Consider the following 41318-nt stretch of genomic DNA (forward strand, 5'->3'; position numbering starts at 1 on the left):
AGGACCCGCCTGGCCGGGGCCGCCGACGGATGCGCCTCGTCATGCCGCAGGGCCCAAGAGGGACCGCACCATGAAACTCCTCGCATGGCCGATCGTGTTCGCCTGCATCGCCGTTGCCCCCCCCCCGCGATGGCGATTCAACTTCACTGGAGTAATGGCGCGACGGACCTGAGTTTCGCCGGCGCGGTCCGATGCACCGCGCTGGTTGAGGCCGACGTGGCGGCTCCGTCGCTGCCGTCGGGCTGGCGGTTGTTGTGGGCCGCGGAGGATTGCTCGCTCCACTTCGTCGCCACACTTCCCGCGGGTGCTCCGTGCGATTCGCTGGTCGCCGAGGTCGCGGAACTCACACCGCCGGCCGACGTGGCCGAAAATCTCCTGACGGCGCACTTTTGTGCAGGAGCATCATCGCCCCGGTCCGCGAGGCTGGTGCTCGATCTGGTCGGTGCTGGGAGCGGCAGACTGAAGGTGGTGGCGCTCGATCCCGCCGACTCGGATTCCCAAGCCGTGCTGCAGTCGGCCGAGATTCGGTTCAACGGAGGGACGAGCCTCCCGCTCCCTGCTGTCGTGCTGCACGTGACTCATTCGCACGGCTCGCCGCAGCTTCGCGTGCGAGCGTCGGGCTACGGGCTCGACGCCACGTCGCAAGTGGTGGCCTATCCGACCGACGGCTCGCCACCGATCTTTCTGGCGATCACGAGCCAGAGCGAGACGAACCTGGAAGCGGAAGCCACGCTGCCAAGCGCGCTGCCGCCATCGTCGCTCCAAATCGCGAGCTCGTCGGGGACGTTTTCGTCGTCGCCGCTGGCGGGCGATGTGGTGCTGAACTCGGCTCCGCTCGGCGCCGAGTGGGCCTACTACGTCGACCCGGACCCGAGCGTTTACCCGAAGGACTTCGCATTCATCTACAACACGGTGCCGACGGCGCAGCCGAACGTGTGGCGAAGTCTCTACCACCTGATCTACATCCGACACTTTCACACCAATCCGCCGCCCGTGAACGACGCGGACCTGAGCCATGCGTGGTCGCCGGACCTGAGCCCCGGCTCGTGGAAGACCCAGTCGATCGCGTTCTCGCCCAGCGGCGGCACGGGCTGGGATTCGCGTCGGGTGTGGGCCCCGAGCATCGTCGAATTGAACGGAACGATCTACATGTACTACACCGGTCTCGATGGAGTCGACAACCAGTCGATCGGGTACGTGACGACTTCGATCATCGACACGACGAACACGGTCTGGTCGCCGCAACGAACCCAGGTGTTCACCGCTGGCAACACAGGTTGGGCCGCTACCGGTGCGCCGCAGCAGTTCCGCGATCCGTTCGTAATGCAAGACCCGGCCGGGAGCGGTCGGCTGTTCATGTGGATGGTGGGGAACAATAGCCATGATCCGTCGAGGCGCTCGGTGGTCGGCGTGGCGAGGACCAATCCTGGCTCGCCGGGACCGTTCTTTGACCGCGGCTACTACCGCGCCACCGACCACCTTCATAGCGGTGGCGTCCAGATCGCCGAATCGCCGCACATCTTCCCGGATGCCGATCACGCCACACCGAGTCAGTGGGCCCAGGCCCGGTGGCGTCTCACGTACACCGATGGGCCGGCCGCTCCCGATCGGTCGATCATCTTCTCGACCCGGCTGTTGAATACGGTGGCGCTCGACGACACGACGCTCGGTGAAGGAACAGCGCAGAGCCCCTATCGATGGTCGTTCCCCCCGACTCGGCTCTACCCCTACCTTCACCCGGACCTGCAGCCCGATCAGACGATGTGGGGCTGGGTAGCCACCGAGTACCTGCGCGCCGGCAAGGTGGACTTCATGGCCGCATACGACGGGGTTGGGATTCCGATCACGCGGATGTTCTGGAGCGGACCGGAGTTCCTGCTCGGGTATCCGAGCGTTGCCGGCATTGACGACTCACACCGCGCGACTCACGAGCGGACGCGGCTCACGGTCGCGAGCATGATTCCGACGCGGCAGCGGGTGAGTCTCCGCGTCGAGCTGCCTGCCTCGATGCCGGCAACCCTGAGCGTGTTCGACGCGCTTGGTCGAAGGGTCGCGGATCTCGCGAGCGGAACGATGCAGGCCGGGATGAGGCTCCACCCCTGGGATGGCAGCGACGCGAATCGTAACGCGGTGCGCAGCGGTGTCTACTTCGCTCGACTCTCGACACCGTTCGGCGCCCGCGTCGTACGCATTCCATTGCTCCGATGATCACCAGCGCTCGCAGAAGTCGACAGCACCGCGACGCGGCACGCCATGTGGCGGCGGCGCTGCTGGCGGCACTTCTGATGTGCAGCACGCCTTCGGCGCGCGCGCAGGTCGCAGATGGGAACCTGTGGACCTGTGACTGGGCAGGTCTGATCGAGTCGATCGCCCGCTACGGCGACACGCTGGTGGTGGGGGGCTTTCCGTGGAACCTGGGCCCCGCGAGCGGTGCCGGGGTGCCGGTGGACCCGATCGACGGCAGGCCGCACGAGCGATACGCGAAGGTTGCCGGCGTCGTACACGTGGCCATCTCCGACGGCTGCGGCGGATGGTACGTAGGTGGGGAGTTCACGGGAGTCGGTGGGCTGCCGCGCCGCAACCTCGCGCACGTTCGTGCCGACGGGTCGGTGGATGACTGGAGTCCAGGCCCCGATGGGGAGGTGCGGGCCCTGCTCATGGCCCATGGTCGGCTCTACGTCGGCGGCCGGTTCGGAGTGATCGCGGGGGCCAGCCGTAGCCGGGTGGCGGCCTTCGACCTCGCGTCGGGCGAGGTCATGGAGTGGGCTCCGCAGGCCCTCGGATGGGCGGTGCGCGCGCTCGCGTTCCGCGACAGCAGTGTGTACGTGGGGGGAGATTTCGAGCAGATCGGCGGAGCGGACCGCTACTACCTCGCTGAGATCAGTGCGACAACGGGCCAGGCAACGGAATGGAATCCGGTGGTTTGGGGAATCGTCGAGGCCCTCGCAATTCACGATCGCGCGCTCTATGCGGGGGGCCGATTCTCGAGGGTCGGACCCGACGCGCGCAAGTACCTCGCGGCGATCGATCTCGATACGGGTCGCGCCACCGCATTCGACGCCCAGATCGACCGGCAGCCCGAGTACATCTACGACACGGGCCCGCGGGTGCGCGCGCTGGCGGTGGCGTGCGGAAGGTTGTACGTCGCCGGCGCGTTCGATCGGATCGGCGGACAGGCACGCGAGAGCCTCGCGGCGGTCGACCTCGAGACCGGCGAGGCGCTCCCATGGAACCCGCGCCTCGATAGCTACAACGGCACTCATCCCTGGATGCCCTATGTCCACGCCATGGTCGTGCAGGGCAACGCCGTCTACTTTGGAGGTCAATTCCAAACGATCGGCGACGACACCAGCCCGGACTTCGAGGGGCACTACGCCGCAGCGGTGAGCGCCCTGACGGCGGAGCGAATCGCGACCTGGCAGCCGCGAACCAATGGCCGGGTGCAGGCGATCGCAGCGGACGGGAGCTCGGTGTTTCTGGGTGGTGACTTCACGAGCGTGCGGGATTGGGTCAAGCACCTGGGGCTCGCGGCAATCGATCTTCGCAGCGGCCGCGCGCTCGATTGGTCGCTGAACACCGACGGCAGCGTGAAAGCCGTGGAGCGGATCGGAGATCGGATCTTCGTCGCCGGTGGATTCGGTGTGGTAGGAGGAAAGCCACGCGCGAACCTGGCGGCGATCGACGCGCGCACCGGAGAACTGCTCGACTGGGCGCCCAATCCCAATGGTGGGATCTGGTCGATGGCGCGGCACGGCGACAAGTTGCTCGTGAGCGGTACCTTTCGACGGATCAGCGGCCAGCCGCGCAACTGCTTCGCGGAGCTCGACCCTTTGACCGGTGCGGTGACCGCCTGGGACCCCAACGGCGACTACACCGCTGATGCCATGGTCGTGGATGGGGACCGCGTCTATCTCGGCGGTGGATTCGATCACATCGGTGGAGTGTCCCGGGTAGGGCTCGCGGCGGTCGACGCCACGACCGGGGCGCTGCTCGATTGGTATCCGGGGCCCGGCCAAGTGTTCGAGATGGTGTTGGACGGGGATCTGCTGTTGCTTGGCGGGTACCTTCAACTGGGGGGTGGTGAGCGCGGATTCGCCACCGTGAACAAGTTCACCGGTGCCCTGGTCGACTCGGGCCTGGGAGCGGTCGTTCTGGATCGCGACAATTTCACGAGCGTCATCGTGCGCGCGATGAGCGCGAGCAACGGCGTGCTGTACCTGGGCGGCGACTTCGACGTCGTCAACGGCGAGCGACGGTTCGATCTCGCGGCGATCGACATGGCGACCGGGACCTTGCTGTCCTGGGATCCGGGGGTGAGCGAAAACGTCTGGTCGCTGTTGGCGAACGACGTGGACGTGTTCGCCGGGGGACACTTCTGGAACGTGGGCGTGGCTCCTCAATCCGGGCTCGTCCGGCTCAGTGCGGCGCAACCGCTGACTCGAAAACCCGAACCAGACCCCGAACCCATCGGGCCGCGAGCGGCGGTCGAGCTCGCGATGAACAACCCTGCCGACGCCATGGGGATCGTGCGGCTCGTGCTGGCGGCGCCGAGTGTCGTGGATCTCGACATGTTCGACTCGCAGGGGCGTCGCGTCGCCACAGTAATGCGAGGGGAGACTGTCGGGGCCGGCACTCACGAGGTGCGTTTCGCGACCGCCGGGATGAGAAATGGTTGCTACTTCTTGAAGCTCACGACCGGCGGATTGACGATTGTGCGGCGAGTCGTGGTCCTTCACTGAAGTTGACCCGATCGCCGCGTGTCCCCGGCGATCTCACGTTCCCCCTTCCGCGGTACTACTCGATCACCTTCCGGAAGCTCAGCGGTCGCTGCAGCCGCTCGAAGCCGGACCGGGACGGCTGATCCATCTCGCAGATCACGCGCTCGAGCGCACGCATCTGATTCAGATCCTCGAGCGTCACCGACGAGGCCGGTGGCGCTTTAACGAGTACCACGATGCGCAGCTGCACGTTGCGCGCGAAGTTCCACTGCTCGGCCTGCGCGCGCGAAGCCGGGTAACCCGGCAGCACCACGATCAGGTCGGACTCCGGCGGCAACCCCTCGATGCTCGCGACGTTCGCGTAGTCGTCCGGCCACTCGGGCAGCGTCACCACCACGTGTGCGAGTCCCATGACCTGATGCAGTTCGTAGAGTTCGGTGCGGCTCGGGATGCGGTCGAAGTGGACGGTGGTCCCGATGCGCAAATCGGTTCGATCGATCAGCAACGGCGCGCAGCGGCCGCCCGCGGTCCCGGCAGCCTGAGCGAACGGGCTGCCGAGTGGTGACTCGGGTGGGAGGGCGGCGGAACCCGACGGAGCGGGTGGTGACGGCGGAGAAGACGCCATGCAGCCGGCGAGCAGGCCGAGCGTGAAGAGGGCGGCGGCGTGAAGGCGCTTCATGTCGGCTCCTCGAGTGAGGGATCGAATCGCGATGCGACCGGGTCGCCGCTAGAATAGCGCGCATGGAGTCGGCCGACATCGTGATCGTAGGCGGTGGTGTGATGGGCTCGTCGATCGCCTGGCATCTGTGCGAGGACGGCGTGCGCGGACGCGTCGTGGTGATCGAACGCGATCCGAGCTACGCGCGTGCCTCGTCGCGGCTCGCGCTCGGAGGCGTCCGCCAGCAGTTCGGTTCCGATGTGAACATCCGCCTCGTTCAATGGAGCGTGCGTTTCTGGCGCCAGTTCGACGACTTGATGAGCGTCAACGGGCACGAGGCGCACGCGAACTTCCGGTCGCGCGGCTATCTGTTCCTCGCGGACGACGCGCATGCGCGGCACTTCGAGGAGCGGCTCGCGATGATGCGGCTGTTCGGCGCTCAGGTCGAGCGACTCGAACTCGATGAGATCGCCAAGCGGGTGCCCGGCGTCGCGCTCGACGACATCCGCTTCGGCGTGTTCGGTGCCGACGACGGCTACGCGAACCCACACGAAGTGCTGCACGGCTTTCGCGCCGGCGCGCAGGCGGCGGGGGCCGAGTTCCGGACGGGCGAGGTCGTCGCGATCGAGAGTCAGCATGCGCGAGTGCGCGAAGTGCAGCTCGCCGATGGCACGCGCATCGCGACGCGCAACGTGGTGATCGCGGCCGGCGCGTGGTCGCGGCCGCTCGGCGCGATGCTCGGGGTCGAGTTCCCGATCGAGCCGCAGCGCCAGTCGCTGTTTCGCTGCGCGCTGCCCGAGAGGGCGTCGCGGCGCTTCCCGATGGTGATCGATCCGAGCGGGGTGCACTGGCGACACGAAGACGACGACCGTGGCGCCGCGCACGACGCCATCGTGGTCGCGTGCACGCGCGCGGAGGAGCCGATGGGGGAGAACTTCGAGCCCGATCCGACCCGGTGGAGCCGCGACTTCCTGCCGGCACTCGCGCGCCGGCTTCCGGGTCTTCGCGGCCTCGAGCCGCTCGAGACCTGGGCGGGGCTCTACGAGATGACGCCCGATCACAATCCGCTGATCGGCGCGTGCGACACGGTGGGAGGGCTGTACGTCGCCGCGGGTTTCAGCGGCCACGGTCTCATGATGTCGCCGGCGGTCGGCAAGGCGATGTCCGAGATCGTTCGGCTGGGTCGCGCCGAAACCGTCGACGTCTCGCCGCTTTCACCCGACCGCTTCGAGCGCGGCGCGCTGTTTCGGGACGGGGCGATGATCTGAGGCTCGGCCGCCCGCCTTGACCCACCCTGAAAGCGCGTGGTACAAACCTGCGTTCCCCACCCGCTCGACGGGTCCACCGCGAGCGATGGGCAGCTCTCGAACTGGGTTGCCAGGCAGGTCGAAGTGATCGCCGGAACCTCAAGCGTTTCAAGGAGAAGCGATGTACGCCATCGTCAACATCAACGGCAATCAGACCCGGGTCGAGCCGAACGCGATCGTGACCGTTCCGCGCGTCAAGGGCGAGCCGGGTGCCAGGCTCACCTTTGATCAGGTGATGCTGGTCTCCAACGGCGACTCGATCACGGTCGGCAAGCCGTACCTCAAAGGTGCCAGCGTTGCGTTCGAAGTCGTGGACCATCCGCGCGGCGAGAAGATCTACGTGATGAAGTTCAAGCGTCGTCGCGACTTCAGCCGTCGCACCGGACATCGCAGCGAGCTGACCCGACTCAAGGTGTCGGCCATTCAGGCGTAGGAGAACGACATGGCACATAAAAAGGGTCAATCCTCGACCCGGAACGGCCGCGAGTCGAACGCGCAGCGCCTCGGCGTCAAACGGTTCGGCGGCGAGGTCGTGGAGTGCGGCAGCATCATCGTGCGGCAGCGTGGCTTCAAGTTTCATCCGGGCGAGAACGTCGGCGTCGGCAGCGACGACACGCTGTTCGCCATGGTGCACGGCACCGTGAAGTTCACGCGCTACGGTCGCGATCGCAAGCGTGTGCACGTGGTGCCGGGCTCGCCTTCCTCGAACTGACCGCTCGCAACATCCGCGCGCCACGCCGTCCTCGGGCTCTCGTCCCGGACCGCGTGGCGTTTCGGTTTAGGAGCGGAGTCCACGCCCGCTCGCAATCATCCGGGACCCGGCGTCCCGCCCATTCAAGGAGGAACACGTGAAGAACAAGGTCGCCGTGATCGGAGCGGGCAACGTGGGCGCGAGTGCGGCTCTGTTCATCGCGGAACGCGCGCTCGCCGACGTGGTGCTGATCGATCGCCCCGAGATGGACGGCATGCCGCAGGGCAAGGCGCTCGACATGCAGCAGGCCGCCCCGCTGTGGCACAAGGGCGGACGCATCGACGGCGCAACCGACCTTGCCGCGGTCAAGGGTTGCGACGTGGTGGTGATGACGGCCGGCTTTCCGCGCAAGCCCGGCATGTCGCGCAGTGATCTGCTTAAAGCCAACGCCGACATCATCCGGCCCGCCGCCGAGGCGGTGAAGCAACACGCACCGAATGCGATCGTGGTGGTGGTCACCAATCCGCTCGACGTCATGACCTGGCTGTTCTGGAAGACCACCGGATTCCCGAAGCACCGCGTGATCGGCATGGCCGGCATTCTCGACTCCGCGCGCTTCCGCGCCTTCCTCGCCATGGAGCTGGGTGTCTCGGGCGCCGACGTGCAGGCGATGGTGCTCGGCGGTCACGGCGACTCCATGGTGCCGGTGACGCAATACACCACGGTCTCGGGGATTCCGGTGTCGGAACTGATCGCGCCGGATCGTCTCGCCCAGATCGTTCAGCGCACCCGAGACGGCGGTGCCGAGATCGTGAAGCTCCTGAAGACCGGCTCGGCCTACTACGCGCCGGCGATGTCGGCGGTCGAGATGGTCGAGGCGATTCTCACCGACCAGAAGCGGCTGTTGCCGTGCTCGGTGCTGCTCGACGGCGAATACGACCAGAAGGGCATGTTCTGCGGCGTGCCGGTGGTGCTGGGTGCGAAGGGGGTCGAGAAGATCGTGACCCTCAAGCTGTCGGCGACCGATCAGGCGGCGCTCGCCAAGTCGGCCAAAGACGTCGCCGACATGATCGCGGAGCTGGGCGCTTAAGACCGTGCTCGTTCGCACGCTCGGCGTGATCCCTGCGCGCTTCGCCGCGCAGCGCTTTCCCGGCAAGCCGCTCGCGATGCTGTGGGGCAAGCCGATGCTGCGCCACGTCTGGGAGCGGGCGAGTCGCGTTGCGGGCCTCGACGAACTGGTGATCGCGACCGACGACGATCGGATCGCGACTGCGGCGCGCACGTGGGGCGCCACAGTCGAGCTGACTTCGCCCGACTGCACGAGCGGAACCGATCGCGTTGCAGAGGTCGCGCGACGGCGCGAGTCGGTCGAGCTGGCGCTCAACCTGCAAGGCGACGAGCCGGAGCTCGACGCCGACGCCGTCTCGCGACTCGTCGCCGGCATGCACGCCGACGTCTCGATCCAGATGGCGACACTCGCGCACGTCGAGGAGCATCCCGAAGTGTTCGGCTCGGCGGACGTGGTCAAGGTGGTGCTCGACGATGTCTCCGATGCGGTGTACTTCAGCCGCGCCGACATCGCATCCGGATCGCGCGGCGGCCCCGCCCTGCGGCACGTCGGTGTGTACGGATTCCGCCGCGCGCTGCTGCTCGCCTTCGCGGGCTGGTCGCCGGGATCACTCGAGCTGGCCGAACGGCTCGAGCAGCTTCGCGCGCTGCAGCGCGGCGTCAAGATCCGCGTCTTCACCGGCACGCGACCGTTTTCCGGTATCGACACACCTGAGCAGATGGCGGCACTCGAGCGGCGCGGACCACGTCCCGACGCGCAGTGACAACCGGCGGGCGCGAAAGTGTCAACCGCTGGTTGACACTCGGCACGATCGACGCCTGGCAAGCCATCGACTTTTGAGGGCCTTCGCCTCGAACCAACCGTGGCATCGTGACTGCTTGATCCAATTCCCCCACGGAGCCTGCTCGCGACCGTCGCGCCGCCTCAACCCGGGAGGATCGCCATGAATCGACTCGGCTTCACGTGCGGTGACGCAGGCGCATCGGCGACATCGCCCCGAGATCGGTCCGAGGGCTCCGTCCGGTGCGCGCGTTTCGAGCGACGACGATGGCGATGGATGAGTGAGCGCGCGCGTGCTCGCGTGTTCGAGGCGGGCGGCATCCAGCCGGCCGCCTCTCTCAATTCCACACGGCGCGCGGAGGTCGATCGAGGCCCAACGAGCTGACGTCGCTTTTGCCGACTTCCTGGCCGGTGATAGTCTGCCGCCGCTTCAGATCGGATGCAGACGATTCGTCGGCACTTGTGGGGAGGCATGTCGATGTCCCTCGGACGCGATCGCAAGTGGAGCAGCGCCGCGGGCAGCGTGGGTACTCCCAGCGCCGAAGCGGAGGCCCGGCGAAATCGGGGCCGCGCCTACGGTGAGCCTCTCGGCGCGACCGAACGCCGCGATCTGTGGTGGCTGCAACCGGTTTCGCAGGCGCTCGGCCTCATGCTGCTCGGCGCGTACGCGACGTGGGCCGCCCTTCAGGGCGAGCACTACCTTTTGACCGTCGGCGGCCGCGACTACCTGTCGCCGTTCTACTCGCCGCTCCTCAAGCCCTCGTGGTGGCCGTTTTCGCCTGCCATCCTGGTGCTCGGCGCGCCGATGGGATTTCGCACCACCTGCTACTACTACCGCAAGGCCTACTATCGGGCCTTCTTCGCGGATCCTCCGGCGTGCGCGGTCGGCGAGCCGAGAGGCGCCGGCTACACGGGTGAGTCCAAGTTTCCGTTCATCCTCCAGAACCTGCATCGATACTTTCTGTATCTGGCGATGCCGATCCTGGTGTTCCTGTGGTGGGACGTGGTGCGCGCGTTCACCATCGACGGAGCGTTCGGCATCGGCGGCGGCTCGCTGGTGATTCTGGCCAGCACGACGTTTCTCACGCTCTACACGTTTTCCTGCCACTCGTTGCGGCATCTGATCGGCGGCCGCCTCGACTGCTTCTCGTGCGTGGTCGCCGGCGAGTCGCAGCGCAAGCTGTGGTCGGGCGCGAGCTGGCTCAACGGGCATCACATGGCATGGGCCTGGTGGAGCCTGTTCGCGGTGTGCTTCGCCGACTTCTACGTGCGCATGTGCTCGATGGGTCTCTTCAACGACCCGATCCTCATGACGTTCAAGCAACTGTTCTCGACGGCCGGCGGCGTCGGGCTCTAGGCAACCTGCGAGAGGGCTCATGGAGAAGTACGAGACTCGAGAACACGACGTGCTGGTGGTGGGTGCGGGCGGTGCAGGATTGCGCGCTGCGATCGAGGCCTCGGCGCAGGGCGCTTCGGTCGGCCTCGTGACCAAGTCGCTGCTCGGCAAGGCCCACACCGTGATGGCGGAGGGCGGCATCGCGGCGGCCCTCGGACACGTCGACACCCAGGACGGGTGGGAGACTCACTTCCAGGACACCATGAAGGGCGGCTCGTTCCTCAATCACTGGCGCATGGCGCAGATCCATGCGCAGGAGGCCCCCGATCGCGTTCGGGAGCTCGAGCAGTGGGGTGCTCTGTTCGACCGCACTCCCGACGGGCGCATCCTTCAGCGCGCGTTCGGCGGGCACAAGTGGAAGCGCCTCGCGCACGTCGGCGACCGCACCGGACTCGAGATGATCCGCACGCTACAGGACCGCGGCGTGCATCAGGGACTCGAGGTCTACATGGAGTGCACGCTCACGAAGCTGTTCGTCGTCGGTGGTCGCATCGCCGGGGCACTCGGCTACTGGCGCGAGAGCGGACGCTTCGTGGTGTTCCGGGCCAAGTCGATCGTGCTGGCGACCGGTGGGATCGGGAAGTCGTACTCGATCACTTCGAATTCGTGGGAGTACACCGGCGACGGTCAGGCGCTCGCTTACGAAGCCGGTGCCGAACTCATCGACATGGAGTTCGTGCAGTTCCATCCGACCGGCATGGTGTGGCCGCCCGGCGTGCAGGGCATCCTGGTGACCGAGGGTGTGCGTGGCGAGGGCGGCATTCTTCGCAACAGCGCGGGCGAGCGCTTCATGTGGAAGTACCTGCCCGAGAACCGCCGTCACGAGTACGCCGAATCCGAGGACGAAGCGCGGCGCTGGCTCGAGGCTTCGGTGGCCGGCAAGCAGACCGATGCGCGCCGACCGCCCGAGCTGTCGACGCGCGATAATGTGGCGCGCGCGATCTACACCGAGAACAGAGAGGGCCGCGGCACGCCGCACGGCGGCGCGTTCCTCGACATCAGCTACCTGCCGGCGGAGCGCGTGAAGCGCAAGCTTCCTTCGATGTACCACCAGTTCCTCGAGCTCGCAGACGTCGACATCACGAAGCAGGCGATGGAGGTCGGCCCGACCACGCACTACATGATGGGAGGGATCCGTGTGGATCCCGATACCGCGGCGTCGAACGTACCGGGTCTCTACGCGGCCGGAGAGGCGGCAGCAGGCCTGCACGGCGCGAACCGGCTGGGCGGCAACTCGCTCTCGGACCTGCTGGTGTTCGGCAGGCGGGCGGGAGCCGCGGCGGCGGCCTACGCGACATCGATCACCGCCACGCTGCACATCGCCGACGACGAGATCGAGGCGGAGACGCGCGATCTGCTCGCCCCGTTCGGCCGCAGCGGCGGCGAGAGTCCCTTCGAAGTCCATCGAGCGCTGCAGGTCCTGATGCAGGCGCAGGTCGGTATCTTCCGTACCGCCTCGGATCTCGAGGCCGCGGTCGAGGCGCTCGCCGGGCTGAACGCGCGCGCCGCGCGCGTGGCCGTCGAGGGTTCGCGCCTGTTCAATCCGGGCTGGCACCTGGTACGCGACCTTCGCAATATGCTGATGGTCTCGGAGGCGATCGCGCGTTCCGCGGCGCTGCGGCGCGAGAGTCGTGGCGCCCACTCGCGCCTCGACTATCCGAATCTCGATCCGGCGTCGAGCGAGTTCAATACCTGCATCGTGCGCGAGCATGGCGCGATGAAGCTGACCACGCTTCCGCTGGCTCCGATGCCTGCGGATCTCAAGGCGCTGTTCGAAGCCAAGTCGCCGGTCGCCCAGTCGTGATCGCGGGCGGTGGCGGAGTGCACGACCGGATCGGAGTGACGCAATGAGCGGTGAGCATCCGACGCCCTCCGAAGCAGTCCTGAGAGTCCAGCGTGGCGACGCGACCGAATCGAAGCTGGTCGAGTATCGCGTTCCGGTCGAGCCCGGCATGGTCGTGCTCGACGCGATTCACTGGATTCAGGCGCACCGCGCTCCCGATCTGGCGGTGCGATGGAACTGCAAGGCTGCGAAGTGTGGCTCCTGCAGCGCCGAGGTGAACGGCAGGCCGGCGCTGATGTGCAAGAGCCGCATGGACCACTTCAAGCCGGATGCGCCGATCGAAGTGCGACCCATGAAGACGTTTCCGATCATCAAGGATCTGGTCACGGACGTGTCGTGGAACTACGAGGTCAACAAGCGCATTGCGCCGTTTCAGCCGCGCGCCGGCGCCGAGTGGCGCTGGAAGCAGTCGGACGTCGACCGGGCGCAGGAGTTCCGCAAGTGCATCGAGTGCTTCCTGTGCCAGGACGTGTGTCACGTCCTGCGGCAGCACGAGATGAAGCACCAGTTCGCGGGTCCGCGCTTCTTCGTCCGCATCGCGGGACTCGAGATGCATCCGATCGACGCGGGCGACCGCATCGGCCATCTGCGCGACCACGCCGGGCTGGGACTGTGCAACATCACCAAGTGCTGTTCGGACGTGTGTCCCGAGGGGATCCACATCACCGACAATGCGATCATTCCGCTCAAGGAGCGTGTGGTGGATCGCCACTATGATCCGCTTCGCTGGGTGTGGGATCGCATCCGCGGCGTTCCGGCCGCAGGAGCCTGAACATGGCGACGCCCGCGCAGTGCGTCCGCTGCCACGGTCACGAGATCGCCGCGGCGACTCTCGAGGGTGCCGCGCTCGGGATCGTGACCGAAGCGGGGGCACGCAGTGCGGTCGACGCACGGGTGTGCCTCGCGTGCGGCGCGGTCATGCTCACCGCGCGCGAACCTGGAAAGCTGCGTTCGGCCAAGAGCGCGGGCGAACCGATTCAGGAGTACGACTTCTAGTCGCGGTTCGCGAGCGCCGGGACTCCGGCCTGCGCCCACTTGCGGGCATCGCCGAATCGGAAGTCGAAGTGCCACACGTCCAGCTCCAGGGTGTCGCCGATCGCTTCGAACGCGCGTCGGGCGTCCTCACGGTGTCCCGTCTGCCACGCGAACAGCGCGAGCGCGCTCATCGGCTGGGTGGAGCCCGGGCAGCGACGGTGCCACGCATCCGCTCCGCGTCGCGTGCGTTCCCACGACAGCTGCGGATGCTCGCGGAACAGGTTCAAGGCGAATCGATCCTGGTCGACCAACATGCGCACGTACATTTCGTCGCCGATCGAATCCGGGAGTTGCGACGCGCAGCTCTCGGCGAACCGTTCCCACTCCCCGGGTTGGCCGAACCAGCGCGGCATGAGGTGCCCGGCCATGCCGATGTGAAACCGCTCGTCTTCGGGAAAGCGATCGAACGCGATCCGATAGGTCTCGCGATACGCCGGGTCATCGCCGAGGCCGTGCTGGGTCTTCATCAGCGCGCGGTACCACTCGGCCTCGTCACGCGCCGCGGGAGCGCAGCTCAGGAGCAGCTGACGTGCTTCGTCGAGATCGTGCTCGAAGCTCTGCGCGCGTGCCTCGGAGACCGAGGATGCCCATCCGCCACCGCGCGCCGCCCAGGCGCGGCCGATGAGCGCGTGGGCGAGGGCGACGCGCGCCGTGATCGAGCCCGGTCGCGTGTCCACCCACTCGCGCAGGCGCTCCAGGTGCAGCAGCCACGCATCCGGATCCCTCATTCGCTCCTGCGGCAGTCGGCCGAACGTCTCCTCGTAGAATGCGCCGAGTTTCGCGACCCCGCTCGGAAAGCACTCGCGGCTCGAGCGCAGCTCGGCGGCCTTCGCTTCGAGCGCGTCGAATGCTCGCAACTCGAGACGCGCTCGAAACGGCGCGACGTACTTCGTGCGCCACACGGACTCGGCGCGCCGGAATTCGCCGGTGGCGAGCGAGCGCACCGCCCATTGCGACAGGTAGGGAAGCCCGACGATCGCGATCAACGCCAGCAGCAATACGGCGAGCAGGAACTTTTGCAGGGTGCGACCCATGCCTACTCCTTTCGGGACGGGGGCAAGTCCCGTGGGTTTTCGGCGAGAAGCGGCGCGGGCTGAACTCCGCTCGCTCGCCCCGCCGCCCTGTGCTAGCGTGCGCTTCCGTGCCTCGCGTGCATGGATCGAACCTCGTCGCCGTTCTGGGCGCTGACCCGCCCGGGGCGGCGCGTCGCTTTGCGGGGTTGAGCCACACGGTTCGCGGCATGGCACACCCGATGGGCGGGTGACGCCGGACCAGGAGCGGGTCGGGGCCAGGATGCGCCGCTGACCGGATCGCGGACCCTCCGCGAGAGGGATGGGAGACGAGAGCCATGGCCAAGATGGTGGTGGTGACCGGTGGCGTCGTGTCGTCGCTCGGCAAGGGGATTGCCGCGGCTTCGCTCGGGCTGTTGCTGAAGAGTCGGGGACTACGCGTGACGCTTCAGAAGCTCGATCCCTACCTGAACATCGATCCGGGCACCATGAGCCCGTTCCAGCACGGCGAGGTCTACGTCACCGACGACGGAGCGGAAACCGATCTCGACCTCGGGCACTACGAACGCTTCACCGGAGTCTCGGTCACGCGCAGCCACAACGTCACCGCCGGACAGGTCTACGACTCGATTCTTTCCAAGGAGCGGCGCGGCGACTACCTGGGACGCACCGTGCAGGTGATTCCGCACGTGACCGACGAGATCAAGCGCCGCATTCACTCGCTGAGCCTTGCCTCCGAGGCCGACGTCCACATCGTCGAGATCGGCGGCACGGTCGGCGACATCGAATCGCTGCCGTTTCTGGAGGCGGTTCGCCAGCTCAAGCTCGAGCATCGGCGCGACGTGCTGTTCGTGCACGTGACGTTGGTGCCGTTCATCAAGGCGGCGGGCGAGGTCAAGACCAAGCCGACTCAGCACAGCGTGAAGGAGCTGCGCGAGATCGGCATCCAGCCCGACATCCTGCTGTGCCGCAGCGAAGCACCGCTGCCGACCGAGGTGCGCAACAAGATCGCGCTGTTCTGCAATGTGCCCGAGGAAGCCGTGATTGCGGCGACCGACGTGAGCTCGATCTACGAGGTGCCCGGCGTCTTCCACGAAGGCGGACTCGACGATCTGGTGGTGCGCGAGCTCGGCATCGAGGCGGGGGACACCGAACTCAAGGCGTGGAACGCGTTCGTGACCCGCGTCACGCAGCCGACGCGCCAGTGCACGATCGGCATCGTCGGCAAGTACACGCACGTGCGCGACGCCTACAAGAGCATCATGGAGTCGTTCATCCATGCAGGCGCGGCGCATCAGGCGCGCGTCGAACTGCGCTGGATCGAAGGTGAGGACCTGGAGCGCGAGGGGGCGGCCGCACAGCTCGCGGAGCTCGACGGGGTGCTGGTCCCCGGAGGCTTCGGTGAGCGCGGGATCGAGGGCAAAGTGCTGGCGGCGCGATTCGCCCGCGAGCGCGGCATTCCGTACTTCGGACTGTGTCTGGGCATGCAGGTCGCGACGATCGAATTTGCGCGCTCGGTGGCCGGATGGCCGGAAGCGAACTCCAGCGAGTTCGATCACGGTGCGTCGCACAAGGTGATCGATCTGTTGAGCGAGCAGACCGGCGTGACCGAGAAGGGTGGCACCATGCGGCTCGGCTCGTATCGTTGCGCGCTCAAGCCCGGCAGCCTCGCGGCGCGCGCTTACGGTAAGACCGAAGTCGAGGAGCGTCACCGTCACCGCTACGAGTTCAACAACAAGTACGCGACCCAGCTGCAGTCGCGCGGGCTGGTGCTGTCGGGCAAGTGCGTGGGTCGCGAACTGGTCGAGATCGTCGAGCTGCCGGACCACCCGTGGTTCCTGGCCGTTCAGTTCCACCCCGAACTCAAGTCGCGCCCGCACGATCCGCACCCGCTGTTCGTCGACTTCGTGCGCGCGGCGCTGGAACGCCGCCTGGCGCGACTCGGCCACAACGATTTCCAGCCTCACCATGATCCGCGCGTGTCCGATGAGGAACACGACGAGCTGCCGAGCCGTGCGACGCGTCGGGGCGCGGGGTCGGAAGCATGAAGCGTTTCTCGATCGGCGCTGCCGAGGCGGGTTCCGAGCGGCTGCTGATCGTCGCCGGCCCGTGCGTGATCGAGAATGCCGAAATGTGCTTCGAAGTCGCCTCGCACCTGCGGCGAGCATGCGAGGCGCGCGGGCTGCCGTTCGTCTTCAAGGCGTCGTATCGCAAGGCGAACCGCTCGAGCGTCCGATCGTTCGAGGGTCCGCCTCCGGCCGAGGCGCTCGCGATCCTCGCTCGGGTCAAGCGCGAAGTCGGTGTTCCGATCCTCACCGACGTCCATGACGAATCCGAGATCGCCGCCGCCGCCGAGGTCGCCGACGTGCTGCAGATTCCGGCGTTCCTGTCGCGTCAAACTTCGCTGTTGCAGGCGGCGGCGCGCAGCGGTCGCGCGGTCAACGTGAAGAAGGGTCAGTTCCTCGCGCCGTCCGACATGCAGCAGGTGATCGAAAAGCTGACCGCAGGCGGCTGCGAGCGCATCCTGCTGACCGAACGCGGTACGACGTTCGGATACGGTGACCTGGTCGTGGACATGCGCGGCCTGGTGGTGATGCGCGGCTTCGGCTGGCCGGTGCTCTACGACGCGACGCACAGCCTTCAGCGACCGGGCGGCGAAACCAGCGGGGGTCGGCGCGAGTTCGCATTCCCATTGATGCGTGCCGCGGTCGGATGCGGCGTCGAGGGGGTGTTCTTCGAAGCGCATCCCGAGCCGGCACGCGCGCTCTCCGATTCCGCGACCCAGCTGCCGCTCGCGGAGACCGAGCGCTTCCTCGACGAAGCATGCCGCATGCACGAAGCGGCGCGCGAGCGCGCCCATGCCTGAGCGTCGCGCTCCGAGCGGCCGTGCAGGCGACCTGCGCTATGCGGCGCCGGTGGACGGACCGGTGCGCGTGCTGTTCCTGGACGTCGACGGAACGATGACCGACGGGTTGATCACCATGCGCGCCGACGGGGATGCCCGGAACTTCTGGGTGCGCGACGGACTGGCGCTCGAGTGGGCGCGCGACTCGGGATTGCTCCCGATCGTGATCTCGGGCCGCGCGTCGCTGGCGGTCGAGGCGCGGATGCGTGATCTCAAACTCGAGTGCTACCTCGGGATAAAGGACAAGGTCGCGGTGGCCGAGAAGGTGCTCGCCCGGGAGAAGGCGCGCTGGATCGAGTGTGCGATGGTCGGCGACGACCTGCCGGACGTCCCGATGCTGAAGCGTGTCGGCTGGCCGATCGCGGTCGCGGACGCCGCACCGCAGGTGATCGAGTTCGCGCGCGACGTCACGCTGGCCCGCGCCGGATTCGGCGCCGTTCGCGAGGCGGTCGAGATGCTGCTTCAGCACAACGGGCGCTGGGACGACGTGCTCAGGCGCTACGAGGTCATCGAGTGAGCGAGCGCCTGCTCGAGCTGGCGCGCGAAGTGGTGCGGATCGAGTCCGCCGCGGTCGCGGGGCTCGAGGCGCGGCTCGGCGACGAGTTCCTGGCCGCCGTCGAGCTGCTCGCGAGTTGTCAGGGCAAGGTGATCGTCTCGGGAGTCGGCAAGTCGGGGCTGATGTCGCACAAGCTCGCGGCAACCTTGACCAGCACCGGCACACCCGCCGTTTTCCTGCATCCCACCGACGCGTTGCACGGCGACGCCGGACTCTTCATGCGCGGCGATGCGGCATTGTTCCTCTCGAAGAGCGGGGCGAGCGAGGAGTTGTTGGCGCTGTTGCCCTATCTCGAGCGTCACGACATTCCGCTCGTCAGCATCGTGACGGAGCCGCGCTCGGCGCTCGCGAAACGCAGCCGCGTGGCGCTCGTGACCGGGCCGGTGCGCGAGGCGTGTCCGATGGACCTGACGCCCACCACCAGCATCACGCTCGCTCAGGTGATGGGCGACTGCCTCGCGGTCGCGCTGCTCGAGCGCCGGGGCTTCAAGCCCGAGGACTTCCGCTTCCTGCATCCGGGCGGCGTGATCGGTCGCGCGGCCGCACGTCGAGTGAGCGAGCTGATGCACGGGGGCGACGAGCTGCCGAAGGTCGCCGAGTCGGCGGGCCTTCGAGACGTGATGCTCGAGATCATGGACAAGCGTCTCGGCGTCTCGACGGTGCTCGACTCCTCCGGCCGGCTGGCGGGGCTCGTGAGCGACGGCGACTTCAAGCGCATCCTGGTGCAGCACCGCGATCCGTGGGGGCTGCGTGCGATCGACGTCATGACGCGCACCCCGAGCACCATCGCGCCGGAGGCCCTGGTGGCCGCCGCGGTCCGCGCCATGGAGGAACGTCCGCAGGGCCCGATCACCGCGCTGGTGGTCGTCGACGAGGAGCGTCGTCCGGTCGGCGTGCTGCACCTGCACGACTGCCTGCGAGCCGGCGCCTAGTTTCGCGCGTACGTGCCGGCCCCTGCTCCGAGCCTCGACACGTCGTCCAACCATCGACAGGCGTGATTCGCGAGCGTCAAGTCCGCGTGGCTCAGGCCGATAACCATGGAACGAATTGATGGCACACCGTGTGCTTGCCGGTGCCTGAGTCGTCTGTTAGCGTGCGATCGTCGCGCAAGAAGAGGATCTCGATGCCTCGTCAGGACCGGCCCTTCCAAGCTCGTGCACCGCGTTTCCCGTGGTTTGGGATCGCGTGTCTGGCCGTGCTCGGGCTGACGCTGCTGGCGGGCTGCGGGCACGAACGCACGGCCCGAACCGGCGCCGCCTCGGCCGAGCTTCCCGACCAGGAAGTGAGCGACTTCTCGGTCGACGAGACCGACGCCGGCGCGATCCAGTGGAAGCTCTACGCCCAGAGCGCTGCAATCTACAACGCACGTGCGCTGATCGCGGGACGCGTGGTGCGTGTCGACTTCTTCGGCCGCGACGGCAAGCGCACCTCGACGCTGACCGCCGACGAAGGCGAACTGCATCAGGTCGCTCACGACATGATCGCCCGCGGTCACGTGGTCATGCAGACCACCGAGGGCACGCGCATGACGACCGAGGAGCTGCGATTCGACAACGACTCGCAGAAGATCTTCTCGGACCGTTTCGTGCGGATCGAACGGCGCGGCAACGTGCTCACCGGCTACGGATTCGAGAGCGATCCGAACCTCGAGCACTACGAGTTCAAGCGCGAGGTCAAGGCGGTGGTCCGGACTCAGTCGGGCGGCGGCATCAGTGAGGGGCCGCGATGAGCGCGGGACCCGCGATCGCGCCGTCGTCAGCCGACGCACCCGTCCGCGCGCCGCTCGGCAGCGGTCTGGTGGCCGAGAATCTCGAGCGCTACTACGGCAAGTGGCGGGTGGTGGACGACGTGTCGATCCACGTGCGACCCGGTGAGGTGGTCGGGCTGCTGGGGCCGAACGGCGCCGGCAAGACGACCTCGTTCTACATGATCGTCGGATTGTTGCGACCGACGCGCGGTCGCATCCTGCTCGACGATCGCGACATCACCGACGCACCGGTCTACCAGCGCGCCCGCATGGGGCTCGGCTACCTGGCGCAGGAGCCCAGCATCTTTCGGCGGCTGAGCGTGCGCGACAACGTGCTCGCGGTGCTCGAGACCATGAAGATGAGCCGCGCGGACCGCGAGGCGCGCCTCGCGACGCTCCTCGACGACCTCAATCTGACGCACCTGTCCGACCGGCATGCTCACAAGTTGTCGGGAGGCGAGCGGCGCCGCGTCGAGATCACACGCGCGCTGGCCCGCCAGCCGCAGTTCATGCTGCTCGACGAACCATTCGTCGGCATCGATCCGATCGCGGTGGCCGAGATCCAGGACGTCGTCAAGCGGTTACGCGAGCGCGGACTCGGGGTACTGATCACCGATCACAACGTGCGCGAGACGCTGCGCATCACCGATCGCGCCTACATCATGTACGAGGGTCGCATCCTGCTGCAGGGATCGGCCGAAGAGCTTGCGAACGATCCACGGGCTCGTCAGATCTACCTCGGCGAGCGGTTCTCGCTGTGAATCGGAGTACGTCATCATGGAAATGAAGCACTCCCTCCAGTTGTCGCAACGGCCGGCGCTGATCATGACCCAGCGCCTGCAGCAGGCGCTCAAGCTCCTGCAGGTGCCGACTCTGGAGCTCCAGCAGATCCTCAAGCAGGAAATCATGCAGAACCCCATGCTCGAAGAGGTCGACGAAGTGACCGAGAGCGAGGACAACGCAGCCGAAGATTCGAACGACGAGAAGGACAACGAGGAAGCCGGCGATCCGAACGAGGAAGACCAGGTCGACTGGACGGAATACATGCAGGACGGCTCGTTCGACCGCACCTACGTGCCGCCGTCCGAGTCGAATCCGGAGTTTCTCGAGAAGGTTCAGGTCACCCGGACCTCGCTGGCCGAGAGCCTGCTCGAGCAGTTGAGCTTCCTGAGCCTCAAGCCCGAACAGATCCTGATCGCCGAATTCATCGTCGGCTCGCTCGACGACCGTGGCTATCTCATGGCGATCCCCGAAGACATTGCGACCGCGACCGGCCGCACCGTCGTCGAAGTCGAATCGGTCCTCCAGGTGATCCAGGCGCTGGAGCCCGCCGGGGTGGGGGCGCGCGACCTGCGCGAGTGCCTGCTGATCCAGCTCGAGACGCGCAGCGACAAGGGCACGCTGACCTGGCAGCTCATCCACGACCAGTTCGACAACCTCGTGAACCGCCGGTTTCCCGAGATCTCACGCCAGCTCAAGGTGTCGGTCGAGGAGGTGCAGACGGCGGCCGACGCGGTGGCGACCCTCAATCCGCGTCCGGGCCTCCAGGTTTCGGATGACGATCCGCGCTACGTGGTGCCGGACCTGCTGGTCGAGCGTGTCGACGAGGAATACGTGGTGCTGCTCAACGACCGCAACGTCCCGCGCCTTCGGATCTCCTCCGCCTACGAGAGTGTGCTGCGCGACAAGAAGTCCGCGCCGCGTGATTCGGAGGGCGCCAAGACCCGCGAGTACATTCAGACCAAGCTCAATTCCGCGCGGTGGCTGATCCAGACCATCGAACAGCGCCGTCGCACCATGATCAAAGTGATGAACTGCATCATCCGCGAGCAGCGCGAGTTCTTCGACAAGGGCATCGCGTTCCTGCGTCCGCTCACGCTGCAGCAGGTGGCGCGCCAGATCGACATGCACGAGTCCACCGTGAGCCGGGTGTGCAGCGGCAAGTACGTGCAGACGCCCCGCGGCGTCTTCGAGTTGAAGTTCTTCTTCTCGAGTGGCCTCGAAACCGAGGACGGAGAAGATGTCTCGGCGCGAACCGCCAAGGACATCATCAAGACGCTCATCGACGAGGAGGACAAGAAGGACCCGCTTTCCGATCAGCGCATCGCCGAGCTGCTGCACGAGAAAGGGCTCAAGATCGCGCGTCGGACCGTGGCCAAGTACCGTGAGCAGCTGAGCATCCTGCCGGCGCGTTTTCGGCGCCGCGTGGCCTGAGCCCGATGCCGACCCGGCCGCAGCTTTCGGAGGTTCCGCCATGCATGTCACGACCACCGCACGCCACTTCACACTCGAATCGCCCGAGCGCTCCCACGCACAGGAGCGCCTCGACCGCCTCACGAAGTTTCTGGTGTGGGGCCGCAACCGGGTTCAGAGCGACGAATTGCACCTGATTGTCACGGCCGAAAAGCACGGCTACACCGCCGAGGTGACGTTGAGGGTCGGGCGTCGCGAACTGGTGAGCCGCGAGCAGGCCGACGAAGCACGGGTCGCGATCGATCTGGCGGCATCCAAGCTCGAGGAACGGCTGCGACGCTTGAAGGACCGCGCCGTGGACCATCGGCGTACCGAGCACGTGCGCATCGCCGACGAACCGAGCGACGGTGCACGCCCGGATGCCGAGGAGCCGTTCGACTGGCTCGACGGCCAACCGGCGGAGGATTGAGGTCTCGTGGATAGCGTCAGCGCGGCACGACTGTTCGAGGATCAGCGTCAGGAACTGCAGCTCGAGGTGCTCACCGAGTCGCTCGCCTCGAACGCCGAGATCACCGTCAGCGACATCCATCGCCCCGGCATGGCGCTCATGGGCTTCGTCGAGAACTTCCTGCCCGAGCGCATCCAGATCCTCGCGCAGACCGAGATGACGTATCTCGCGACACTCGATCCCGCCGGCGTCCGTGCCGCGATCGATCGCCTGTTCCACTTCGACATGCCGCTGATCGTGGTGTGCAAGGGCCTCGAGGTGCCGCCGTACCTGCTTCAACGCGCGAATGCGCGCCAGGTGCCGGTGTACCGGACGCCGCAGAGCACCACGCCGTTCATCCACTCGCTGACCGGCTACCTCGATCACATGTTCGCGGTCTCGATGACCGTGCACGGATCCCTGGTCGACGTATACGGCTGTGGACTGATGTTCACCGGCCGCAGCTCGATCGGAAAGTCCGAGACCGCGCTCGACCTGGTGGAGCGCGGGCATCGACTGGTGGCGGACGACGTGGTGACGATCACCAAGCGGCACGGCGACGTTCTGATCGGTACCGGCAATCAGCTGCTTCGCCATCACATGGAGATTCGAGGGCTCGGCATCATCGACGTGCAGGCGATCTTCGGGATCCGATCGATCCGCCTGCAGAAGCGCGTCGAGGTCGAGGTCAACCTGCGCGAATGGTCCGCCGAGGAGGAGTACGATCGCCTGGGGCTCGACGAGCGCAAGACCCGATACCTGGGCGTGGACATTCCGCTGGTGCAGATCCCGATCACGCCCGGCAAGAACATCACGGTCATCGCCGAAGTGATCGCGCTCAACTATCTCGTGAAGGTCACCGGCGGCTACTCGCCGGCGGAGCGACTCAATCAGCACCTGATCGAGCTGATGAAGCGCAAGAGCGCCGCCAAGGCGCTGGTGCGGGAGGACACGGAATGAGCCGCGTTCCCGCAATTCTGGTCATGCACGAAGGGCTCGCCGCGGCGCTGCTGGCGGCGGCCTCGCGACTCTATGGTCCGGTCGATGACATCGAGGCGCTCTCGAACGGCGGTCTGTCGCGCGATGGCCTCGAGTCGCTGATCGAGAGCCGGGTGGGTTCGTGGCGCGAGGGTGGCCTGGTGCTGACCGACGTGTGGGGTGGTTCGTGCCACGTGTGCGGAGCGCTGGCGGCGCGCGGTCACGGCGACATCGTGGTGGTGACCGGCGTCAACCTTCCGACCTTCGTGGACTTCCTGCACAACCGGGATCAGCTGCCGGTGCAGGAATTGGCGGATCGGCTGGTGCGAAAGGGGCAGGAGAGCATCCGCCTGCAGCGCGGCCCTCATCCATGAGCTGGGCGTTGGTGCGCATCGACGACCGGCTCATCCACGGCCAGGTCGTCGTGGCGTGGGGCAGCCGCATGCAGCCGCGTCGCATCTGGGTCGCCGACGATGCAGCGGCCGCGGACGCCTGGGAGCGTGAACTGCTCGCCGGAACCGCACCGGGCGTCGAGGTGCGGGTGGTGAGCATTGCCGAAGTCGCCGCCGCCTGGGAGACCGAGGCCGCCGCGCCCGAACCCGCCTTCCTGCTGGTGCGGGACCTCGCTGCGGCGCTCGCGCTGGTGCGGGCCGGCGCGCCGGTGCGAACCATGAACATCGGCGGGCTGCACTATGCGCCCGGCAAGACCAAGGTTCACGAGTCCGTGTATCTCGACGAGCACGATCGCCTTCAGGCGCGTGCGCTGCTCGGCGCCGGGATCCGACTCGACGTGCAGGACGTTCCGGCGGCTCGACCCGAGTCGCTCGTCCATCTCGATCCATCGCTCGGCGGAGCCACACCGCCGTGATCGCCCCGATCGGTCCGACACTGGTACTCGGCGGCGTCGCCGCGGTCGACGCCACGCCGGTCGCTCAGACGCTGCTCTCGCAGCCGCTCGTCACCGCGACGCTGATCGGCTGGTGGTGGGGTGATCTGCACACCGCGCTGATGGTCGGCATGGTGCTGCAGGTGCTCGCGACCAGCACGCTTCCGGTCGGCGCACGCACTCCCGAGGACTACGCGACCGGGGGAGTCGTGGGTGCGGGGCTCGCGGTGCTGCTGGCGTCCGAGCAGCCGTTTCTTGTCACGCGCGATGCGTGCGCCGTGATCGGGGTGCTGTCGGGCCTGATCGTCGCGGTGCTCGGGGTGCCGATCATCAAGTGGCAGCGGCGCCACAATGAAGGACTCGCGCACTGGTGCGAAGACGCGGTGCGCGCCGGGCGTGCGGGCGCGCTCGCGCAGGCGCATGGTGCCGCGGTGGTGCTCGCGTTTGCGATCGGCGCCAGCTTCTGCGCGGTCGCGATCGGCCTCGGCGCATTCGCGACACGGGGACTCGTCGCACACGAGTCGATCCGACTGGCGCGCGCGTGGGCGCTCGCCGAACCGGTGTGGCTCGGGCTCGGAATCGCCCAGGTGCTGCATGCGTTCCTGCAGCGGCGGCTGGTGCGAGGCGCGCTGTTCGGCGCCGCACTGCTCGCCACCTGGCTCTATCTCATGGTCGGCACCGGCTGACATGGCGAAACTGACCGCGTTCGACCTCGGCCGCAGCTCGTGGCGCACGCATCTGCTGCAGGCGCTTTGGAACTACGAGCGCCAGCAGGGCATCGGCTGGGCGTTCGCGATCGAGCCGCTGCTCGAACGACTGATTCCGGATGCCTCGGAACGTCGCGCGCGGCTCGCCGAGCACACGGCGTACTTCAATACGCAGCCGACGCTCGCGTCGCTGGCGGTCGGTGCGGTTGCGGCACTCGAGGAGCGGCGTGCAGCCGGAGAGCCGGTCGATGCCGATGCGGTCGCGCGAACCAAGGCGGTGCTCGGTTCGGCACTGGCGGCGGTGGGCGACCGCTTCTTCTGGTTCACGCTGCGCCCGTTCGCCGGGCTGCTCGGCATCGCGCTCGCCGCCGGTGGCAGCCGTTACGGCGCGCTCGCGCTGTGGCTCGCCTACAACGCGTTTCACCTGCCGCTGAGGCACGCCGGGGTCGGGATCGGCTACCGTGAAGGTCCCGCCGTGCTGGGGGGCACGCTGCGCGCTCGGATCGAAAGCGTGATGCGCAATCTCTCGCTCGCCGGCTGCGCGCTCGCGGGTGTGGTGGTGGCGCTGCTGCTGGCGCCCGGCGGCAATCCACGCCCGGCGCCGTGGCAGGCGGCACTACTCGGCGGCATGATGTTCGGACTTCTGGCGGCACTTCGCTCGCGCCCGTCGCCCACCCAGTGGGCGCTCGGGCTCGGAGCGCTGTGCCTGATCGTGGGGTGGCGGCTGTGACCGAGGCCGACGTACTGGTGCTCAATGAGTCGGGGCTGCACGTGCGAACCTGCGGTGTGTTCGTGCAGACGGCCGGCAAGTTTCGATGCGAAGTGTTCGTGAGGCACGGCGATACCGAGGTCAACGGTAAGAGCATCCTGGGCTTGATCGGCCTCGCGGCCGAGAACGGAGCGGTGCTGCACATTCGAGCGCAGGGGCCCGACGAGGTCGAGGCGGTCGCGGCGCTCAAGCAGCTCGTCGACAGTCGATTCGGGGGCATGGCGTGAAGATCGTGGGTATCGCCGCTTCGCCGGGCCTCGCCGTGGGGCCGATCGTGGTGATGCAGAGCGAAGAGTTCGCGATCCGCGAGTTCCCGATCCGCGCGGAGCGCGTCGACGAGGAACTCGCGCTGTTCGAGCGCGCGCTGGGACTCGCACGCCGCGATCTCGAGCAGATCCGGGACGGCATCGCAGCGGAGCTCGGCGAGGCGGAGGCCGCGATCTACGCTGCGCATCTCATGATCCTCGAGGATCCGGAGCTGCGCCGTGCGATCGAGAACGGGATCCGCACGCAGCTTCGCAACGCCGGAGTGGTGTTCCGCGACTACATGGGCGCGGTGGCGACGCGGCTGCAGAGCGTCGAGGACGAGTACCTGCGCGAGCGGCACGCCGACATTCTCGACGTCGAGCGTCGAGTGCTGCGCTATCTGGTCGGCGGTGGGCAGCGCGGTCCACTGGCGCTCACCGAGCCCGCGATCGTGATCGCTCACGATGTCGGTCCCAGCGACGTGGCGCTACTCGACCGCAAGCGCGTGCTGGGCCTCGTCACCGAGGTCGGCGGGCGCACCTCGCACAGCGCGATCGTGGCGCGCGGGCGCGGAATCCCGGCGGTGGTCGGAGCGCGCGGAGCGGTGCAGCACGCGCGCACCTCCCAGATCGGCGTGGTCGACGGAGATCGCGGCGTCGTCGATCTGCAGCCCGACGCCGCGGAGCTGGCGGAGTATCGCGCGCGCCGGGTCGAGTTCGAACGCACCGGTCGCGCATTGCGAGAGCTGTGCGAACTGCCGGCGGTGACGCTCGACGGCAAGCGCATCGAGCTCGGCGCGAACATCGAATTGCCGGGCGACGTCGAGAACGTCGCCGAGGCGGGCGCCGACGGCATCGGGCTGTTCCGCACCGAGTTCTTCTATCTGGACCGTGCGTCTCTGCCGAGCGAGGAGGAACAGTTCCGGGCCTATCGCTCGGTGGCCGAGCGACTCGCCCCGCGGCCGGTGATCTTCCGCACCATGGACCTGGGCGGCGACAAAGTCGCCTCGTACCTGGGTACGACGCACGAAACCAATCCGTTTCTCGGCTACCGCGGCATCCGCTTCGCTCTCCACCATCCCGAGATCTTCCGCGCTCAGATCCGCGCGATCTACCGGGCGAGCGCGTTCGGCCGTGCACGGCTCATGTTTCCGATGATCTCGAACCTCGAGGAGCTGCGCCGCGCGACCGCGCTGTGTCACGAGGTCGCGGACGAGCTGCGCAGCACGGGAGTGGCGTTCGACGAGCAGCTCGAAGTCGGAATGATGGTGGAGACGCCGAGCGCGGTGTGGGTGGCCGATCACCTGGCGCGGGAGTCGGCATTCTTCTCGATCGGGACCAACGACCTCACGCAGTACACGCTCGCCATGGACCGTGACAACGAACGCCTCGCGCATCTGTACCAGCCGCTGCATCCGGCGGTGTTGCGCAGCATTCGCCACACCGTCCAATGCGCGCTGGCGGCGGGGCGCTGGGCCGGGGTGTGCGGCGAGATGGCCGGCGACCCGCTCACCGCAGTGCTGCTGATCGGTATCGGGGTCGAAGAGCTGAGCGTTTCGTGTTTCGACCTGCCGCGCGTCAAGGCGGCGATCCGTCGCGTCTCGCTCGCCGGCGCGCGCGAACTCGCCGACCGTGCGCTCGAACTGGGATCGGGCGAACAGGTCGCCGAGTTGTTGAAGGCATGGGGCGCGCAACACCTGCCGGTGCTCGACACCGTGGATCGGAGCGCGTCGTGATTGCGCTCGAGCCACCCTACGAGCGTCGCGATCCGAGCGGCATGACGGCGCGGATCGAGACGATTCCCGATCAGATCGAAGCGCAGCTCGCGCGGCTCGACGGTTTCCAGTGGCGGCTGCCGAGTGCACCACGGCTGATCGCCGCGGGCGCGATGGGTGGCTCGGCGATCGCCGCGGATCTCTGTGCATCGCTTTATTCCGACCGACTGCCCGCGCCGCTGCTCGCCGTTCGTGACTACCGCTGGCCCGCCTGGGCCGGCCGCGGAGCGCTCGCGCTGCTGAGTTCGTACTCGGGCAACACCGAGGAGACGCTTGCACTCTACGATCACGCCGGCTCGCTGGGGCTCGATCGAGTCGCCATGAGCACCGGCGGAACGCTCGCCGAATCCTGCCGTCGCGATGGAGTCTCGTGTGCACCGCTGCCGCCAGGTTCGCCGCCGCGCGCCGCGATGTACGCCGCATGGGTGACGCTCACCCACCTGCTCGCGGCACTCGGCTGGGTCGACGATCCCGGTGCGGCCTGGCGAGAGGCCGCAGGCGCGGTGCGCGAACTGAACGGAATCCTGGGCTCTGCGGTGCCCGAAGCGCGCAATCCCGCCAAGCAGCTCGCGCGACGGCTGGCCGGCCGACCGCTCTACATCTACGCCGCAGCCGGCCCGACCGAACCGATCGCGGCGCGCTGGCGACAGCAGTTCAACGAAAATGCTAAGGTCCCCGGCCATTCGGCGGTGGTGCCCGAGCTCAACCACAATGAAATTGTGGGTTGGGAACGGGCGCGCGAGGACGCAACTCCCGCGGCGGTGTTGCTGCTCGAGGATTCCGAGCTGGCCCCCGCAGTGGCGAGACGGCTCTCGCTCACCGGCGAATACGTCGAGCGGCAAGGTGCCGAGGTGATTCACCTCGCGCCTCCGGCGGCGGGGCGTGTGGCACGGCTCGCATGGCTCGCAGCGTATGGCGACTACGTGAGTCTGTATCTGGCCCTGCTGCGTGGAGTGGATCCCACTTCGATCGACAGCATCGACGAGTTCAAACAGCGTCTCGGTACCGCCTCGGGACGCTCCTAGCACGATCCGGTTCGCGCCGCTCGTGGCGCGCCGCGCCAATCACGAACATTCAGAGGAGCCCCGATGGGAGCCCGACACCTGTTCACGTCCGAGTCGGTCACCGAAGGCCACCCGGACAAGATCGCCGACCAGATCTCCGACGCGGTGCTCGACGCGCTGCTCACCCAGGACAAGATGAGCCGCGTGGCGTGCGAGACGCTGGTCACCACCGGTCTCGCGATCGTCGCCGGTGAGATCTCGAGCCGCGGCTACGTCGAAGTTCCGGAGCTGGTGCGCCGGGTGATCGGCGAGATCGGCTACGACAGTGCCGAGTACGGCTTCGACAGCCACACCTGCGCCGTCATGACGACGATCGACAACCAGTCGCCGGACATCGCGATGGGTGTCAACACCGGTGGGGCCGGCGATCAGGGGCTGATGTTCGGTTTCGCGTGCCGCGAAACCCCTCAGCTCATGCCGCTGCCGATCATGCTTGCGCACGCCATCACCAAGCGGCTCGCACACGTGCGGCGCCAGGGCATCATTCCCTACCTGCGCCCCGACGGGAAGTCTCAGGTCACGATCGAATACGACGGGCTGCGTCCCGTGAAGGTCGATACCGTGGTGGTCTCGACCCAGCATGCCGACGGCATCGCGCAGTCGCGCATCCGCCGCGACGTCATCAAGCACGTGGTGGAGCCGGTGCTGCCGAAGCGTTTCGCAAAGGGTCGCATCACGTATCACATCAACCCGACCGGATCGTTCGTCAAGGGTGGGCCGATGGCGGACACCGGACTGACCGGCCGCAAGATCATCGTCGACACCTATGGTGGCGTCGGCAGCCACGGCGGCGGCGCGTTCTCGGGCAAGGACCCGACGAAGGTCGACCGTTCGGCGAGCTATGGCGCGCGCTACGTGGCCAAGAATCTCGTGGCCTCGGGCCTGTGCGACCGTTGTGAGGTCCAGATCGCGTATGCGATCGGCGTCTCCGAGCCCGTCAGCGTGATGGTGGACTCGAACGGAACCGGCAAGGTGAGTGACAGGAAGCTCACGGACCTGGTGCTCAAGCACTTCGACCTGACGCCCAAGGGCCTCATCGAGGTTCTCAAGCTGCGCCGCCCGATCTATCGAAAGACTGCGGCCTACGGCCACTTCGGCCGCACCGGCCCTGGCTTCACATGGGAACGCACCGACAAGGCGAAGCTGCTCGCGAAGAGCGTGTAGGGCTCGACGGACATGATGGGACGGGCGCCTCGGACGGGGCGCCCGTTTGCTTTGGTCGTCGCTCATGGCTGTGCCATAGTCGGCCCGTTTTCCTCGGTTCCAATCCCACTCGAGGAGGTTCCGTCATGAAGACGAGCCGCCGCGGGCACGCCGTTCTCGTGCTCGCGACCTGCGTGACACTCGCGCTCGCTGCGGTCTGGAGCGGCGCGTCGAATGCCGTCGCGGCGAGGTCCAAGCCGATTCGCTCCGGCGTCACCGCGCCCCGCGTTCGCACCGGGCTCGAAAACCTCGAGCGCCGGGTGCAGGAGTTCACGCTCCCGAACGGGTTGCGTTTCCTGGTCGTCGAGCGTCACGAGGCTCCGGTCTTCAGCTACTTCACGGTCGTGAATGCCGGCTCGTCGGACGAGAACATCGGCACGACCGGGCTCGCACACATGATGGAGCACATGGCGTTCAAGGGAACGCGCGTGATCGGCACCTCGGACTTCGCGGCCGAACAGCCGCTGCTGGCAGCCGAAGAGGCGGCGTGGCAGGCGCTGTTCGCGGCCCGCCAACGCGCGGGGCGCGGCGACTCGACGCGACTCGCCGGGCTCGAGCAGGGGCTCACCGAGGCGATGAAGGCCTCGAACCAGTACGTGGTCTCGAACGAGATGAGCCGGCTGATCGAGGAAGCTGGCGGTCAGAATCTCAACGCTTTCACCGCGAACGACATCACGGCCTACTTCTATTCGTTGCCATCGAACCGTCTCGACTTCTGGGGTGCCATGCACGCCGGCGGCTTCGTCCAGCCGGTCTTCCGCGAGTTCTACAAGGAGCGCGACGTGGTTTTCGAGGAGCGCCGGATGCGCGTGGAGTCCTCGCCGGTCGGTCGCCTGGTCGACGAATTCATCCATGCCTCGTATGTGGCGCATCCCTACGGTTTCGGTGGAATCGGGCATCCGTCCGACCTCAAGGGCTTCAGCCGTTCTCAAGGCGAGGACTTCTTCCGGCGCTACTACGTCGCGAAGAACATGACGATCGCGGTGGTGGGCGATGTCACGCTCGATGAGGTGAAGCGGGTCGCAACGCGGTTCTTCGGCGCGATCTCGGCCGCCGAGCCACCGCTGCCTCCGACCACCGTCGAACCCGAGCAGAGGGCCGAGCGCCGCGTGATGATCGAGGAAGGCTCGCAGCCGCAGATCCTGATCGGCTGGAAGATTCCGGCCGCCACCGATCCGAGCTACGCCGCCTACAAGGCGCTCGCCGACCTGCTCGCCGGCGGCAACTATTCGCGGCTGGTGAAGAAGTTCGTGAAGGAGCGGAAGTCCGCCACCACGATGCAGGCGTTCACCGGCTTCCCCGGAGAGAAGTATCCGAACCAGATGATGTTGTACGTCGCGCCGGCGGCGGGGCAGGATCCCGAAGCGCTGGAGCGCGAGATCTACGCCGAGCTCGACACGCTCGAGTCACATCCGTTCACCGCCGAGGAAGTGGCGGGCTATCAGGTGCGGATGAAGGCGCAGAAGCTCGGTGCGGTCGACGCGAACGATCGCCTCGCCGGCGAACTCGCCCAGGCGCAGGCGCTCTACGGGGACTGGCGACAGTTCTTCCGCGAGCAGGAGCGCGTGCAATCGTTGACGCCCGACGCCCTCATGCAGGCGTTGCAGTCCGCCGCGAAGCGCTCGCGGCGCACCGTGGCGATGATCGTGAATCCGGCGGCGGGCCAGGCGCCCGCGGGAGGGCGCTGACATGCGAGTCGACTCGAGAAAGGCCGAATCCGTGTTCGCGCGCACGATCGCAGTCATGCTCGTGCTGGCAGCCGTCGCTTGCGCCACCGACGCGAGGACGGCGCGGGCCGCGGACACCGACTGGGATCCGCGCAAGGTCGAGGTTCCGGAGCTGCGTCCGGTTCGAGTGCCGAAGCCGGAGCGGCTCGCGTTGCCGAACGGAGCAGTGATCTATCTGCTCGAGAATCACGAGCTGCCGGTGGTGTCCGGAACCGCCTATTTTCCGATGGGGCCGGAACTGGTCCCGAACGAAAAGGTCGGGCTCGCTTCACTGCTCGGTGAAGTGATGCGCAGCGGCGGTTCTGCTTCGCATGCGGGCGACTGGCTCGACGACCGCCTCGGTCAGATCGGTGCGAGTGTGAACAGCAGCGTCAGCTCCGATCTTGCGAGCAGCAGCTTTCGGTGCTTGACCGAGAACACCGCGGAGGTCATCGGACTGTGGGCCGAGCTGCTGCGTGGGCCGGCATTCCCGGACGACAAGATCGAACTCTCGAAAGTCGGATTGCGCCGCGCGATCGCGAGTCGCAACGACGAGATGCTTGCGGTGCTGGGTCGGGTCGCGAATCAGGCGGTGTTCGGTAAGGACCATCCAAACGCGCGCGAGCCGGAGTACGCGACCGTCGACGCGATCGCCCGGGAGGACTGCCGGGTCCTGCATGGCCGCGTGTTCGTCCCGAATCGCATGGTGGCGGCGCTCTACGGGGACTTCCGCTCGGCGGACGTGAAGAAATGGCTGTCGGGGGGATTCGGCGGATGGGCGAAGAGCAGCTCGCCGACACCTCAGCCGGCCGCTGCTCCCGGACGTCAGCCGATGCGGATCGTGTTCGCGCCGAAGGACGACGTGACGCAGTCGGGCATCGTGGTGGCCGAACCTGGATCGCGCGCCGATGATCCCGACTATGCGGCGCTGCAGGTGCTCGAGACCGCGCTCGGCGGCGGCTTCCAGTCGCGGCTGTTCAATCGCATCCGCACCCAGCGCGGGCTGGCCTACGCGACCGGCGCGAGCGCCGGCATCCAGTGGCGACGTCCCGGCACCTTTCTCGCGTATTCGCTGACCAAGAGCGAGTCCACGATGGTCGCGTTCGACCTGCTGCGCGAAGAGTTGCGTCGCCTGATCGAAACCCCGCTCACAGCAGCGGAGTTGCTAAGCGCCAAGCAGTCGGTGCAGAACAACTTCGTGTTCAATTTCGAACAGCCTGCGCAGGTGCTGTTCCGCTCGGCCTTCTACGAGGTCAACGGCTATCCGGCCGACTTCCTCGACCGCTACCAGCAGTCGCTCGCTCGAGTCGACGCCACGTCGGTGCTCGAGGCCGCGCGCCGCAAGATCCATCCGTCGCAGCAGGTCGCGGTGATCGTTGGCAAGGAGAAGGACTTCGATCAAGCACTCGACTCGGCCGGACTTCCGGTCGAGCGCATCGACATCGCGATTCCACCACCGGCTTCCAAAGTCGCTGCCGCTCCGGCTTCGCCCCAGGCGGCCGCAAAGGGACGCGCGTGGCTCGACCGCGCCGCGGCCCTGGCGGGGGGACGCGCAGCGTGGACCGCGGTCAAGGGGGCGGTGCTGGAGCAGAGCGCCACGCTCTCGATGCAGGGCCAGCAACTCAGCCTCACCGGCAGGAATACCTGGGTGTTCCCGGATCGCCAGCTCGAGATTCAGACCCTGTCGATGGGGGAGATGCGCTCGGGAGTCAATGGCGCGAGCGCGTGGCGTTCGATGATGGGGCAGGTGCAGGACGATCCGAAGGGCGCTGCTTCACTGGCCGAGGAGTGGGAGCGCTCGTTGTGGAATCTGTTCGGTCCCGCCAGCGGGCTCGAAGCACTGGCGCTGGATGCGCCGATCGAGCTGAACGGCAAGCCGTGTGCCGCGGCGCTCATCAAGGGCGGCAAGGTGCGCGACCTGACGCTGATGTTCGCGGCCGACGGTAAGCTCGCGGGAATTGCCTACCAGGGGGAGGGCCCGCAGGGCCCGGCTCGACTCGAGCTCACCTACTCGGACTGGCGGGCGCACGGTGCGATCCAGTATCCGCACGGGCTTTCCATCAAGGTCGACGATCAGCCGTTTCTCGAAGCGAAACTGACGGGACTGACGCTCGATCCGGAGGTCGACCCGGGGACCTTCAAGAAACCCGGCTCGTGAGCGCGCCCGCGGGAGCGCGCGGGCGCTAAGTTCCGCGCGGGGTGAGCCGACGATACCGTCGCCCCGGGGCGTCGCCGGGACGCCACGGTGCGCCGTGGATCGGATCGATCACTTCCAGAAAGCGCCACGCGCGCATGTCGCGATCGGCTGAGAGCAGTTCGCGGACGCCGTGCTCGCGGAGAAGCAGCGCAGTCTCGAAGCCGGCGACCAGTCCCGGACCCTCGCCGGTTCTCCCGGCGAGCAACTCTCGGGCGACCGCGGCGTGGCGATCGGTCGGGCCCAGAAAGCGCAACGAGGGGCTCGTCCCGAGCTGATCCAGAAACGCCAGTGCTTCTTCGGGCCGGGCCGGTCGGCCGACCGCGTGCGGGTGGGTCACGAGCGCAAGGAACTCGTGCGCGACACTCCATGGCACCGCCCAGGGTCGTCCACCATTCGCGAGTGCCTCGAGCACCTGTGAGGCGCGTGGATGCTCGGGCGTGCCCCGATTGGCGGCCCACGCGAGAATGCTGGTGTCGACGGCGATCATGAGGTCTCCGAGTACGCCCGGGAGCGGGTGATCACTCCTCACCCTCGGTGGCCCGCGCGGGAGCGGGCCACCGATCGCGCCGAGCGGGACTCACGAGAAAGGGGCCGAGGTCATAGGAGGGCAGCACCACACGCGTACGCCGCGCACGGCCCGGGGACTCGAGCCCCGCGCGCAATGCTTCCTCGACGACGGCCGTGAGCGTGCGGCGCTCGCGCGCGGCGCGCTTTCGCAGTTCGGCGTCGAGGCCGGAGTCGAGGATCAAAGTGGTCCGTTTCATATGCGAAAGCATACGAATGATTCGAAGTCGAGTCACGGACAATTTCGCGAGCCTTGCCGCGGATCGTCCGTTCCGGCACAATCGCCCGCGTTCGTCACCGTCGATCCCAGCCTTCGATCGATCGCATCACTTCTCCGGAAAGGAAACGGCATGGTTCGCAAGTCTTCGAAGCGCAAAGCGATGGTCACCTCCAGCTCCTCGGAAGTCGGAGGTCACGTCAAGGATCCGAGTCTCGCTCGCGAGGGCCGCCTGCGCATCGAATGGGCCGATCGGCACATGCCGGTGCTGCGTGCGATCCGTGCGCGCTTCGCGAAAGAGCGCCCGCTGCGCGGCATGCGCATCGCCGCGTGCCTTCACGTCACGACCGAGACCGCGAATCTGGCGCGAACGCTGCAGGCCGGCGGCGCCGAGGTGCTGCTGTGCGGCTCGAATCCGCTGAGCACCCAGGACGACGTGGCCGCGGCACTGGTGTCGCACTACGGGATCGCCACGTACGCGATCAAGGGCGAGGATCACAAGACCTATTACTCGCACATCGTCTCGTGCATCGAAGCCCGCCCGCACATCACCATGGACGACGGCTGCGACCTCGTGACGGTGCTCCACACCAAGAAGCAGAGCTTCCTGCGCGACATCATCGCGGGCACCGAGGAGACTTCGACCGGAGTCACCCGCCTGCGCGCCATGGCTCGCAGCAAGGTTCTCAAGTACCCGGTGATCGCGATCAACGACGCCGACACCAAGCACCTGTTCGACAACCGCTACGGCACCGGCCAGAGCACCATGGACGGCATCCTGCGCTGCACGAACATGCTGGTGGCCGGCTCGACGGTGGTGATCGCCGGCTACGGCTGGTGCGGTCGCGGCCTGGCTTCGCGCGCCAAGGGCATGGGCGCCACGGTGCTCGTTACCGAGATCGACCCGTTGCGCGCGCTCGAAGCGGCGATGGACGGCTACGAGGTGAGCTCGATGGAGCAGGCGGCCCGGCGTGGCGATCTGTTCATCACGGTGACCGGTAACAAGTCGGTGCTGCGTCGCGAGCATTTCGCCGCCATGAAGGACGGCGCAATCGTCGCGAACAGCGGGCACTTCAACGTCGAGATCGACATCCCCGCGCTCGAGCGCATGTCGTCCTCGCGCAAGACCGTGCGTCCGTTCGTCGAGGAGTTCCGCGTCAAGGGCGGTGGCCGCGTCTACCTGCTGGGCGAAGGACGGCTCATCAACCTGGCCGCAGCCGAAGGCCATCCGGCGATGGTGATGGACATGTCGTTCGCGAATCAGGCGATGTCGGTCGAGTATCTGCGCAAGAAATATCGCTCGCTCAAGAAGCAGGTCTACGGGGTGCCCGAGAACATCGACAAGGAAGTCTCACGCCTGAAGCTCAAGAGCATGCGCATCGACATCGACTCGCCGACGGCCGAGCAGCTCAAGTACATGGCGACCTGGAACGAGGGCACGTAGCACGCCCGCTTCCCGAATCGCAACGCGACGCCCCGGCTCCTCACCGAGTCGGGGCGTTTGTGCGTCGGCATCACCCGCGCGACCCGAGCTTCGTTCGAGCGTGAATGAGCAGAAGGATCTGGCCGTAGTGACCGGCGAAGTGCTCGACCATGTGGTGCAGCACCCACTCGACGGTGAATTCCCGTCGTCCGCCGTCCGACCGCGGCCGCACGACCTCGCGTGACAGCTCGGAGTCTTCGAATCGGGACGTGACCCGCAGTGTATTCGCGCGCGCCCGCGCCATCAGATCGTCGAAGAACTCGATCGACCGTCCGTCGAGGGCGGCGGGAGGGGTCGCGCCGGCGGCCAGCGGCATGCCTTCCTCTTCGAGACCGAGTCCCAGCACCGCCTGAAGATCGCTGGTCGGCAGGCCCTCGAGGCCGACCGCCGTCAGATGGACTTCCGCGACTGCGAGGTGCGTGAGGAGCATGCCGATGGTGTTCATTCCGGGCGCGAGCTGCCAGCTCAGTGCCTCGGGCGTGAGCCCCCGCGTATCCGCGCGCAGTCGCTCCGAGAGGTCGTCGAGCTGGGCGACGAAACGCGCCACCGCTGCGGATCGATGCCCCGCCGGAACGACGAGTGCGCTGCGCACGATGTTCAACGCGCCGCGTCCCCCGCCACGTCCCGGTACCGATGGCGGATGAGCAGAATCTGTCCGTAGTGTCCCGCAAAGTGCTCGAGGAGGTGGAACAGAACCCAGCGAAGGTTGAATTCGCGCGTGCCGCCCGTACGCCGTTTCTGGATGCGGATCGATCCGAGTTCGGCATCGGTGAGCGGCAGGAGATGAACCGCGGCGTAGCGTCGCGCGGCTTCGAGCTTGTCGCGGTACCAGGCGAGATCGCGGTCCGCCAGGCCCGCCGGTGGCTCCGCATCGGCCGGGAGCGGCAGGCCGTCGTCGTCGATGCCCATGCCGAGCACCGAATCCGTATCGGGTTCCGGCAGGCCGATCACCCCGACTTGCGTCCAGAACACCTCGACCACCGCGAGATGCGCGAGCAGCATGCCGATCGTATTGTGCCCGCGACTCGGCTGCCATTGAAGTTCGGCGGGCGTGATGGCGCCGAGATCGTCCCACAGGTAGCGCGTGAGTTCCTCGAGCTGGGCGATCGTGAGCGCGCCGAATCCGGTCTGGCCGGGCGGCAGCTCGAGCAGCAGTCGTTCGTTCGTCGACATGCGTCCTCCGGGGGAGCGTTCGCGACCGGGTGAGCGATCGAGAACGCCATGAGAACGGACCTCGCGCGGGCGGTCAAGCGATTCACGATCGAGTCGCCGACATGATTGAATGCGCGGCGCCGCTCCCGATCGATCCGCCGATTGCCCGAGGACTCGAATGACGCCCGTCACGCGCCAGCCCGCCGATGCGTTTCGCTTTCCGGACGGCTTCCTGTGGGGCGCGGCGACCTCGGCGCATCAGGTCGAAGGCAACAACACGCTCAACGACTGGTGGGCCTGGGAACAGCAGGGTCGGGTGCCGGTCGCCTCGGGACTGGCGTGCGATCACTATCGACGCTTCCGCGAGGACTTCGATCTTGCGCGCGACCTCGGCCACAACGCGCACCGGCTGTCGCTCGAATGGAGCCGAATCGAGCCCGAGGAAGGGCGCTTCGACGACGCGGCGCTCACGCACTATCGCGAAGTGCTCGAGGCGTTGCGCGCGCGTCGAATCGAACCGCTGGTCACGCTCCAGCACTTCACGATTCCCCGCTGGCTGGCAGAGCAGGGAGGGTGGGAGAACGAAGCTACCGAGCGGCTCTACGTTCGCTACGTGCGGCGGGTGGTCGACGCGTACGGCGATCTGGTTCGCTGGTGGATCACCTTCAACGAGCCGGTGGTGCAGGTCTTCAAGGGCTGGATCGTGGGGCAGTGGCCGCCGGGGCGCACCGGAGACTACCCGCGTGCGCTGCAGGTGGTGCGCCGGCTGCTGCGTTCGCACGTGCTCGCCTACCACGAAATCCACACCCGGCGTCCCGATGCCATGGTGAGCGTCGCGAAGCACTGCCTGGCGCTGCGACCGAACAATCCGCGCAATCCGTTCGACTGGCTGTCGACGCGCGGGCGCGGCTACCTGTTCAATGAACTGTTCCTCGACTCGCTGCACACCGGCCGGCTCGCGCTGCCGGGCCAGTTCTTCGAACACCTGCCGATGGGCCGCACGCTCGACTTCATTGGAGCGAACTACTACACGCGCGATTTCGTGCGCAACACCGGCTTCGGACTTCCGGGCCTGGTCGGCACCTCGGCGACGCTCGACAACCCGCGCCACGTCGGCAAGCGCAACGACCTCGGCTGGGAGATCTATCCCGAGGGGCTGGGGCACTTCCTCCGCACCTTCCGGCGCTACCAGGTGCCGATCGTCATCACCGAGAACGGCATTCCGACTTCCGACGAGGACGATCGCTGGAGCTTCATCTTCCTGCACCTGTGGCAGGTGATGCGCGCGATGGAGGCAGGCGTGCCGGTCGCCGGTTATCTCTACTGGTCGCTGCTCGACAACTTCGAGTGGGCCGACGGTTACGACGCGAAGTTCGGACTGGTCGGCGTCAACTTCGCGACCCAGCAGCGCATCGTGAGGCCGAGCGCCCGGTGGCTGGCGGAAGTCACTGCGCGCAGCTCGCTGTAGTCAACGGACGAAAACACGCGACCCCCGGGGCGAGGCCTCCGGGGGTCGCGGAACCGTGCGTCGAGCGCGCCGCTACTTGCTCGAGATCCGCATGCCGTAGAACGAGCGATACACGAACACCAGCGCGATCAGCATGAACACCACCGCGACCGGAATCTGGATCGCCGGATTCGCGACCGCCATCTCGACGGCGAGCAGGCCGAAGAGCGTCGTGAACTTGATGATCGGATTGAGCGCCACCGACGAGGTGTCCTTGTACGGATCGCCGACCGTGTCACCGATCACGGTCGCGTCGTGCAGCGGGGTGCCCTTCGCATTCAACTCGACCTCGACCACCTTCTTCGCGTTGTCCCATGCACCGCCGGCATTCGCCATGTAGACCGCCTGGAACAGGCCGACCACCGCGATGCTCACCAGGTAGGCGATGAAGAACACCGGGTTGAAGAACGCGTAGGCGATGGTGAGGCAGAAGATCACGATGAAGATGTTGAACATGCCGTCCTGCGCGTACTTGGTGCAGATCTCGACCACGGTACGCGAGGTCTCGATGCTGGCCGCCTCGGCCGAGTCGAGCTTGATGTTCTTCTTGATGTACTCGACCGCGCGGTAGGCGCCGGTCGTCACCGCCTGGATCGAGGCGCCGGTGAACCAGTACACGGTTCCGCCGCCCATCAGCAGGCCGAGCAACACGTAAGGGTCGAGCAGGTCGAGCTTGAAGTTCTGGCCGCCCATGGCGTCGAGTCCGAAGTGCTTCTGCAGCGTCAGGACGATCGAGAACAGCATGGTGGTCGCACCCGCGACTGCGGTGGCGATCAGCACCGGCTTGGCGGTGGCCTTGAAGGTGTTGCCGGCCCCGTCGTTGTCCTCGAGGTAGTGCTTGCCCCTCTCGAAGTCGGGCTTGAATCCGAACTGCTTCTCGATCTCCTGCGCGGCTCCCGGAGTCGACTCGATCTGCGAGAGTTCGAAGATGGACTGCGCGTTGTCGGTCACCGGGCCATAGGAGTCCACTGCGATCGTGACCGGTCCCATGCCCAGCAGCCCGAACGCGACGAGACCGAACGCGAACACGGCCGGGTAGGTCATGTACTGAGCGAGCCCCTGCTGCGAGAAGTAGAAGGCGAGGAACAGCAGGACCGCGAGCGTCAGGCTCTTCCAGAACACCGAGAAGTTGCCGGCCACCAGCCCCGACAGGATGTTCAGCGACGCGCCGCCTTCCTTGGACGCCGACACCACTTCCTGGACGTGGCGCGAGTGCGCGCTCGTGAACACCTTTGTGAACTCGGGGATCACCGCGGCCGCGAGCGTGCCGCACGAGATGATCACCGACAGGGTCACCCACAGGTTGCCGCCGAGCGGCGCGAGCAGCCACTTGGAAGCGATGAACGTCACCACGATCGAGAGGATCGAGCACACCCACACCAGACTCGTGAGCGGTGCCTCGAAATCGATCTTGGTCTTGCCGGTGTTCTGCGCGCGCGCGAACGCACCGTTCGCGAGGTACGACACGATCGAGGTTCCGATCATCAGCACGCGCATCACGAAGATCCACACCAGGAACAGCGCCTTGTGTTCCGGGATCACGGCGAGCGCGATGAACGAGATCAGTGCCACACCGGTCACGCCGTAGGTCTCGAAGCCGTCGGCGGTCGGGCCGACCGAGTCGCCCGCGTTGTCGCCGGTGCAGTCCGCGATCACGCCGGGGTTGCGCGGATCGTCTTCCTTGATCTTGAAGACGACTTTCATCAGGTCCGAGCCGATGTCGGCGATCTTGGTGAAGATGCCGCCGGCGATTCGCAGCGCCGAGGCGCCGAGCGATTCGCCGATCGCGAAGCCGAGGAAGCATGCGCCGGCCTGCTCCGCCGGGACCCACAGCAGGATCGCCAGCATCATCAGGAGCTCGACGCAGATCAGCAGCACTCCGATGCTCATGCCGGCCTGCAGCGGAATCTCGTAGACCTTGAGCGGCTTGCCCTCGAGCGAGGCGAACGCGGTGCGGCTGTTCGCGAACGTGTTCATGCGGATCCCGAACCACGCCACGCCGTAGGAGCCGAGGATGCCGAGGATCGAGAACAGGAGGATCGTCACCACCCGCATCGCATCCATGTGCTGAATGAAGCCGAAGTAGTAGACGATGCATGCGCCGATGAAGAGTTCGAGCACGATCAGCAGCTGACCCTGCTTGAGCAGGTAAGCCTTGCACGTCTCGTAGATGGTGTGGGAGACGCTCAGCATCGAGGAGTGCGCCGGCATCGCCTTGACCTGCTGGAACATCACGAGGCCGAAGACCATGCCGAGCACGCACACTCCGAGCCCGTAGAACAGCAGCTGGCGCTGGGAGGGATCGAGAACGGGCAACTGCAGATCGAGCTCACTCGCCAGTGCGGCCGCGGGCAGCACGACCGAGGTGAGGATCGCGGCGATCACGCCGGGCAGCATCAGCTTCCGCAGGGTGGATCCCGCGGCGCGCAGAAGGTTCATCACAGGCTCCTCGGTAATTGGCTCCCGGCGC

At 67.0% G+C, this 41318-nt stretch carries 39 protein-coding genes; 32 read left to right on the plus strand and 7 right to left on the minus strand.

What is annotated here, in order from left to right; genetic code table 11:
- The first annotated feature begins 216 nt into the window (after positions 1–216).
- Positions 217–2208, plus strand: a complete 1992-nt coding sequence (locus HOP12_01805) for a hypothetical protein (GenBank protein NOT32884.1) — start codon at positions 217–219, stop codon at positions 2206–2208.
- 47 nt (positions 2209–2255) lie between these two features.
- On the plus strand, positions 2256–4739 hold the full coding sequence (locus tag HOP12_01810) for a T9SS type A sorting domain-containing protein (GenBank protein ID NOT32885.1): 2484 nt from the start codon (positions 2256–2258) through the stop codon (positions 4737–4739).
- A 55-nt stretch (positions 4740–4794) separates the two neighbouring features.
- Here the strand turns inward: HOP12_01810 and HOP12_01815 are convergent, their stop codons facing one another.
- Entirely contained in the window at positions 4795–5397 is a 603-nt protein-coding gene (locus tag HOP12_01815) for a hypothetical protein (GenBank protein NOT32886.1), read from the minus strand.
- Between the two features lie 62 nt (positions 5398–5459).
- Between HOP12_01815 and HOP12_01820 the strand changes: the two genes are divergently transcribed.
- The 9 genes from HOP12_01820 to HOP12_01860 all read left to right on the plus strand — a co-directional run bounded on the left by HOP12_01820 (position 5460) and on the right by HOP12_01860 (position 13458).
- On the plus strand, positions 5460–6644 hold the full coding sequence (locus HOP12_01820; protein NOT32887.1) for an FAD-binding oxidoreductase: 1185 nt from the start codon (positions 5460–5462) through the stop codon (positions 6642–6644).
- 160 nt (positions 6645–6804) lie between these two features.
- On the plus strand, positions 6805–7116 hold the full coding sequence (gene rplU / locus HOP12_01825) for a 50S ribosomal protein L21 (GenBank protein NOT32888.1): 312 nt from the start codon (positions 6805–6807) through the stop codon (positions 7114–7116).
- Between the two features lie 9 nt (positions 7117–7125).
- Positions 7126–7395 (plus strand): 50S ribosomal protein L27, encoded by a 270-nt coding sequence (rpmA, locus tag HOP12_01830; protein ID NOT32889.1) that lies wholly within the window; start codon positions 7126–7128, stop codon positions 7393–7395.
- 136 nt (positions 7396–7531) lie between these two features.
- Entirely contained in the window at positions 7532–8464 is a 933-nt protein-coding gene (gene mdh, locus HOP12_01835) for a malate dehydrogenase (GenBank protein NOT32890.1), read from the plus strand.
- A gap of 25 nt (positions 8465–8489) precedes the next feature.
- Positions 8490–9206, plus strand: a complete 717-nt coding sequence (kdsB, locus tag HOP12_01840; GenBank protein ID NOT32891.1) for a 3-deoxy-manno-octulosonate cytidylyltransferase — start codon at positions 8490–8492, stop codon at positions 9204–9206.
- Positions 9207–9833: 627 nt separating this feature from the next.
- Entirely contained in the window at positions 9834–10580 is a 747-nt protein-coding gene (locus HOP12_01845) for a succinate dehydrogenase (protein ID NOT32892.1), read from the plus strand.
- A gap of 19 nt (positions 10581–10599) precedes the next feature.
- Positions 10600–12423: a fumarate reductase/succinate dehydrogenase flavoprotein subunit gene (locus tag HOP12_01850; protein ID NOT32893.1), complete on the plus strand. Its 1824-nt coding sequence runs from the start codon at positions 10600–10602 to the stop codon at positions 12421–12423.
- Positions 12424–12466: 43 nt separating this feature from the next.
- Positions 12467–13234 (plus strand): succinate dehydrogenase/fumarate reductase iron-sulfur subunit, encoded by a 768-nt coding sequence (locus tag HOP12_01855; protein NOT32894.1) that lies wholly within the window; start codon positions 12467–12469, stop codon positions 13232–13234.
- A gap of 2 nt (positions 13235–13236) precedes the next feature.
- The gene (locus HOP12_01860; protein NOT32895.1) at positions 13237–13458 is read left to right on the plus strand and encodes a hypothetical protein; all 222 of its coding nucleotides are present in this window, start codon (positions 13237–13239) and stop codon (positions 13456–13458) included.
- Here the strand turns inward: HOP12_01860 and HOP12_01865 are convergent.
- Entirely contained in the window at positions 13455–14531 is a 1077-nt protein-coding gene (locus HOP12_01865; protein NOT32896.1) for a DUF4034 domain-containing protein, read from the minus strand. The two genes, HOP12_01860 and HOP12_01865, sit on opposite strands and share 4 nt — an antisense overlap.
- A gap of 314 nt (positions 14532–14845) precedes the next feature.
- Here HOP12_01865 and HOP12_01870 point away from each other — a divergent pair, with 314 nt between their 5' ends.
- The 19 genes from HOP12_01870 to HOP12_01960 all read left to right on the plus strand — a co-directional run bounded on the left by HOP12_01870 (position 14846) and on the right by HOP12_01960 (position 33886).
- Positions 14846–16555 (plus strand): CTP synthase, encoded by a 1710-nt coding sequence (locus HOP12_01870; GenBank protein NOT32897.1) that lies wholly within the window; start codon positions 14846–14848, stop codon positions 16553–16555.
- Positions 16552–17373 (plus strand): 3-deoxy-8-phosphooctulonate synthase, encoded by an 822-nt coding sequence (gene kdsA / locus HOP12_01875; protein ID NOT32898.1) that lies wholly within the window; start codon positions 16552–16554, stop codon positions 17371–17373. Before HOP12_01870 ends, kdsA begins: the two co-directional genes overlap by 4 nt.
- Positions 17366–17929, plus strand: a complete 564-nt coding sequence (locus HOP12_01880; protein ID NOT32899.1) for an HAD hydrolase family protein — start codon at positions 17366–17368, stop codon at positions 17927–17929. Before kdsA ends, HOP12_01880 begins: the two co-directional genes overlap by 8 nt.
- Positions 17930–17937: 8 nt before the next feature.
- Positions 17938–18900, plus strand: coding sequence for a KpsF/GutQ family sugar-phosphate isomerase (locus HOP12_01885; protein ID NOT32900.1), 963 nt, complete (start codon positions 17938–17940; stop codon positions 18898–18900).
- A 191-nt stretch (positions 18901–19091) separates the two neighbouring features.
- Positions 19092–19697, plus strand: coding sequence for an LPS export ABC transporter periplasmic protein LptC (lptC, locus tag HOP12_01890; protein NOT32901.1), 606 nt, complete (start codon positions 19092–19094; stop codon positions 19695–19697).
- Complete coding sequence (lptB, locus tag HOP12_01895; GenBank protein NOT32902.1) at positions 19694–20476, plus strand: LPS export ABC transporter ATP-binding protein; 783 nt, start codon at positions 19694–19696, stop codon at positions 20474–20476. The genes lptC and lptB overlap by 4 nt, the downstream gene beginning before the upstream one ends.
- Before the next feature lie 22 nt (positions 20477–20498).
- Complete coding sequence (gene rpoN / locus HOP12_01900) at positions 20499–21929, plus strand: RNA polymerase factor sigma-54 (protein NOT32903.1); 1431 nt, start codon at positions 20499–20501, stop codon at positions 21927–21929.
- Positions 21930–21969: 40 nt separating this feature from the next.
- Positions 21970–22377: a ribosome-associated translation inhibitor RaiA gene (gene raiA, locus HOP12_01905; protein NOT32904.1), complete on the plus strand. Its 408-nt coding sequence runs from the start codon at positions 21970–21972 to the stop codon at positions 22375–22377.
- A gap of 6 nt (positions 22378–22383) precedes the next feature.
- Positions 22384–23355 (plus strand): HPr kinase/phosphorylase, encoded by a 972-nt coding sequence (locus tag HOP12_01910; GenBank protein NOT32905.1) that lies wholly within the window; start codon positions 22384–22386, stop codon positions 23353–23355.
- Positions 23352–23747: a hypothetical protein gene (locus HOP12_01915; GenBank protein NOT32906.1), complete on the plus strand. Its 396-nt coding sequence runs from the start codon at positions 23352–23354 to the stop codon at positions 23745–23747. The genes HOP12_01910 and HOP12_01915 overlap by 4 nt, the downstream gene beginning before the upstream one ends.
- A complete protein-coding gene (locus HOP12_01920) occupies positions 23744–24241 on the plus strand; it encodes a PTS transporter subunit IIB (protein ID NOT32907.1) in 498 nt (165 codons plus the stop codon). Before HOP12_01915 ends, HOP12_01920 begins: the two co-directional genes overlap by 4 nt.
- Positions 24238–24945 (plus strand): hypothetical protein, encoded by a 708-nt coding sequence (locus tag HOP12_01925; protein NOT32908.1) that lies wholly within the window; start codon positions 24238–24240, stop codon positions 24943–24945. Before HOP12_01920 ends, HOP12_01925 begins: the two co-directional genes overlap by 4 nt.
- Position 24946: 1 nt before the next feature.
- Positions 24947–25696 (plus strand): PTS mannose/fructose/sorbose transporter family subunit IID, encoded by a 750-nt coding sequence (locus HOP12_01930; protein NOT32909.1) that lies wholly within the window; start codon positions 24947–24949, stop codon positions 25694–25696.
- Positions 25693–25962 carry an HPr family phosphocarrier protein gene (locus HOP12_01935; GenBank protein ID NOT32910.1) on the plus strand — a complete coding sequence of 90 codons (270 nt, stop codon included), beginning with the start codon at positions 25693–25695 and terminating at the stop codon, positions 25960–25962. Before HOP12_01930 ends, HOP12_01935 begins: the two co-directional genes overlap by 4 nt.
- Complete coding sequence (ptsP, locus tag HOP12_01940) at positions 25959–27716, plus strand: phosphoenolpyruvate--protein phosphotransferase (GenBank protein NOT32911.1); 1758 nt, start codon at positions 25959–25961, stop codon at positions 27714–27716. The genes HOP12_01935 and ptsP overlap by 4 nt, the downstream gene beginning before the upstream one ends.
- Positions 27713–28780, plus strand: a complete 1068-nt coding sequence (locus HOP12_01945; protein ID NOT32912.1) for a bifunctional phosphoglucose/phosphomannose isomerase — start codon at positions 27713–27715, stop codon at positions 28778–28780. The genes ptsP and HOP12_01945 overlap by 4 nt, the downstream gene beginning before the upstream one ends.
- Positions 28781–28843: 63 nt before the next feature.
- Complete coding sequence (locus HOP12_01950) at positions 28844–29983, plus strand: methionine adenosyltransferase (protein NOT32913.1); 1140 nt, start codon at positions 28844–28846, stop codon at positions 29981–29983.
- Positions 29984–30108: 125 nt separating this feature from the next.
- Positions 30109–31710, plus strand: coding sequence for an insulinase family protein (locus tag HOP12_01955; GenBank protein NOT32914.1), 1602 nt, complete (start codon positions 30109–30111; stop codon positions 31708–31710).
- A 1-nt stretch (position 31711) separates the two neighbouring features.
- A complete protein-coding gene (locus tag HOP12_01960) occupies positions 31712–33886 on the plus strand; it encodes an insulinase family protein (protein NOT32915.1) in 2175 nt (724 codons plus the stop codon).
- A gap of 25 nt (positions 33887–33911) precedes the next feature.
- On the opposite strand, the gene HOP12_01965 is transcribed toward HOP12_01960, so the two are convergent.
- Together HOP12_01965 and HOP12_01970 are read right to left on the minus strand one after the other, a co-directional pair.
- A complete protein-coding gene (locus tag HOP12_01965; GenBank protein ID NOT32916.1) occupies positions 33912–34412 on the minus strand; it encodes a PIN domain-containing protein in 501 nt (166 codons plus the stop codon).
- 31 nt (positions 34413–34443) lie between these two features.
- Entirely contained in the window at positions 34444–34689 is a 246-nt protein-coding gene (locus HOP12_01970; protein NOT32917.1) for a hypothetical protein, read from the minus strand.
- 180 nt (positions 34690–34869) lie between these two features.
- Between HOP12_01970 and HOP12_01975 the strand changes: the two genes are divergently transcribed.
- Positions 34870–36150 (plus strand): adenosylhomocysteinase, encoded by a 1281-nt coding sequence (locus tag HOP12_01975; protein ID NOT32918.1) that lies wholly within the window; start codon positions 34870–34872, stop codon positions 36148–36150.
- Positions 36151–36220: 70 nt separating this feature from the next.
- Here HOP12_01975 and HOP12_01980 read toward each other — a convergent pair whose 3' ends face one another.
- A complete protein-coding gene (locus HOP12_01980; protein ID NOT32919.1) occupies positions 36221–36790 on the minus strand; it encodes a DUF664 domain-containing protein in 570 nt (189 codons plus the stop codon).
- The gene (locus HOP12_01985) at positions 36787–37362 is read right to left on the minus strand and encodes a DUF664 domain-containing protein (protein ID NOT32920.1); all 576 of its coding nucleotides are present in this window, start codon (positions 37360–37362) and stop codon (positions 36787–36789) included. The genes HOP12_01980 and HOP12_01985 overlap by 4 nt, the downstream gene beginning before the upstream one ends.
- Positions 37363–37519: 157 nt before the next feature.
- On the opposite strand from HOP12_01985, the gene HOP12_01990 reads away from it, so the two are divergent.
- Complete coding sequence (locus HOP12_01990) at positions 37520–38809, plus strand: glycoside hydrolase family 1 protein (protein ID NOT32921.1); 1290 nt, start codon at positions 37520–37522, stop codon at positions 38807–38809.
- Between the two features lie 72 nt (positions 38810–38881).
- Here the strand turns inward: HOP12_01990 and HOP12_01995 are convergent, their stop codons facing one another.
- The gene (locus tag HOP12_01995) at positions 38882–41287 is read right to left on the minus strand and encodes a sodium-translocating pyrophosphatase (protein NOT32922.1); all 2406 of its coding nucleotides are present in this window, start codon (positions 41285–41287) and stop codon (positions 38882–38884) included.
- Between the last annotated feature and the right edge of the window lie 31 nt (positions 41288–41318).

Source organism: Candidatus Eisenbacteria bacterium (genome assembly GCA_013140805.1).
Classification (GTDB): domain Bacteria; phylum Eisenbacteria; class RBG-16-71-46; order RBG-16-71-46; family RBG-16-71-46; genus JABFRW01.

Bases quoted from the DNA above. Each gene is read 5' to 3' on its own strand.
- HOP12_01815 (NOT32886.1), bottom strand. From the start codon at position 5,397: ATGAAGCGCCTTCACGCCGCCGCCCTCTTCACGCTCGGCCTGCTCGCC.
- HOP12_01820 (NOT32887.1), top strand. From the start codon at position 5,460: ATGGAGTCGGCCGACATCGTGATCGTAGGCGGTGGTGTGATGGGCTCG.
- rplU (NOT32888.1), top strand. From the start codon at position 6,805: ATGTACGCCATCGTCAACATCAACGGCAATCAGACCCGGGTCGAGCCG.
- rpmA (NOT32889.1), top strand. From the start codon at position 7,126: ATGGCACATAAAAAGGGTCAATCCTCGACCCGGAACGGCCGCGAGTCG.
- HOP12_01850 (NOT32893.1), top strand. From the start codon at position 10,600: ATGGAGAAGTACGAGACTCGAGAACACGACGTGCTGGTGGTGGGTGCG.
- HOP12_01855 (NOT32894.1), top strand. From the start codon at position 12,467: ATGAGCGGTGAGCATCCGACGCCCTCCGAAGCAGTCCTGAGAGTCCAG.
- HOP12_01860 (NOT32895.1), top strand. From the start codon at position 13,237: ATGGCGACGCCCGCGCAGTGCGTCCGCTGCCACGGTCACGAGATCGCC.
- HOP12_01865 (NOT32896.1), bottom strand. From the start codon at position 14,531: ATGGGTCGCACCCTGCAAAAGTTCCTGCTCGCCGTATTGCTGCTGGCG.
- HOP12_01870 (NOT32897.1), top strand. From the start codon at position 14,846: ATGGCCAAGATGGTGGTGGTGACCGGTGGCGTCGTGTCGTCGCTCGGC.
- kdsA (NOT32898.1), top strand. From the start codon at position 16,552: ATGAAGCGTTTCTCGATCGGCGCTGCCGAGGCGGGTTCCGAGCGGCTG.
- HOP12_01880 (NOT32899.1), top strand. From the start codon at position 17,366: ATGCCTGAGCGTCGCGCTCCGAGCGGCCGTGCAGGCGACCTGCGCTAT.
- lptC (NOT32901.1), top strand. From the start codon at position 19,092: ATGCCTCGTCAGGACCGGCCCTTCCAAGCTCGTGCACCGCGTTTCCCG.
- lptB (NOT32902.1), top strand. From the start codon at position 19,694: ATGAGCGCGGGACCCGCGATCGCGCCGTCGTCAGCCGACGCACCCGTC.
- rpoN (NOT32903.1), top strand. From the start codon at position 20,499: ATGAAGCACTCCCTCCAGTTGTCGCAACGGCCGGCGCTGATCATGACC.
- raiA (NOT32904.1), top strand. From the start codon at position 21,970: ATGCATGTCACGACCACCGCACGCCACTTCACACTCGAATCGCCCGAG.
- HOP12_01915 (NOT32906.1), top strand. From the start codon at position 23,352: ATGAGCCGCGTTCCCGCAATTCTGGTCATGCACGAAGGGCTCGCCGCG.
- HOP12_01920 (NOT32907.1), top strand. From the start codon at position 23,744: ATGAGCTGGGCGTTGGTGCGCATCGACGACCGGCTCATCCACGGCCAG.
- HOP12_01930 (NOT32909.1), top strand. From the start codon at position 24,947: ATGGCGAAACTGACCGCGTTCGACCTCGGCCGCAGCTCGTGGCGCACG.
- HOP12_01950 (NOT32913.1), top strand. From the start codon at position 28,844: ATGGGAGCCCGACACCTGTTCACGTCCGAGTCGGTCACCGAAGGCCAC.
- HOP12_01955 (NOT32914.1), top strand. From the start codon at position 30,109: ATGAAGACGAGCCGCCGCGGGCACGCCGTTCTCGTGCTCGCGACCTGC.
- HOP12_01960 (NOT32915.1), top strand. From the start codon at position 31,712: ATGCGAGTCGACTCGAGAAAGGCCGAATCCGTGTTCGCGCGCACGATC.
- HOP12_01965 (NOT32916.1), bottom strand. From the start codon at position 34,412: ATGATCGCCGTCGACACCAGCATTCTCGCGTGGGCCGCCAATCGGGGC.
- HOP12_01970 (NOT32917.1), bottom strand. From the start codon at position 34,689: ATGAAACGGACCACTTTGATCCTCGACTCCGGCCTCGACGCCGAACTG.
- HOP12_01975 (NOT32918.1), top strand. From the start codon at position 34,870: ATGGTCACCTCCAGCTCCTCGGAAGTCGGAGGTCACGTCAAGGATCCG.
- HOP12_01985 (NOT32920.1), bottom strand. From the start codon at position 37,362: ATGTCGACGAACGAACGACTGCTGCTCGAGCTGCCGCCCGGCCAGACC.
- HOP12_01990 (NOT32921.1), top strand. From the start codon at position 37,520: ATGACGCCCGTCACGCGCCAGCCCGCCGATGCGTTTCGCTTTCCGGAC.
- HOP12_01995 (NOT32922.1), bottom strand. From the start codon at position 41,287: ATGAACCTTCTGCGCGCCGCGGGATCCACCCTGCGGAAGCTGATGCTG.